This is a genomic window from Oceanicaulis sp., assembly GCA_040112665.1.
Lineage (GTDB): Bacteria > Pseudomonadota > Alphaproteobacteria > Caulobacterales > Maricaulaceae > Oceanicaulis.
The window spans coordinates 2,943,788-3,001,458 of record CP157796.1; the positions used below are offsets into that span (position 1 = coordinate 2,943,788).

47 protein-coding genes and 1 tRNA gene (2 of these 48 running past the window's edge) are annotated in these 57,671 nt (G+C 68.4%); 29 read left to right on the forward strand and 19 right to left on the reverse strand.

Annotated elements, in window-relative coordinates; translation table 11 throughout:
- The 4 genes from carA to ABL308_14515 form a co-directional block, all read left to right on the forward strand.
- A protein-coding gene (gene carA, locus ABL308_14500) for a glutamine-hydrolyzing carbamoyl-phosphate synthase small subunit (GenBank protein XBQ16150.1) crosses the window boundary here: on the forward strand, positions 1 to 215 show its 3' portion. Its footprint begins 1,003 nt before the window's first position; 215 of the gene's 1,218 nt are visible here — the last part of the coding sequence; its start codon lies off the left edge, out of view; it ends in the stop codon at positions 213 to 215.
- A gap of 128 nt (positions 216 to 343) precedes the next feature.
- The gene (locus ABL308_14505) at positions 344 to 2,608 is read left to right on the forward strand and encodes a S8 family peptidase (GenBank protein ID XBQ17747.1); all 2,265 of its coding nucleotides are present in this window, start codon (positions 344 to 346) and stop codon (positions 2,606 to 2,608) included.
- 86 nt (positions 2,609 to 2,694) lie between these two features.
- Positions 2,695 to 3,444 (forward strand): FkbM family methyltransferase, encoded by a 750-nt coding sequence (locus tag ABL308_14510; GenBank protein XBQ16151.1) that lies wholly within the window; start codon positions 2,695 to 2,697, stop codon positions 3,442 to 3,444.
- Between the two features lie 16 nt (positions 3,445 to 3,460).
- Positions 3,461 to 5,014, forward strand: a complete 1,554-nt coding sequence (locus tag ABL308_14515) for a peptide ABC transporter substrate-binding protein (protein ID XBQ16152.1) — start codon at positions 3,461 to 3,463, stop codon at positions 5,012 to 5,014.
- A gap of 42 nt (positions 5,015 to 5,056) precedes the next feature.
- Here the strand turns inward: ABL308_14515 and ABL308_14520 are convergent, their stop codons facing one another.
- Positions 5,057 to 5,401 carry a hypothetical protein gene (locus ABL308_14520; GenBank protein XBQ16153.1) on the reverse strand — a complete coding sequence of 115 codons (345 nt, stop codon included), beginning with the start codon at positions 5,399 to 5,401 and terminating at the stop codon, positions 5,057 to 5,059.
- Positions 5,402 to 5,751: 350 nt separating this feature from the next.
- Between ABL308_14520 and ABL308_14525 the strand changes: the two genes are divergently transcribed.
- The 9 genes from ABL308_14525 (at position 5,752) to ABL308_14565 (ending at position 16,592) form a co-directional block, all read left to right on the forward strand.
- Entirely contained in the window at positions 5,752 to 6,660 is a 909-nt protein-coding gene (locus tag ABL308_14525) for a hypothetical protein (GenBank protein ID XBQ16154.1), read from the forward strand.
- Positions 6,661 to 6,762: 102 nt separating this feature from the next.
- The gene (locus ABL308_14530; protein ID XBQ16155.1) at positions 6,763 to 7,470 is read left to right on the forward strand and encodes a hypothetical protein; all 708 of its coding nucleotides are present in this window, start codon (positions 6,763 to 6,765) and stop codon (positions 7,468 to 7,470) included.
- Between the two features lie 137 nt (positions 7,471 to 7,607).
- Entirely contained in the window at positions 7,608 to 10,868 is a 3,261-nt protein-coding gene (carB, locus tag ABL308_14535; GenBank protein ID XBQ16156.1) for a carbamoyl-phosphate synthase large subunit, read from the forward strand.
- A gap of 58 nt (positions 10,869 to 10,926) precedes the next feature.
- Positions 10,927 to 11,400 (forward strand): transcription elongation factor GreA, encoded by a 474-nt coding sequence (gene greA, locus ABL308_14540; GenBank protein XBQ16157.1) that lies wholly within the window; start codon positions 10,927 to 10,929, stop codon positions 11,398 to 11,400.
- Between the two features lie 153 nt (positions 11,401 to 11,553).
- Positions 11,554 to 12,471 carry a mitochondrial fission ELM1 family protein gene (locus tag ABL308_14545; protein ID XBQ16158.1) on the forward strand — a complete coding sequence of 306 codons (918 nt, stop codon included), beginning with the start codon at positions 11,554 to 11,556 and terminating at the stop codon, positions 12,469 to 12,471.
- 87 nt (positions 12,472 to 12,558) lie between these two features.
- Complete coding sequence (trxB, locus tag ABL308_14550) at positions 12,559 to 13,584, forward strand: thioredoxin-disulfide reductase (protein XBQ16159.1); 1,026 nt, start codon at positions 12,559 to 12,561, stop codon at positions 13,582 to 13,584.
- Positions 13,585 to 13,623: 39 nt separating this feature from the next.
- On the forward strand, positions 13,624 to 14,349 hold the full coding sequence (locus ABL308_14555) for an ABC transporter ATP-binding protein (protein ID XBQ16160.1): 726 nt from the start codon (positions 13,624 to 13,626) through the stop codon (positions 14,347 to 14,349).
- Positions 14,346 to 15,602 carry an ABC transporter permease gene (locus ABL308_14560; GenBank protein ID XBQ16161.1) on the forward strand — a complete coding sequence of 419 codons (1,257 nt, stop codon included), beginning with the start codon at positions 14,346 to 14,348 and terminating at the stop codon, positions 15,600 to 15,602. The genes ABL308_14555 and ABL308_14560 overlap by 4 nt, the downstream gene beginning before the upstream one ends.
- A 96-nt stretch (positions 15,603 to 15,698) precedes the next feature.
- Positions 15,699 to 16,592, forward strand: coding sequence for a LysR family transcriptional regulator (locus ABL308_14565; GenBank protein ID XBQ16162.1), 894 nt, complete (start codon positions 15,699 to 15,701; stop codon positions 16,590 to 16,592).
- A 95-nt stretch (positions 16,593 to 16,687) separates the two neighbouring features.
- On the opposite strand, the gene ABL308_14570 is transcribed toward ABL308_14565, so the two are convergent.
- A complete protein-coding gene (locus ABL308_14570; GenBank protein ID XBQ16163.1) occupies positions 16,688 to 17,635 on the reverse strand; it encodes a tetratricopeptide repeat protein in 948 nt (315 codons plus the stop codon).
- 55 nt (positions 17,636 to 17,690) lie between these two features.
- The gene (locus ABL308_14575; protein XBQ16164.1) at positions 17,691 to 18,572 is read right to left on the reverse strand and encodes a hypothetical protein; all 882 of its coding nucleotides are present in this window, start codon (positions 18,570 to 18,572) and stop codon (positions 17,691 to 17,693) included.
- On the opposite strand from ABL308_14575, the gene ABL308_14580 reads away from it, so the two are divergent.
- On the forward strand, positions 18,571 to 19,818 hold the full coding sequence (locus ABL308_14580; protein ID XBQ16165.1) for a DNA cytosine methyltransferase: 1,248 nt from the start codon (positions 18,571 to 18,573) through the stop codon (positions 19,816 to 19,818). The genes ABL308_14575 and ABL308_14580 overlap by 2 nt on opposite strands.
- A complete protein-coding gene (locus ABL308_14585) occupies positions 19,815 to 20,267 on the forward strand; it encodes a very short patch repair endonuclease (protein ID XBQ16166.1) in 453 nt (150 codons plus the stop codon). The genes ABL308_14580 and ABL308_14585 overlap by 4 nt, the downstream gene beginning before the upstream one ends.
- A 14-nt stretch (positions 20,268 to 20,281) precedes the next feature.
- On the opposite strand, the gene ABL308_14590 is transcribed toward ABL308_14585, so the two are convergent.
- Positions 20,282 to 20,355 (reverse strand) — tRNA-Gly (locus tag ABL308_14590).
- A 142-nt stretch (positions 20,356 to 20,497) separates the two neighbouring features.
- On the opposite strand from ABL308_14590, the gene ABL308_14595 reads away from it, so the two are divergent.
- A complete protein-coding gene (locus ABL308_14595) occupies positions 20,498 to 21,454 on the forward strand; it encodes a radical SAM protein (GenBank protein XBQ16167.1) in 957 nt (318 codons plus the stop codon).
- Positions 21,455 to 21,609: 155 nt separating this feature from the next.
- Positions 21,610 to 22,953 (forward strand): D-glucuronyl C5-epimerase family protein, encoded by a 1,344-nt coding sequence (locus ABL308_14600; protein XBQ16168.1) that lies wholly within the window; start codon positions 21,610 to 21,612, stop codon positions 22,951 to 22,953.
- Positions 22,954 to 22,968: 15 nt separating this feature from the next.
- On the opposite strand, the gene ABL308_14605 is transcribed toward ABL308_14600, so the two are convergent.
- A complete protein-coding gene (locus ABL308_14605; GenBank protein XBQ16169.1) occupies positions 22,969 to 23,985 on the reverse strand; it encodes a 2'-deoxycytidine 5'-triphosphate deaminase in 1,017 nt (338 codons plus the stop codon).
- Between the two features lie 158 nt (positions 23,986 to 24,143).
- Here ABL308_14605 and apaG point away from each other — a divergent pair, with 158 nt between their 5' ends.
- A complete protein-coding gene (apaG, locus tag ABL308_14610; GenBank protein ID XBQ16170.1) occupies positions 24,144 to 24,536 on the forward strand; it encodes a Co2+/Mg2+ efflux protein ApaG in 393 nt (130 codons plus the stop codon).
- A 31-nt stretch (positions 24,537 to 24,567) separates the two neighbouring features.
- Entirely contained in the window at positions 24,568 to 26,025 is a 1,458-nt protein-coding gene (locus ABL308_14615; GenBank protein ID XBQ16171.1) for a TrkH family potassium uptake protein, read from the forward strand.
- Between the two features lie 4 nt (positions 26,026 to 26,029).
- Here the strand turns inward: ABL308_14615 and ABL308_14620 are convergent, their stop codons facing one another.
- The 3 genes from ABL308_14620 to ABL308_14630 are packed head-to-tail and all read right to left on the reverse strand — an operon-like array spanning position 26,030 to position 29,129.
- Positions 26,030 to 27,013, reverse strand: a complete 984-nt coding sequence (locus tag ABL308_14620) for an Hsp33 family molecular chaperone (GenBank protein ID XBQ16172.1) — start codon at positions 27,011 to 27,013, stop codon at positions 26,030 to 26,032.
- Between the two features lie 17 nt (positions 27,014 to 27,030).
- Entirely contained in the window at positions 27,031 to 28,224 is a 1,194-nt protein-coding gene (locus tag ABL308_14625; protein ID XBQ16173.1) for an aspartate aminotransferase family protein, read from the reverse strand.
- Between the two features lie 56 nt (positions 28,225 to 28,280).
- Complete coding sequence (locus ABL308_14630) at positions 28,281 to 29,129, reverse strand: ABC transporter permease (GenBank protein XBQ16174.1); 849 nt, start codon at positions 29,127 to 29,129, stop codon at positions 28,281 to 28,283.
- Positions 29,130 to 29,410: 281 nt separating this feature from the next.
- Here ABL308_14630 and ABL308_14635 point away from each other — a divergent pair, with 281 nt between their 5' ends.
- On the forward strand, positions 29,411 to 29,959 hold the full coding sequence (locus ABL308_14635; GenBank protein ID XBQ16175.1) for a GcrA family cell cycle regulator: 549 nt from the start codon (positions 29,411 to 29,413) through the stop codon (positions 29,957 to 29,959).
- A 75-nt stretch (positions 29,960 to 30,034) separates the two neighbouring features.
- Here ABL308_14635 and phoB read toward each other — a convergent pair whose 3' ends face one another.
- From phoB to ABL308_14665, 6 genes are all read right to left on the reverse strand, one after another.
- Complete coding sequence (gene phoB / locus ABL308_14640; protein ID XBQ16176.1) at positions 30,035 to 30,724, reverse strand: phosphate regulon transcriptional regulator PhoB; 690 nt, start codon at positions 30,722 to 30,724, stop codon at positions 30,035 to 30,037.
- A gap of 17 nt (positions 30,725 to 30,741) precedes the next feature.
- Positions 30,742 to 31,449 (reverse strand): phosphate signaling complex protein PhoU, encoded by a 708-nt coding sequence (gene phoU / locus ABL308_14645; protein XBQ16177.1) that lies wholly within the window; start codon positions 31,447 to 31,449, stop codon positions 30,742 to 30,744.
- Between the two features lie 46 nt (positions 31,450 to 31,495).
- The gene (gene pstB, locus ABL308_14650; GenBank protein ID XBQ16178.1) at positions 31,496 to 32,326 is read right to left on the reverse strand and encodes a phosphate ABC transporter ATP-binding protein PstB; all 831 of its coding nucleotides are present in this window, start codon (positions 32,324 to 32,326) and stop codon (positions 31,496 to 31,498) included.
- Position 32,327: 1 nt separating this feature from the next.
- A complete protein-coding gene (gene pstA, locus ABL308_14655; protein ID XBQ16179.1) occupies positions 32,328 to 34,067 on the reverse strand; it encodes a phosphate ABC transporter permease PstA in 1,740 nt (579 codons plus the stop codon).
- Positions 34,060 to 35,751 carry a phosphate ABC transporter permease subunit PstC gene (pstC, locus tag ABL308_14660; GenBank protein ID XBQ16180.1) on the reverse strand — a complete coding sequence of 564 codons (1,692 nt, stop codon included), beginning with the start codon at positions 35,749 to 35,751 and terminating at the stop codon, positions 34,060 to 34,062. Before pstC ends, pstA begins: the two co-directional genes overlap by 8 nt.
- Positions 35,752 to 35,894: 143 nt before the next feature.
- Positions 35,895 to 37,340, reverse strand: a complete 1,446-nt coding sequence (locus ABL308_14665; protein ID XBQ16181.1) for an ATP-binding protein — start codon at positions 37,338 to 37,340, stop codon at positions 35,895 to 35,897.
- 311 nt (positions 37,341 to 37,651) lie between these two features.
- On the opposite strand from ABL308_14665, the gene ABL308_14670 reads away from it, so the two are divergent.
- From ABL308_14670 to ABL308_14685, 4 genes are all read left to right on the forward strand, one after another.
- The gene (locus ABL308_14670) at positions 37,652 to 39,037 is read left to right on the forward strand and encodes an efflux transporter outer membrane subunit (protein ID XBQ16182.1); all 1,386 of its coding nucleotides are present in this window, start codon (positions 37,652 to 37,654) and stop codon (positions 39,035 to 39,037) included.
- Positions 39,038 to 39,098: 61 nt separating this feature from the next.
- Entirely contained in the window at positions 39,099 to 40,364 is a 1,266-nt protein-coding gene (locus ABL308_14675) for an efflux RND transporter periplasmic adaptor subunit (GenBank protein XBQ16183.1), read from the forward strand.
- Positions 40,365 to 40,387: 23 nt separating this feature from the next.
- On the forward strand, positions 40,388 to 43,660 hold the full coding sequence (locus ABL308_14680) for an efflux RND transporter permease subunit (GenBank protein XBQ16184.1): 3,273 nt from the start codon (positions 40,388 to 40,390) through the stop codon (positions 43,658 to 43,660).
- A gap of 92 nt (positions 43,661 to 43,752) precedes the next feature.
- Positions 43,753 to 45,831 carry a M13 family metallopeptidase gene (locus ABL308_14685; GenBank protein XBQ16185.1) on the forward strand — a complete coding sequence of 693 codons (2,079 nt, stop codon included), beginning with the start codon at positions 43,753 to 43,755 and terminating at the stop codon, positions 45,829 to 45,831.
- A gap of 85 nt (positions 45,832 to 45,916) precedes the next feature.
- Here the strand turns inward: ABL308_14685 and ABL308_14690 are convergent, their stop codons facing one another.
- Together ABL308_14690 and ABL308_14695 are read right to left on the reverse strand one after the other, a co-directional pair.
- Positions 45,917 to 47,521, reverse strand: a complete 1,605-nt coding sequence (locus ABL308_14690; GenBank protein ID XBQ16186.1) for a peptide ABC transporter substrate-binding protein — start codon at positions 47,519 to 47,521, stop codon at positions 45,917 to 45,919.
- A 69-nt stretch (positions 47,522 to 47,590) separates the two neighbouring features.
- Positions 47,591 to 48,556 carry a hypothetical protein gene (locus ABL308_14695; protein XBQ16187.1) on the reverse strand — a complete coding sequence of 322 codons (966 nt, stop codon included), beginning with the start codon at positions 48,554 to 48,556 and terminating at the stop codon, positions 47,591 to 47,593.
- 168 nt (positions 48,557 to 48,724) lie between these two features.
- On the opposite strand from ABL308_14695, the gene ABL308_14700 reads away from it, so the two are divergent.
- Both ABL308_14700 and ABL308_14705 read left to right on the forward strand, forming a co-directional pair.
- The gene (locus tag ABL308_14700) at positions 48,725 to 50,287 is read left to right on the forward strand and encodes an alkaline phosphatase (GenBank protein ID XBQ16188.1); all 1,563 of its coding nucleotides are present in this window, start codon (positions 48,725 to 48,727) and stop codon (positions 50,285 to 50,287) included.
- A 62-nt stretch (positions 50,288 to 50,349) separates the two neighbouring features.
- On the forward strand, positions 50,350 to 51,327 hold the full coding sequence (locus ABL308_14705) for an alpha/beta hydrolase (GenBank protein XBQ16189.1): 978 nt from the start codon (positions 50,350 to 50,352) through the stop codon (positions 51,325 to 51,327).
- Here ABL308_14705 and ABL308_14710 read toward each other — a convergent pair.
- The gene (locus tag ABL308_14710; GenBank protein XBQ16190.1) at positions 51,324 to 52,115 is read right to left on the reverse strand and encodes a metallophosphoesterase; all 792 of its coding nucleotides are present in this window, start codon (positions 52,113 to 52,115) and stop codon (positions 51,324 to 51,326) included. The two genes, ABL308_14705 and ABL308_14710, sit on opposite strands and share 4 nt — an antisense overlap.
- Positions 52,116 to 52,212: 97 nt before the next feature.
- Entirely contained in the window at positions 52,213 to 53,256 is a 1,044-nt protein-coding gene (rsgA, locus tag ABL308_14715; GenBank protein ID XBQ16191.1) for a ribosome small subunit-dependent GTPase A, read from the reverse strand.
- A gap of 371 nt (positions 53,257 to 53,627) precedes the next feature.
- Between rsgA and ABL308_14720 the strand changes: the two genes are divergently transcribed.
- From ABL308_14720 to ABL308_14730, 3 genes are all read left to right on the forward strand, one after another.
- On the forward strand, positions 53,628 to 54,425 hold the full coding sequence (locus tag ABL308_14720) for an SDR family oxidoreductase (protein XBQ16192.1): 798 nt from the start codon (positions 53,628 to 53,630) through the stop codon (positions 54,423 to 54,425).
- Between the two features lie 73 nt (positions 54,426 to 54,498).
- A complete protein-coding gene (purD, locus tag ABL308_14725; GenBank protein XBQ16193.1) occupies positions 54,499 to 55,788 on the forward strand; it encodes a phosphoribosylamine--glycine ligase in 1,290 nt (429 codons plus the stop codon).
- Complete coding sequence (locus ABL308_14730; GenBank protein ID XBQ16194.1) at positions 55,785 to 56,294, forward strand: N-acetyltransferase; 510 nt, start codon at positions 55,785 to 55,787, stop codon at positions 56,292 to 56,294. The genes purD and ABL308_14730 overlap by 4 nt, the downstream gene beginning before the upstream one ends.
- A gap of 78 nt (positions 56,295 to 56,372) precedes the next feature.
- On the opposite strand, the gene ABL308_14735 is transcribed toward ABL308_14730, so the two are convergent.
- Positions 56,373 to 57,671: the 3' portion of a Do family serine endopeptidase gene (locus ABL308_14735; GenBank protein ID XBQ16195.1), read on the reverse strand. It continues 99 nt past the right edge of the window; 1,299 of the gene's 1,398 nt are visible here — the last part of the coding sequence; its start codon lies off the right edge, out of view; its stop codon occupies positions 56,373 to 56,375.

Genomic DNA, 57,671 nt, shown 5'->3' on the forward strand with positions numbered 1-57,671 from the left:
TGAATCATGGCTTCGCGGTCGACAGAAACAGCCTTCCCGCCGCCGCAATCGAGACCCATGTTTCTCTGTTCGACGGAACGAATTGCGGCTTTCGCCTGACCGACAAGCCTGTCTTCGCGGTGCAGCACCACCCCGAAGCCAGTCCCGGACCGCAGGACAGCTTCAACGTTTTCGGCTCCTTCGTCGCCGAGGCGGCTGCGCGCCACCCTCGCTGACGGTTTGCCGGCGTTAAGGTGTCCGCGATAACCTAAAGGTCGATGCGGTCGCCGGACGGCATGTCTGAGAGGGGAAATCGATGACGCTTCGCAAAGCGCTTCTGACGGCGGTATTCGTCGGCGCGGCCATGGCCGTGACCGGGTGCGGCGGCGGCGGAGGCGGCGCGTCCGGCGGTGTCCCGGTGGCGCCGCCCCCTCCTCCGCCGCCTCCTCCTCCGCCTCCGCCGCCGCCGCCACCGCCCCCTCCCCCGGTCGTCCAGCCGCCCTCGGCGTTCGAGACCCCGGAGTATTTCTGGCGCGACTCCGACACCGGCGAGCCGCGAACGGGGCTCCCCCTCATAAACGCGTCATACGCCTATAGCCGCGGCGCGACCGGCGCAGGCGTCCTCGTGGCGGTCGTGGACACCGGGGTGAATCTCGACCACCCGGAGTTCGAGGACCGCCTGGTCGACGGCCTGGACACCGCAGGAAACCGCGGCGCCGACGATACGGGAGACGGTCACGGAACAGGCGTGGCGGGCATCATCGCCGCCAACAAGGACAGCCGGGCGATGCACGGCGTGGCGTTCGAAAGCCTCATCTTGCCAATCCGGGCCGATGTAGTCGGCTCCTGCGAATCTGATGGCGGAGACGGTTGCACTTTCGCTGACCGCGATGTCGCCGAAGCGATCGACGCAGCGGTCGCCAGGGGTGCGCGCGTCATCAACCTTTCGCTGGGACGTGATGCGGAGCTTCGTGACAGCGCTACCTTGACCTTCGCTGCGATGCGCCGCGCCGCACAGGCGGGCGTGTTCCTGGTGGTCGCGGCCGGCAACACCGACGAAGGCGAGACCTTCCCCGATCCGACCCCGGGGTTTCCCGCGACCTTCGTGAACGACCTCGGCGCCAACGGCTTCGCCGTTGCGGTCGGGGCGGTGGATTCCAACAAGCAGATCGCCGACTTCTCGAACGGCGCGCTCGGCGCGGAGAATTTCTACCTGGTCGCTCCGGGCGTCCGGGTCGCCTCGCCGGGCGCCGACGCCGAAAACGGCGATCCGCGATATTTCCTGTGGTCGGGCACCAGCTTCGCCGCGCCCCATGTCGCCGGCGCTCTGGCGCTGCTTATTCAGGCGTTTCCAGGCCTCACCGGCTCGGAAGCGCTGCAGATCCTATTCGATACGGCCGAGGACCTCGGCGATCCGGGCCCCGATCAGATCTACGGCGTCGGCCTGATCGATCTGGAGGCCGCGTTCCAGCCTGTGGGAAGTACGAGCGTCCAAATGGGCGGCGCATCCGGTGAAGCCGTCGATGTCGGGCTGCTGACGATGCCGCCCTCAGGTGCGTCCGGCGACTGGATGTGGCGCTCGGGGCTGCTGTCCGAAGCGGTGCTGCGCGACGGGTATCGCCGCGCGTTCAAAATGGATCCTGAAGCGCCGACCGCCGCGATCCGAAGCTCCGGCCTATCTGCGATGGAAACCGCCGCTGAAGGCGCGCTGTCGCGAACCTCGCGCACAGTCGCAGGCCCGGCCGAGATCAATCTGCGCTACGCCGAGCCGCGGCTTCATGCGCTGAAAAACCTGCCCGCCGAGACCTATGGCGACGCGCCGGACGTGCGCTTCTCCTTCACCTCCGGCGGGCTGACCCTGGAAGCCGGTCGCGGTTTCGCCGCCGCCTCCCCGGTGGAGAGCGCGGGTCAAAGCGCGCTCAGCCCGGCGCTGTTTTCCGGCGCGATCGCCGGGCTGACCGATCAGCGCGACTGGGCCGCGCTTGGTTACAGGATCGGGGACGTGTCGATCGGCTTCCGGGCGGCGGGCACGGGCGAGGACGCCTTCTCTGCGGCGAGCGCGCTCTACCATTTCGGCGAGCACGCTGTCGGCGTCGAAGGCGGTTCCGGCGAAGAGTCGCGTCGCACCCTCGGCGGGCTCTTTTCTGCACGCTTCGGCGTACAGGACCAGACCCGCTCGAATTTCGCTGCAGCGCTGTGGTCCGGGCCGCTTCCGGCGGGCTGGCGAGGCGCTGCGCGGGTCGAATATGCCGACGCCGACATCACCTTGCCGCGCTTCGTCACGCTGGATGACGATGTCGCCGCGAGCGCTTGGAGCGTCGGCGCCGAGCGGTCCTTCGCTGGCGGCGTCTTCGGTCTGACGCTGTCTCAGCCGCTCCGCGTGGAGTCAGGCTCGATCACGGCCTCGATCCCGGTTTCGGTCGATGACGACGACCGGCTCGGCTGGGCGCTGCGCAGCGCGGACCTCACACCTTCGGGCCGGGAAATGTCGCTTGAAGCAGGCTGGCGGGTCGGCCTGGGCGAGCGGACCAGCGCCAACATAGCGGCGCGCTTCACGCGTGATCCGGGCCATATCGCCAAGGCCGAGGACGAAGGCCTCATCTGGATGGGGCTGCGCACGACCTGGTGACCGCTTCGGCGCGACAGGCTGGCGGGCGCCCGCGCTCCGCATTAGCCTGACGCGCTGAATCGGATTGACGGCGCGAGGGCCGAACCATGGCGAGCGCACCGCCGCCGCTGACACTGGAAGAGCGCATCAAGCGCACGCTCGTGCCTCCGAGGCTCGAGCTCAGGCGCATCGTCGCGCGCGAAAAGCGCAAGGGCGAGCCGGGCGTGCGCCTGCTCCCCTTCCTGCTCGATCCCGAACGCGCGGCGATGGATATCGGCGCCAATCGCGGCATCTGGGCCGCAGAAATGGCCGCAGTCTGCGAGACCGTCTGGGCGTTCGAACCCAACCCCAAGCTCTACGCCTTCCTGGAGGCCGCGGCCGATCCGCGCGTGGCCTGCCGCAAGGAGGCGCTGTCCGATGCGGCGGGGCAGGCCGAGCTGCTGATCCCCGGCGAGGCGGGGCGGTATTCCAACCAGGGCGCATCTCTCAACCCCGACAAGGTCGGCGATCAGGCGCATATGCGCGTCGAAGTGACCACCGCCCGGCTCGACGATCTCGATCCCCCGCCGACCGGCTTTCTAAAGATCGACGTCGAGGGCCATGAACGCGCCGTGCTCGAAGGCGCGCGCGGGCTGATTGCGCGGGACCGCCCGGTGATGATCGTCGAGATCGAAGAGCGCCACACAGGCCGCGATCTCGACGGCGAGCTCGATTTCGTCGAATCGTTGGGCTACCGCACGCTGGCGATCCGCGGCGGACGGCTGATCGCGCGCTCGCGCCTCGATGTGGAGCGCGATCACCGCGCGCTCGCCGGGAAGCCGGGCTATGTGAACAATTTCGTGTTCTTGCCGGATTAAGGCTCGGGGACGGGGCATGATCGATCAGGCGGTGTCGCGGAGAAGCGTGCTCGCAGGCGCGGCCGCCCTGACGCTCGCCGCTTGCGGACGGGGCGACGGCGCGCCGTCTGGACTTCTGAGGGTCGCGATCGATTCAGAGCCCGACAGTCTCGATCCGCTCCGCGGCCAGTTCGCCTCGGCCGCGCTGCTGTATAAACAACTCCACGCCCCGCTGACCGAATACTCCCCCACAGGCGGCCTGGCGCCCGGCCTCGCCATGACCTGGCGCAGCGAGGACGCCCGAAGCTGGCGGTTCACGCTGCGCTCCGGACTCGTCTGGTCGGACGGCGCGCCGCTGACCGCAGAGGACGTGGTCTGGACCGCGCAGCGCTCGGTCGATCCGCGCACCGGATTCGCCGATCTCGGCGATTTCTTCGCGGTGCGCGGCGCGCGCGAGGCGCTGCGCGGCGAAGCGCCGCCCGAAGCGATCGGGGTCAGCGCGCCGGACGAACGCACAGTGATCTTCGAACTCGACCGTCCCGTCGGCGCGTTTCCGGTGCTGATGCGGGAATTCTACCCCCTGCCCCGCCACGCGATCGAGGCCGCGCCGGAGCGCTGGACCGACCCGGCGGGCTGGGTCTCGGCGGGCCCCTACCTGCTCAAGGAGCGCGGTGCGCAACGCTTCAGGCTCGTGAAGAACCCGCGCTTCGCGGCGGCAGACAGCGTGACGATCGAGGAAATCGAGATCGCGGTGATCGAGGACTCCGCCGCCCGGGCGCGCGCCTTCCGCGCCGGCGATCTCGACCTCGCAGACCGGCCGCCGCCCGATCAGATCGGCTTCTATAAAGAAGCGCTGGGCTCTCTGATCGAAGGCTTCGACGCGCCGATCCTGACGTATCTGAAGGTCAATTGCGCGCGTCCCGGCCTGTCGGACGTACGCGTGCGGCGCGCTCTGTCCCTGGCGCTCGACCGGGCGCGCCTGAACGACGTTTTCTTCGACGGCGAGGCGACGCCGGCCGACCGTGTCGTGCCCGATCCCGACGCGCCGCCCGCCGCACCGGCCGATCCCGACGCCGCCCGCACCCTGCTCGCCGAAGCCGGGTTCGGCGCTGAAAACCCTCTCTCGGTGACGTTGCGCGCCAGTGCGGGCGACCGCGACCGGCTGGCGGTCGCGATGATGGACGATCTTCAACGCGCCGGCGTGCAGGTCCGGCTTCTCGCGACCTATCCGCTCGATCTCTACCAGGCCGTGGACGGCGGGGATTACGATCTCGCCCTGGGCCGGTTCGACCGAGGCATGAAGGCCGATCCGGACTTCATGCTGCAGCCCTTCATGGAGGGCGGGTTTGCGGACAACACAGGCTGGACCGGCCCGCGCCGGATCGCCTTCGACACCCTGACCGGCGAAGCGCGCGGCACGATCGACGCCGAGGCCCGCGCCGCCCTGCTGGCCGAAGCCGAGCGCATCTTTCTTGAGGAAGCCAGCTCGATCCCGATCGCCTGGGAAAAGGCCTGGTGGATGGTCTCGCCCCGCGTGCGCACCCAGCCCGGCGTCCAGCCCCAGCTCTGGCGCGATCTGGCGCTGGGATGAAAAACGCGCCGGGGCTCCGCCCCGGCGCGTTTAGTCATGGTCCTAGTCCACTTCCCACTCCAAGAAGAGGAAGCCGAAAATGCCTCGGTGGCATTGTGCGATGTTCAACCGCTCCGTTGTTTCCGGCACGTAGGCGCAGAGGAAACCGTCCGGCCCTAAGAGAACAGGCTCGACAAGAACGCCGAACACCGAGACGATCAGCAGCAGCAACATTCGGTAGAGGCTGCGGCCGAACCAAGCAAAAACGAAGACCAGCGACTTGACTAGGCGAAAGATGGCCCGTAGAAGACCGCGGTTTCCGTCCTCAGGCGGAAAGTTGGGCGAGGGTTGCATATGAAACCTCCCTTGCTCCTCGGCGTGGCCCGGCTTCTCCACAAACTGGGCCACGCTTAGAAGCTCCCACCGGTGCTTGGGGCATTCAACTAGCTTAACGGGAATCGCGCGAAGACTCTGAAACCTTCCGTGCGAGCAGGAATTTTTCCGGCGCGTTTTCGGATTTTTCGTCCGGATCAGATCGCAGAAGCCCAAATTTCTCTTGGGCAGGGGCCGAATTTCTTGACTTTTCTACTCCCATACCCGAGTGCTTGCGACCTATGGTTAACAGCTGCGCTGGCGCTGCTGTGTTCGTCAGATCAACGAATGGTATCAAGCGGGTTAGGATGACGAGACGCGCGCAGACCCAGTATCAGAACATCCGGCACGTCCTTAACCGTCTCAGACTGGAAAATAAGGATGAGATGTTCACCCTTCTCGACCGCACGCCTGAAACGGTCACGAACTGGGAACTCGGTCCGACGGAGCACATTCCGCCGAACGTCATCAAGCGGTTCCTAGAGCGCGCAGCGCGACTGTCGGAGGAATACGACTTTCTGGACCGTCTGACAGTAGAAGACTTCGATCTGCCCGCAGCGCAATTCATTGCAAAGCTAGATCGAAGCACCGCGTACCGCGACCCCTTTTGGAACATTTGCCGGGAACAGGTCGTACGGCCTCCGCTCCAGAAGATGCTCGAGCGCAGATACGGCGGGCGCGCCTATTACATGTATTTACCTAAGCACGTGGAAGCAGAACCAACCCCAGAATTTGTAATGCGATCTGTGCTATGGGTCGGCGCGGTCGATGAGACGGGCGTAGAATGCTTCCTTTTCACAGCAGACCACTTCTATCGCGGCGGAGCCTATCGCCCCGATCGCTATAATTTGCTTCATTTAATGTTTGCGCGTCGAATCTCAGATCGACACAATCCAAACTATGTCTCCTTTTCAGGTCGATATTTCATCCTCCGCGACATGGAGAGCAAAAGCGAGAGGGATATCCCGGTCCGCCGGCTAAACGGCGTCGGCCTTCTCACGCTCGACCCTGAACATCTTCCGCGCGCCTGTCCCATTATCCTGGAGTCGGCTCCGCTGGAGGCGTACGCCGCTCAACTGCAGACTTGCAGCGCGTTATTCCGCGACCGCGAGTACGCGAAGATCGACGAAGTTCGCGCGAAGCTAGCCGAAGACCGGCACACCGGCACCATCCGGATCGACAAGGACGAGGCCGCTGCGACTGCGGCGGCAAATCTAGCCCGCTTCCCGAGTTCTGGCGCGCAGGCGTTTCCGGCCGATACGGCAGACGCCTGGCCCACCTCCCCGCGCCGTTAGGCAATCGGCCCGTATTCCACACTCCACTCTTCAATCGGCCTATCGTGAAACGTCGTGTTCGGGCCCGCGTTGATCTCAGCGCAGCGGCCGCAGGAGGCGGTGTTGGCCCAGATGAGGCTTTTGAGGATCGGCGACCGGGTGGCGCATCCAAAATTTGGCGAAGGCGAGGTCGTCGATCTCGAAACCCGGCCGATCTCGGACGCGCACGGCGAGCTGACCTGGCCGGTGGTGGTGAAGTTTCCCAACGCCCGCGAACGCGCCTTGCGCTCGGACACGCTTGAAAAGCTCGCCTCGCCGAAATCGCGGCTGGACGAGCTCGCCGAGACGATCCTCGATTATGAAGCGCGCGCCCGCCGCGCCTATCAGGCGGTGAGCAGTTTCGCCCGCGTGCTGATCGCAGCCTTCGACCGGTATCTCGATCCACGGCCCGGCCATGTCGTCGGCGTGCCTGCGAAAGGCCCCTGGGATCCCAAGAAGGACTGGGGCGACAAGATGTTCGGCCAGGCCCATCCCGACCATCCCACGCTGGAGCCGATCCGCTTCGCCGTCGCCGTGAAGGTGCGCCACGAGGAGACCGACACCACCTGGTGGATCCGCTCCAAGCTGAGCGTAGAGGCGACCGGCGACGTCATCCGCGGCCGGATCGAGGACCGGTTCGACTTCGAACACCACCCCGACGATCCTGACAGCCTCGATCAGCTCTGCGCCCTGCTCTACAAGGACCTCGCCGCCTATTACGCCGACGCGATCAACCGGCACGAGGGCGCGGGCGTGCCCGCACCGATCGGGTTCGATCTGATGCGGGCGTGATCGAGGTTCACTCTCCCCTCGCCAAACCCCTCCGCACGCGTTAAGGACGGGTTTCAGCGTTCATCGACGTGCGTCCGCCCCCGCGGGGAGATTCCCGCGGACGGGCCTTCGCGCGCGCCCGGTCAAGAGAGCCCGCCATGCCCAAGCGCACCGACATTTCCTCCATCCTGATCATCGGCGCGGGCCCCATCGTGATCGGGCAGGCCTGCGAGTTCGACTATTCGGGCGTGCAGGCGGTCAAGGCGCTCAAGGAGGAGGGCTACCGGGTGATCCTGGTGAACTCCAACCCTGCGACGATCATGACCGATCCGGGCCTGGCCGACGCCACTTACGTGGAGCCGATCACCCCCGACATGGTCGCCAAGGTGATCGAGAAAGAGCGCCCCGACGCGCTGCTGCCCACCATGGGCGGGCAGACGGCGCTGAACTGCGCGCTCGAACTCGAACGGCGCGGCATTCTCGACACGTTCGGGGTGGAGATGATCGGCGCGAAAGCCGACGTCATCGACAAGGCGGAGAACCGCGAGCGGTTCAGGAACGCGATGGACTCGATCGGCCTTGAAAGCCCGATCTCGCGCACCGTGCATTCCATGGCCGAAGCCGAAGAGGTGCTTCAGGAACTCGGCCTGCCCGCCGTGATCCGCCCCAGCTTCACGCTCGGCGGCACCGGCGGCGGCATCGCCTACAATGTCGAGGAATTCCGCGAGATCGTCGCTTCGGGCCTCTATAATTCCCCGGTCAACGAGGTGCTGATCGAGGAGAGCGTGCTCGGCTGGAAAGAGTACGAGATGGAGGTCGTTCGCGATCGCAACGACAACTGCATCATCATCTGCTCGATCGAGAACGTGGACCCGATGGGCGTGCATACCGGCGACTCGATCACCGTCGCGCCCGCCCTCACCCTCACCGACAAGGAATACCAGCGCATGCGCACCGCCTCGATCGCGGTGCTGCGCGAGATCGGGGTGGAGACCGGCGGCTCGAACGTGCAGTTCGCGGTCAATCCCGCCGACGGGCGCATGGTCGTCATCGAGATGAACCCGCGCGTGTCGCGCTCGTCGGCTCTGGCTTCGAAAGCCACCGGCTTTCCGATCGCCAAGGTCGCCGCCAAGCTCGCGGTCGGCTACACGCTCGACGAGATCGACAACGACATCACCGGCGGCGCCACGCCGGCGAGCTTCGAGCCGGCGATCGATTATGTCGTCACGAAGATCCCGCGCTTCGCCTTCGAGAAATACCCCGGCGCCAAAGCCAGCCTGACCACCTCGATGAAGTCGGTCGGCGAAGCGATGGCCATGGGCCGCACCTTCGCGGAGTCCGTGCAGAAGGCGCTCAGAAGCCTCGAGACCGGCCTCAGCGGTTTCGACGAGATCGCGATCGAAGGGCTGGACATCGCCGAGGACCAGTCGGGGCGCCGCACCGCGGTCATGGCCGCCCTCGCCCAGCCCACGCCGGATCGTCTGCGCGTCATCGCCCAGGCCTTCCGCGAAGGGCTGACGGTCGAGGACGTGCACGCCGCGTGTTCCTACGAGCCCTGGTTCCTTCGCCAGATCGAGGAGATCGTCGCCGCCGAGGAGCAGGTCCGCATGATGGGCCTGCCCCAGGACGCAGACGAGCTGCGAGCGCTGAAAGCCATGGGCTTTGCAGACGCCCGTCTGGCCAGGCTCGCAAAGACCGACGAGGAGGCCGTGCGCGCCCTGCGCTGGCGGCTGGGCGTGCGGCCGGTCTTCAAGCGGGTGGACACCTGCGCGGCCGAATTCGAGGCCGCCACGCCGTACATGTATTCCAGCTACGAGCCGGGCGGGGATTGCGAGAGCCAGCCGTCCGACCGGAAGAAGGCGATCATCCTGGGCGGCGGTCCGAACCGGATCGGCCAGGGGATCGAGTTCGATTACTGCTGCTGCCACGCCGCCTTCGCCTTCGAGGAGATGGGCGTGGAATCGGTGATGGTGAACTGCAATCCCGAGACCGTCTCAACCGACTACGACACCGCCGACCGGCTCTATTTCGAACCCCTCACCGTCGAGGACGTGATCGAGCTGATCGAGGTCGAGCGCTCCAAGGGCGAGCTTTTGGGCGTTGTCGTCCAGTACGGCGGGCAGACCCCGCTGAAGCTCGCCGGCGATCTCGAGGCCGCCGGCGTGCCGATCCTGGGCACAAGCCCCGACGCGATCGATCTCGCCGAGGACCGCGAGCGCTTCAAGGCGCTGCTCGACGAGCTTGAACTCAAACAGCCGCCCAACGCCATCGCCCGGTCCGAGGCCGAAGCGGCGGTCGCGGCGAAACAGCTCGGCTTCCCGCTTGTGCTGCGTCCCAGCCACGTTCTGGGCGGGCGCGGGATGGAGATCGTGCGCGAGCAGGAAAGCTTCGAACGCTATATCCGCGAGGCGGTCCATGTTTCAGGCAAGGCGCCGCTTCTGCTCGACCGCTATCTCAACGACGCCGCGGAAGTCGATGTCGACGCGGTCTGCGACGGCGACGAGGTCTGGATCGCCGGCGTCATGGAGCACATCGAAGAGGCCGGCGTGCATTCGGGCGACAGCGCCTGCTCGCTGCCGCCCCATTCGCTGCCGCCCGAAACCGTCGAGGAGCTGCGCCGCGAGACCGAGGCGCTCGCCCGCGCCATCAAGGTGAAGGGGCTGATGAACGTGCAGTTCGCGGTCAAGGACGGCGAGATCTTCCTTCTCGAGGTCAATCCGCGCGCCAGCCGCACCGTGCCCTTCGTCGCCAAGGCCATCGGCGCGCCGGTCGCCAAGATCGCCGCCAAGGTGATGGCCGGCGCGAAACTCAAGGACATCCACACCCCGCCCGACGAGCCCGGCCATATCGCGGTGAAGGAGGCGGTCATGCCCTTCGCCAAGTTCCCCGGCGTCGACCCCGTGCTCGGGCCGGAGATGCGCTCGACCGGCGAGGTGATGGGCATCGACACCCGGTTTGAAAGCGCCTTCGCCAAGGCGCAGCTGGGCGCAGGCGTGAACCTGCCGCGCACCGGGGCGGTGTTCGTTTCGCTGAAGGACTCCGACAAGGCGGCGATGATCGAGCCCTGCCGGAAGCTGACCGAGCTCGGCTTCGAGCTGCTGGCCACCGGCGGCACCGCCCAGACCCTGGCCGATGCGGGCGTGAAGGTGCGCAAGGTCAACAAGGTCTTCGAAGGCCGGCCCCATATCGTGGACGCGATCAAGAACGGCGAGGTGCAGCTGGTGTTCAACACTACGGAAGGCCAGCGCTCGCTTCTGGACAGCTATTCGATCCGCCGCACGGCGCTGGAATTGCGCGTGCCCTGCTACACCACGGCCAGCGCCGCACGCGCCGCGATCAAGTCCATCGCGGCGATTGACGCAGGCCAGCTTGAACCGCGCTCGCTCCAGTCATATCGTGGAGGTTCGGCGTCCGGCTGAAACCAATCCGAAGGCCGGGCGTAAAAGCGTGATTAGGACGCGAGAAACAGAAACATCCATGCAAAAGATTCCCATGACCGTCGAGGGCCACAAGGCGCTCGACGAAGAACTTAAGCACTTGAAATCCGTGGAGCGGCCCCAGGTGATCCAGGCGATCGCCGAGGCGCGCGAGCACGGCGATTTGAGCGAAAACGCCGAGTATCACGCCGCCAAGGAACGCCAGGGCTGGATCGAGGGCCGCGTGCAGGAGCTCGAGGACAAGCTCGCCCGCGCCCAGGTGATCGACACCTCCAAGATGGGCGGCGAGCAGGTGAAGTTCGGCGCGACCGTCACCGTGCTCGACGAGGACACGGAAAACGAGAGCACCTACAAGATCGTCGGCGACGACGAGGCCGACGTGAAGTCGGGCAAGATCTCGCTCTCCTCCCCGATCGCGCGCGCGCTGATCAACAAGGAGGCCGGCGACGTGGTCGAAGTGAACGCGCCCGGCGGCGTGAAGAGCTACGAGATCCTGAAGGTCGAGTGGAAGTAGCGGCGCGGGCCGCCTGTTCAGCACACAAAAACGCCGGGGCGGTTCGCCCCGGCGTTTTCGCTTTCCTGCAAGGGAACGTCCGGTTCGGGGTATAGGTCGATCGCGCCGCCTGCATCGCTTGACCCGCGCGGCGAGGCGGGGACGATGGCGGGCATGAGCGAACTGTCCTGTTTCGTGGTCACCGACGGCCGCCGCGGCATCGAGAACCAGGCTCTGGGCCTGGCCGAGGCGATCGGGCGGGAGCGGGCTGTACGGATCCTGCCGATCCACCTCGCGCGCGGCGGCGCCCTGCCCGACCCTGGCGAGATCGCGCCCGATTTCTGGATCGGCTGCGGCAGAGCCGCGGTGCGCGCCGCGCAGGCCCATCGCAAGGCCTATCGCGGCGCAGTGTTCGTCTATGTCCAGGATCCGCGCGCCGAGCATCGCCTGTTCGACCTGATCGTACCGCCCCGCCATGACCGTCTGACCGGCCCGAACGTTCTGCCGATCCTGGGCTCGCCCAACCGGATCACAACCGACCGCCTCGCGGAGGGCTGCAGCGTGTTCGCCGACCGGCTGGCCGCCCTGCCCGGTCCGCGTGCGGCGATCCTCATCGGCGGCGACAGCAAGCATCATCGGTTTTCCAAAGGCGCCTGCGCCGATCTTCTGGACCGGATCGAGCAGATCCGCAGGCTCGGCCTGTCGTTGATGATCACCGCGAGCCGGCGCACCCCGCCCGACCTCGCGGCCGAAATCTCGCGCCGCTACGGCCGGATGGACGGCGTCTGGCTGCACGAGGGCGACGGGCCGAACCCGTATTTCGCCTTTCTGGGCGGCGCTGATCATGTCTTCGTGACCGAGGACAGCACCAACATGCTCACCGAAGCGGCGAGCACCGGAAAACCGGTCTGGCGGCTGGCGGTGGACGGCGATCCGGGCAAGTTCCGTGATCTCTACGCCGGGCTTGAAGGCCATGGCGCGCTGCGGCCCTGGCTGGGGTCGCTTTATGATTTCGCCTACCCGCCGCTTTCCGAGACCGAACGTGCGGCGCGGCGCGTGCTTGAAATCCTCGACGCAAAGCGCGAGGTGTAGCGGCGTACCAAACCCTGACCCTACGGCGCGACTCGCGCTTTGATGCGCACCCCCGCGCCGCCGCAGACCCAGCGAAGGACCACCGCCATGGCCGAGACCCGTCACGCCAAGCTCGTCATCATCGGATCGGGCGCGGCCGGCTACACCGCCGCCATCTACGCCGCACGCGCCATGCTCAAGCCGCTTCTGATCTCGGGCATGCAGCCGGGCGGCCAGCTGACCATCACCACCGACGTGGAGAACTACCCGGGCTTCGCCGACGTCATCCAAGGCCCCTGGCTGATGGAGCAGATGCGCGCCCAGGCCGAACATGTCGGCACCGAATTCGCCGACGATCTCGTCGTCGAAGCGGACTTCTCAAAGCGCCCCTTCAACATGAAGGGCGACTCCGGGACCACGTACACCGCCGACGCCGTGGTGATCGCGACGGGAGCGAGCGCGAAATGGCTGGGCCTTGAAAGCGAGCAGAAATTCCAGGGCTTCGGGGTGTCGGCCTGCGCCACCTGCGACGGCTTTTTCTATCGCGACAAGGAGGTCTTCGTGATCGGCGGCGGCAACACCGCGGTCGAAGAAGCGCTGTTCCTGACGAACTTCGCCAAAAAGGTCACCCTGGTGCATCGCCGCGACGAGCTGCGTGCGGAAAAGATCATGCAGGACAGGCTCTTCAAGCACCCCAAGGTCGAAGTGGTCTGGAACTCGGTGCTCGAAGAAGTCACCGGCGAGGAGAAGCCGATCAAATCGGTGACCGGCGTGAAACTGAAGAATGTCGAGACCGGTGAGATCAGCGAACGGCCCGCCGACGGGGTGTTCGTGGCGATCGGCCATGCGCCGGCGACCGAATTGTTCAAGGACCAGCTGGAGACCAAGACCGGCGACTATCTCGTCACCGCGCCGGACTCCACCGCGACCTCGATCGCGGGGGTCTTCGCCGCGGGCGACGTCACAGACGACAAGTACCGCCAGGCGGTCACGGCGGCGGGCATGGGCTGCATGGCGGCGCTGGAGGCCGAACGCTGGCTCGCCGAGCAGGAGGCCCTGAACGGGCCCGACGAGAGTAAGGGCGAAGGCGTGAAATCGCCCGAGGACGCGGAAAAGGCCACCGACGCGGCCTAGGGCTTGGCGTCACGCCCTGTCCCCGCTATTTCGTAGCGCATGAGCGCTGAAAACCTCGCCCTTCGTATCGAGAACGCTCGCTTCGCCTACCGGCGGGGCGGGCCGATCGTGGTGGACGTGGCCTCCTTCGTCGTGGAGGCCGGAGAGCGGGTGTTTCTGAAAGGCGCCAGCGGGTCGGGCAAGTCGACCTTGCTGGGACTCGTCGCCGGAATCCTCGAGCCGCAGACCGGCGAGGTCGAAGTTCTCGGCGAGCGGCTGGACGCCATGGCCGCGCCGAAGCGCGACCGGTTCCGCGCTGCACGGCTGGGCGTGATCTTCCAGATGTTCAACCTGCTGCCCTACCTGCCTGTGGGCGCGAACGTCACCCTGCCCTGCCGCTTCTCCGCCGAGCGCGCCGCAGCGGTGAAGAACGCCGGCGGGGCCGAGGCCGAGGCCCGGCGGCTGCTGGGGCGGCTCGGGCTCGACCCCAGAGAGGTCTGGTCAAAGCGCGCCTCGGAACTGTCCGTGGGTCAGCAGCAGCGCGTGGCCGCGGCCAGAGCGCTCATCGGCGCGCCGGGGCTGATCCTCGCCGACGAACCCACCAGCGCGCTCGACGCCGACAGCCGGGACGCCTTCATCGGCCTTCTCAAGGACGAGTGCGCGAGCTCTGGCGCGGCGCTTGTTTTCGTCAGCCATGACGGCGGGCTCGCAGATCATTTCGACCGCGCGCTGGACCTCGCCGAGATCAACACTGCGAGAGCCGACTCTGCGAGGGCGCCGGCATGAGGTTTCCGGTTCTCAGCCTCGCCTTGCGCTCGATCCGCAACCGGGCGGGCACCGCGCTTCTGACGATCCTGACCGTGGCGATCTCGGTGACGCTGTTTCTGGGCGTTGAGAAGATCCGCCATGGCGCGCGGGCGAGCTTTGAGAACACCATCGCCGGGGTCGACCTCATCGTCGGCGCGCGGTCGAGCCCGGTGAACCTGCTGCTGTATTCGGTCTTCCATATCGGGGATGCGACCAACAACATCACCTGGGAGAGCTACGAGGCGGTCGCCGGCGCGCCGAACGTCGCCTGGACCGTCCCGGTCAGCCTGGGCGACAGTCATCGCGGCTACCGGGTGGTGGGCACGACCGAGGGCTTTTTTGAGCACTACAAGTACGGCGACTCCCGCGATCTGACCTTCACCCGGGGCGCGCCCTTCGGCGACCTGTTCGAGGCCGTGATCGGCGCCGAGGTCGCCCGCACGCTGGGTTATGAGCTCGGCGAGGAGATCATCGTCGCCCACGGCATGGGATCGGTCAGCTTCATCGAGCACGACGCCAACCCGTTCACCGTGACTGGAATACTCGCGCCCACCGGCACACCGATCGACCGCTCGGTCATGGTGACCCTGGAAGCGATCGAGGCGATCCATCTTGAAGGCGCGACAGGCGCGGGCACCAGCCTCAGCGCCGAGGAGCTGCGCCAGCGCGACCTCTCGCCCGAACAGATCACGGCCTTCTTCGTCGGGCTGGACACCCCGGTCGCCGCCCTGCGCCTGCAGCGCCAGATCAACACCTACCCCGAAGAGCCGCTTCAGGCGGTCATGCCCGGGGTGGCGCTGGCCCAGCTGTGGAGCGTTGTCGGCGCCGCAGAGCGCACGCTGGCCGCTGTGGCGGCCTTCGTGGTGCTGACCGGGCTCGTCTCCATCCTGACCGCGATCCTGACCAGCCTGAATGAGCGCCGGCGCGAGATGGCGATCCTGCGCGCGCTGGGCGCCAGACCGCATCACGTCTTCCTGCTGCTGGTGGCGGAAAGCGCGCTTCTGGCCTTCGCCGGAGCGGTGATCGGCGCAGGGCTGACCTATGGCGGGCTCGCGCTAGGCGCGCCGATCGTGGAGGCCCGGTTCGGCATATTGCTGCCCGAACTTCTCCCGGGCGCCTATGACGGGCTGATCGTGCTGGCGGTGACCGGCGCGGCCGCGCTTCTGGGCGTCATTCCCGCCTGGCGCGCCTATCGCAACTCGCTGGCCGACGGCATGACGGTGCGGGTCTGACCCGAAGCTGCGGCGCGCCTGCGCTAATCTCGCCATTCACACCGGCGCGCTCCATAATGCGCTGCGGCCGGGGGCGGCCTTCATGACGGACGAGCGATGGACTGGGACAAGCTGAAGACGTTTCACGCGGCCGCCGAGGCGGGCTCGCTCACAGGTGCGGCGGAGCTTCTGAACCTCTCCCAGTCCGCGGTGAGCCGGCAGATCTCCGCGCTCGAAGGCGAGCTGGGCGTGAAGCTGTTTCACCGGCATACGCGCGGGCTTTTACTGACCGAGCCCGGCCGGGTGCTGTTCGAGGCCGCCGCCGAGGTTTCGGGCAAGATCGCGCTGGCCGAAGCCCATCTTCTGGACATTCGCGACGAGCCCTCAGGCCTGTTACGCGTCACCGCGCCCACGGCGCTGGGGACGATCTGGCTGGCGCCGCGGCTGGCGCGCTTTTACCGCGCCTACCCGCAGATCCGGCTGCGCCTGCTGCTCGTCGATCACGAGCTCGACATCGCCAATCTCGAAGCCGATCTGGCGATCCGGCCCTGGCCGGCGACGCAGAACGACGTGGTCCAGAAAAAGCTGATGCAGGTCGACCAGCATCTCTACGCCAGCGAGACCTATCTCGCCCGCAAGGCCGCCCCGGAAGACGCCGCCGATCTCGACCGGCACGACTTCGTCGCCTACGGCCCGCGCCATCTCGCGCCGATCCCGAACCTCAACTGGCCGCTGACGCTGGGCCGCAAGACCGGCGAGGCGCCGCGCGAACCGGTCATCGAAGCCAACACCATCAACGGCATGATGAAGGCGGCCGAGGCGGGCCTTGGCCTCGCCGGCCTGCCCGACTATGTGGCGAAGGAAAACGACAGGCTGATCCGGGTCCTGCCCGACACCGCCGGTCCGCCCTTCGAGGTCTACATGCTCTACCCCGAAGAGCTGCGCGGTTCGCGCCGGATCGCCGCCTTCGCCGAATTCCTCGCCGACGAGATCAAGGCCTGGCGGAGCTAGAGCGCAATCCCAAAAGTGCGGACCGGTTTTCGGATAAATTGCGCGTGCCTCAAAATCGGTGAAGCGCTCGGACTGCGTCACGCAGGCCGGGCGCTTTAGTTCTCGTTTTCGCGCGCCCGGCGCGCCGCCGCCCTTGCGGCCAGCGCTTCGCCGTCGGTCATGGCCGACCCGGCGGCGGTCTCGAACAGGGCCGCCGCCTCGGCGTAACTGCCCTGAGCCTGCTTGAGCCGGGCGAGCGCGAGCGCGGCGCGGAAATGCTCGGGCTCGAAGGCCAGAACGCGCTCGAAGATCGCGGCTGCGTCACGGTTTCCGCCTGCAGCCGCAAGGCACTCGCCGTGATTGGTCAGAAGCTCGAGGTCCCAGGGCGCGTCGTCGAGCGCCTGTGCGCTGTCAGGGCACGGCCCGGCGGCGACCGGCTCAGGCGCCGCAGGAACCGCCGCTTCGGCGGGCGCGGGAGTCGCTGCGTTCGAGGGCGTACGGTCAGCGGGCTGCAGTGCCGCCGGAGGAGCGTCGGCGCGCGTGTCCGGCCCCGTCTCCGTCATGCGTTCAGGGGGGTCTGCGGTGGCGGTTTCAGGCTCGGCGCCAGGTCGCGGCGCGGAGGCGGAGGCGCCTGAAACCGATGTCGTTTCAGGCGCTTGTGTCGGGCTTGCGCCTTGAAGGTCTGACGCCGGCGCCCCGATCCGATAGATCCCGCCAGGGCTGAGCAGCACGCCGCCGGCGCGCAGTTCGGCCTGTGCGATGCCGGACGCGTTGCGGAAAATCAGGCGCGATCCTTCGAGCCCTGAGGCGACCTCCAGCGCTGAAAACCCGGCCGGTCCAGCCGGTTCGATCCGCACCGGATCCAGCATGTAGCCAGGGAGCCTGATCTCGATATCGTCGCCCGCCGCCGAAATGTCCGCCCGCTCCGGCGCTCCGGGAAGCGCGATCCAGACCGCGCCGCCGGGCAGGCGCACAACGTCTTCGACGCTTTGCGCGGCTGCGCGCTCCGTCGGATTCACCGTCAGGACCAGCGCGGCCGTCATGAAGATCAGGGCTTTCATCATGACGGCACACTGGCGCGAGTCGCGCGCACGCCGAAGGGACGATCGAAGCGGCGATCTAGTCGAGGCCGGGCGCGCCGGGCGCGAGGCTGGCGGTCGGTCCGGTGCTGCAGACATCCTCGCCGATCGCGCCGATGACCGCGCCTTCGCCGTCGACCATCCGCTCCCAGAGATAGCAGCCCTGCCCGGCGCGCGGCGGGCGGCCCGGCGCGAAGATCGGCGCGCCCTCGCCCGGCAGAGCCGGCGCGGCGTCGGGCACGACCCGCCAGGAGATCCGCGATCCCGCCCGGCAGTCCCAGCGCCCGGTGCCGCCGAAGGTGAAGCGCACCACCGGCGCGCCGTCCTCGCGGACATGAACCACGCGCGGCGGTCCGGCGAGGCTGACCGCAGCCATGGCCCCGGTCACGGAGTCCGCTGCGCAGGCGTTCACCGCCGCGATGTGATCGGGCAGGGTTTCGGTCCAGCTGATCACCGGCCCGGTCTCCCGCGCGCAGCCCTGATAGGTCAGCCGGCCCGCCTGCACGGTGGCGAACCGGGCGTGGGTGCGGCCGCCGGCGACGCAGGGGCCTGAGACCATCTCCACGCTCACCTCCACCCCGCGATCGGACACGCCCTCGAACCGGCGCACGCCGTCAGACAGCCAGTCGCGCTCAGGGGTGAGTTCGGCGATCAGCGTCGGCGCGCCGTCGACCGCGTGCGTATAGAGCGCGACCGGGCGGCCGCCCTCTTCGGAGAAGACGAGATCACCCGCGAACTCCCGCCCACTCAGCGCATAGCCCGGCGGCTCCATCGGGATCGACGGCGCGCGCTCCGCTGTGGTCTCCGCCGCCATGAGGCCGGCGGCCGGGTCGAGGCCGTCCACGCCAGTCGAGCACGCGGCCAGCGACAAGACGGCGGCCAGCGCGGCGAATCCGGTTACACGTCTCATCCGAGCGGACATGAAGCGCACCCCCTTCGTTTCACACCGCACCATAACCGAGCCGAGCCCGGCGGGAAACGGGCGGCGGAACGAGGCGGGCCTGATGGGCGCTGAGACGCGATACGCCTTCTACGAGTTCTTCGCCGGCGGGGGCATGGCCCGCGCGGGGCTGGGAACCGGCTGGCGCTGCGACTTCGCCAACGATTTCGACCCGGCCAAGGCCGAGGCTTACGCCGCCAATCACGGCGCGGACCATCTTCATGTCGGCGACGTGGCGGCGATCAGCGCGGCCGACCTGCCCGGCCAGGCCGATCTGGCCTGGGCGAGCTTTCCCTGTCAGGACCTGTCGCTGGCCGGTCCGCGCTCAGGCCTGGGCGGGGCGCGCTCGGGGACCTTTTTCGCCTTCTGGCGGCTGATCGAGCAGCTGAACGCCGAGGGGCGCGCCCCGCGCCTGATCGGGCTCGAGAACGTGCCGGGGCTTCTGACCTGTTCAGGCGGGGCGGACTTCGCCGCCCTGTGCGAGGCGCTCGATCAGGGCGGCTACCGCTTCGGCGCGCTGGAGATCGACGCGCGCTGGTTCCTGCCCCAGTCGCGCCCGCGCCTGTTCGTCACCGCGCTTCGAAAAGACCTCGACGTGCCCGAGGATCTGGTGCTCGACGCGGCGCCCGAAAGCCTGTCGCCGTTTCACACCCGCGCCGTGCGCAAGGCCCACGCCGCCCTGCCCGACCGGCTGAAGGAAAACTGGCTATGGTGGGCCCTGCCCGTCCCGCCCGTGCCGAACGAGCGGCTCGAACACCTGCTCGATCCGCCCGAAAAGGCCGTCTGGCACACCGCCGAGCAGACCCGCCGGCTCACCGGCCTGATGAGCCCGGCCACGAAAAAGCGCCTCGCCGTGGTCAAGCGCGAGGGAACCCCGGCTGTGGGCGCGCTTTACCGGCGCATGCGCGTGGAAAAGGGAAGGAAGGTGCAGCGCGCCGAAGCGCGCTTCGACGGGCTGGCGGGGTGTCTCAGAACCCCCGGCGGGGGAAGCTCGCGACAGTTCGTCATCGCGGTGAACGGCCGGCGGGTGCGCACGCGGCCGATGACGGGGCGCGAATACGCCCGCCTGATGGGGCTGTCCGACGATTTCGCCCTGCCCGGCTCCGAACGCGCCGCCCTGCATCTGGCCGGCGACGGGGTGGCCGTGCCGGTGGTGGCGTTCCTGAAATCACATCTCTTCGAGCCCGTGCTCGACCATCAGCACGGCGCCGCCCTGGCTGCGGAGTGAGCCGAAGACCGAAACACCCGGGCGCCGACGTCTTCAGCCCGGCCGAGCGCTCGGCGGTGATGGCGAAGGTCAGACAGAAGAACACCGGCCCCGAACTCACCGTGCGCCGGCTCGCCCACCGCATGGGCTACCGCTTCCGCCTGCACCGCAAGGACCTGCCCGGCAGCCCCGACATCGTCTTCCCCGGCCGGAAGAAGGCGGTCTTCGTGCATGGCTGTTTCTGGCACGGACACGATTGCCCGCGAGGATCGCGAAAACCCAAACAGAACGCGGCCTACTGGTCCGCCAAGATCGCCCGCAACACCGCCCGCGACGCCGAAGCCGAGGCCGGCTTACGCGCGCTCGGCTGGGACGTGCTGATCGTGTGGGAATGCGGCCTGAAGGACCTCGACGCGACAGCGCAGACGCTGGCGGAATTTCTGGGCCCACCTGGGCGCGAGAACGATTGAGCGGGGCGGCGCGATGGAGCGGGTAGCGGGAATCGAACCCGCACGTTCAGCTTGGGAAGCTGACAGGCTACCATTACATCATACCCGCATGGGCGCCGGAGCGATCTGATACCGCGCGCGGCGGTGCGCAGGCAAGCGCCCGGCGCCGCGATCGTGACCGCTGGCGGCTTGAGCGCGGCGGCGGGCGGCTTAGACTCCGGTCCAGCGCTTTTTCAGGAAGGACGCCCCGCTTGGCTCTCGACGCCCGCTCGACCCCGCCCGCCCCGTCGGCGAAGTTTTCCGATCCGGACGTGACCGCGAAGGGCGAGGCGCGCGCCTCTGTGCCGTTCGACCGGCTGAAGACGCTCTGGTTCAACACCGGCACGCTGTGCAACATCGCGTGCGCGAACTGCTATATCGAAAGCAGCCCGGAGAACGACCGGCTGGTCTATCTGACCGAGGCCGACGTCGCGCCCTATCTCGACGAGATCGACGCCATGGGCTGCGGCCCGGTGGAGATCGGCTTCACCGGCGGCGAGCCCTTCATGAACCCGGCGATGAACCGGCTGGCGGAGATGGCGCTTCAGCGCGGCCATGAGGTGCTGATCCTCACGAACGCGATGAAGCCGATGATGCGGCCGCGCGTGCAGGAGGGGCTTCTGGCGCTGAAGGAGGCGTTCGGTGATCGGCTGACCCTGCGCATCAGCATCGATCACCACACCGCCGAGAGCCATGACGCCGAGCGCGGGACGGGCAGCTTCGCCGCCACCCTGGACGGCACGCGCTGGCTGGCCCAGCACGGCTTCCGCCTGGCTGCGGCCGGCCGGGCGATCTGGAGCGAGAGCGAGGCGGCCGCGCGCGCGGGCTTCGCCGCCGTGTTTGAGGAGATCGGCGCGAACATTCCCGCCGGCGATCCCGCCCGGCTGGTGATCTTCCCCGAGATGGACGATGCGGGCGATCCGCCCGAGATCACCACCGCTTGCTGGGACATTCTGGGAAAGCGGCCCGATCAGATCATGTGCGCGAGCTCGCGCATGGTGGTCCGCCGCAAGGGCGCGGACACCCCCGTGGTGCTCAGCTGCACGCTCTTGCCTTACGCGGACGGTTTCGAGATGGCGCAGACGCTGGCGGACTCGCTCAAGCCCGTGAAGCTCAATCACAAATTCTGCGCCCAGTTCTGCGTTCTGGGCGGGGCGAGCTGCTCGTAAGGCCTGACGGGCGCCAGCCGCCCAGGTTTCGGCTCATGCTCTTGAGGAACCGAACAACGCCACGCGCGTTTTCTCTCCGGGCGCAGCCCATGGGTTGGCCTGCTTCCGATAAAATGAGATGACCCCCGTCAAGCAAGCCGCGCGAAAGCCGATCAATGATCAAGGCCGCCCTCATCGCGTCGCTGGCGCTTGCGTTCGCCTCTCAGCCCCCCGCGATGCCGCCGCTGCCGGAAAGCCGGCAGGAGGCCTATGAGTTCTACGCTCTGGAATGGCTGGACGACGGCTATCCGGGCGTGCGCAATCCCGACGGCGAGCTGGTCCCTCATCCCGCCTACGGCGCCTATGTGATCCGGGATTATCTGACCCAGTACAGGCAGACAGGCGAGGCGCGCTTTCTCGAGGCCGCCGAACTCGTCGCCGCGCGCGCAGTGGCGCGGATGGACCTGTTCAAGGGCGCTCTGGTCTTCTGGTATCGGCCGCGCAAGGATCTCCTCGTCTCCGACCACGTGATCTATTCCGGCCTGATCCAGGCGCGGTACCTCCAGGCGTTCTCGGAGCTCTACGAGGTCACGGGCGATCGGCGCCATCTGGCGACTGCCGAGCAGGTGCTCGCCAGTCTCGCCCTGTCCACCGAGGAGGGCGGCGTGCTGCGTCCCCGTCCCGGCGGCGGCGCGGTGATCGAGGAATGGCCCGATCCTGCGATGGGCAATTTCGTTCTGAACGGCTGGACGACGGCGATGCTGATCGTCCACGAATACGCCGAGCGCCACGGTTCCGAGGCCGCGCGAGCGCTGTTCGAGCGCAACCTGATCGCACTGAAAGCGATGCTGGCGCTCTTCGACATGCCCGAGATCGCCAACAGCCGCTATCAGCTCGCGGGCATTTCGGCCATGCGCCTGAGGATGTCGCCGGTCGGCGGTTCATGGGTCTCAGGCGAGGTGGTCGTGCCCGGCGAGGGAATCGTGCCGATCGCGGAGTCCGGCGACGACCGGTGGACGAATTTCGTGATCTCACCGCCCGGATACCGTGCGCCGATCGCGAACATCGTGCTCAACTACGTCTCATACCCCGAGCCCAACGTGGTCCGGGTGACCGTGCTCGCGGAACACGCCGGCGAAATCGGCCTGGATCTGCTCATCGGCGACTACGACCCGCTGGCCAGCATGATCGTTGATCGGGACTGGGCGGAGATCGGCCGCGCCGAAGTCACGCCCGGCGTCAACGAAATCGCGTTTGAAATCCCCTGGGAGGCGGCGCGCTTCACCGCTTATCCGACCAACTTCCGCAAGGAAATCGGCGGGCGACACTTCAACGTTTATCATTTTCTGCACATCGAAAATCTGAGCCGTCTGGCGGCGATCACCGGCGAGCCGTCTTTCGACGCCTACGCCGATCGCTGGCAGACCTATGCCGACGAACGCTGGCCCGAGATGCCGCTCTACGCAGACGCCGGTGTGGAGCTTCGCGCCTATTTCGATCTCGAAGGCGTGCAGCAATAGCCCCGCGCCGCCGCGCTAGCCCTTGAAGTGCTTGGCGAGCTTCAGGCCCTGGGCCTGATAGTTCGAGCCGGTGACGCCGTAGGGCGTGTCGACCGCGCCGGCCATGGGTTCGTAAACGAGGCGGGCGACGGGCTGGCCGTGTTCGAGGATGAAGGGCACGTCGCGCCCCCTCACCTCCAGCACGGCCCGGGACCCGGCGCCGCCGGCCGCGTCCACGCCGAATCCGGGATCGAAGAAGCCGGCGTAATGGGCGCGGAACTCCCCGATTTCGGGCGCGATGGGCGCCATCTCGGCGGCTTCCTCGATGGGGACGGTCACCGCTTCGCGGCTCGCCAGGATGTAGAACTCGCCCGGATCGAGCACGATGCGGCCGTCCGGCGCGTGCAGCGGCTCCCAGTATTCGGAGGGATCGTGCGCGCCGGGTTTGGACAGCTCGACCAGCGGCGCATGCCGCTTGGCGCGCCAGCCCGCCGCCTGACCGCCGCGGTCGAGATCGACCGACAGCGTGATCGAGCGCGAAGGCCGGTGCGCGCCGCGCCGCAGGCGCACCTGCACCACCCGGTCGCCGGGCCGGGCGAGCACCGAAAAGGTGCGCGGGGCGATCTCGACATAGAGCGGTCCGGCGTATCCTTCGGGCAATTGGTCGAACGCGGTCGCGCCGTCGCCGATCACGCGGGTGAAGACGTCCAGCCGCCCGGTGGAGCTTTTGGGATTGGCCGCAGCGCTGACCCCGCGCGGCAGAGCCAGGCGCTCCTCGAGCTCGGCGAGATAGACGCAGCCGGTCTCCAGCACCGCGCCGCCCTCGAGGTCGAGCTCGTGCATGACCAGCCCCTCGCCCAGCCGGTCGGCGACCCGCCGCCCGGCGCCCGGCAGAAAGCTCGCGCGCAGCCGCCAGACCCGCCGGGCGAGCCGCAGATCGAGGCTGGCGGGCTGGATCTGCCCGGGCTCCAGCGCGCGGCCGGTCTCGATCACGCCGGACTCCGCGGCGTCGGCGAGGGCGCGGTCGGGCAGGATGCCGGGCTGGTCGGTCATCGTCTCTCCGGTGCGGACGGGAATCGCAGAAATCGGCGTCAGGTCCGAGACTGCACCGGCTGGCGGTTCTGTCCAGCCCGCGGGCGCCCGCCCCGTCTTGCCCGGCGATGCGCTTCGGTGTGAACTGAAGCCTTGGCGAGCGGCCGGAGGGCCGGGGCATGTATACCGAAGAAACACGCGGCGTGGTGATTACGGTCCGGCCGGCCTATCTCGAGGACGAATCCGATCCCGAGGCGCAGCGCTGGGTCTGGGCCTATACGGTGGAAATCTCCAATACCGGGGATGCGCCCGTGCGCCTGCTCGAACGCGAATGGCGGATCACCGACGCGAAGAACCGCACCGAGATCGTGCGCGGCCCCGGCGTGGTCGGCGAGCAGCCCCTGATCGCGCCGGGGCAGCGCTATTCCTACACCTCCGGCGCGCCGCTTCAGACGCCCTCGGGCTTCATGGCCGGCGCCTATCTGATGGAGCGCGCGGACGGGGTGCGGTTCGACGCCGCCATCCCCGCCTTCGCGCTGGACACGCCCTTCGGCGGCGCGACGCAGCATTGACAAGCCGTAGCGCCCGACCCAAACGCCCGGCATGACCGACTCCGCGCGCACCGTGCTGTTCGTCCTGGGCGTGCTGATGGCCGCCCTGTCCGCAGCGATGCTGGCGCCGGCGATCGCCGACCTCAACGACGACACCGAAGCCGCGCACGCGTTTTTCGGCTCGGCGCTGGCGGGCCTGGCCGTGGGCGGGGTGATGACGCTGTCGGGCCGGGGCACCGACAAGCGGCTGAGCGCGCGCGGGGCGATCATCCTCACGGGCGGAAGCTGGGCGATGCTGGCGCTCGCCTCCGCGGTGCCGCTGAAGCTCGCCCTGCCCTGGCTGAGCTGGACCGACGCGATCTTCGAGGCGACCTCGGGGATCACCACCACCGGCGCGACCGTGCTGGTGGGACTTCAGGACCTGCCCGCGGGCGTGCTGCTCTGGCGTTCGATCCTGCAATGGATCGGCGGGATCGGGATCATCGTCACCGCGATGGCGATCTGGCCGCTTTTGGGGATCGGCGGCATGCAGCTGTTCCGGCTTGAAAGCTCGGACACCAGCGAGAAGGCGCTGCCGCGCGTGGGCCAGATCGCGGCCGCTGTCGGCCTTGTCTATCTGGCTCTGACCTTTGCGTGTTTCATGGCCTATGTCGGCACCGGCATGAGCCCGTTTCAGGCGGTCAACCATGCGATGACGACGGTGGCGACGGGCGGGTTCTCCACCCATGACGCCTCGATCGGCGCGTTCGCGCAGGGCGGGGCGGATCTGGTCGCGCTCGTCTTCATGCTGCTCGCAGGCCTGCCCTTCGTGCTCTATATCCGCGCAATGCAGGGCCGGCCCGATCTTCTGTTCTTCGACACCCAGGCGCGCACCTTCCTGATCGTCGCGCTGGTCGCAGCCGCCAGCCTCACCGTCCTGCTCATGGCGACGAACACCACCGACGCCTCAGGGCTTCCCGCCTGGCGCATCGCGGCGGTGAACGGGGTGAGCGTGCTCACCGGCACGGGCTACGCCTCGACCGATTTCTGGGCCTGGGGCGGAGGCGCGGCGGCGATCTTCTTCATCCTGATGTTCATCGGGGGCTGCGCGGGCTCGACCACCTGCTCGGTGAAGATCTTCCGCTATCAGATCGCGGCCAGCGCGATGAAGGCCTATATCGCCCAGTACGCCCGGCCCCACGCGGTGAAACCGATCCGCTATCGCGGCCAGGTGGTGCCCGACGAGACGGTGCGATCGGTGCTGGGCTTTTTCTTCCTGTTTTTCGGGACCTTCGCGGTCTCCGCAGCGCTCCTGGCGTTCATCGGTCTCGACACCGTCACGGCGATCTCGGGCGCGGCGACGACGGTGGCCAATGTCGGCCCGGGCCTGGGGCCCATCATCGGCCCGGCGGGCAGTTTTCAACCCCTGCCCGACGCAGCGAAATGGATCATGACCCTGACCATGCTCGCCGGCCGGCTGGAGATCATGGTGATGCTGGTCATGCTCGCGCCGGGGTTCTGGCGGAGATAGGCGCTCAATCGTTCGCCTTGCCGGCCTGGTCGATCTCCTCGGCGGAGAAGGCCCATTCGCGATTGCAGTACTCGCAGGTCATCGCGACCGTGCCGTCCTGCCGGCTCATATGCTCGCGGTCTTCGCTGGGAAAGCGGGCGAGCAGTTCGGCCAGGCGTTCGCGCTCGCAGGTGCAGCGGCGCTCGACCGGCCGGCTTTCCTCGATGCGCACGCCCTCTTCGTGGAAGAGGCGGTAAAGAAGCCGGCCCGAGCTGACGGACGGATCGATCAGCTCGTCGTCTTCCAGCGTGTCGAACAGGGCGCGCGCATGGTCGAAGTCCGCGCTGGCGTCGCCGCGCGCCTCGTCGCCGGCGATGCGCTGGATCAGCGCGCCGCCCGCCCGCCACAGGGTCTGGCCGCCCTCGAGCATCTGACGGCCGACCGCCAGGCGCAGGCGCGAGGGCACCTGTTCGGACTGGGCGAAATAGTGCTCGGCGCTGTGCAGAAGGCTGTCGCCGGAGATTTCCGTGACGCCCTGATAGCGCTCCATGCCGGGGCCGGGATCGACGGTCATGGCGAAATGCCCGCCGCCCAGCAGCATCTCCGCGCCCACCGGGCCGCCATGGACGGTCTCAAGCGTCTTCACCCGGTCGGCGTCGAACTTGGCGTAGCCGCGTACGCCCTCTCCGGGCACGTAGTCGGCGACCACGAAAGCCACCGCGCCCTCGCCCTCGACCTGCCGGCCGGTCGAGCCGGGCCCCGAGGCCTGAACGATCAGCTTGCCCTTGAACTTCAGGGAGTCCCCGATCAGCGCGGCGATCAGCGCCGCCTCGCCGATCAGCCGGGCGACGCTTTCGGGATAGTCATGGGAGGACAGGATCAGGTCCGCGGTCCTGCCCAGGCGCACGACGCGGCCGCGTACCGACCGGCCCTCCAGCTGGAAGGTCGTCACGCTGTCGTCGCCGGCGCCGAAATCGTCCGGCGCGGGGGTGAACCCGTCCTCGGCCATGAAGCTCCCTTCGGCGGTCAGGCCGCCTTCTCGCGCTTGAGCCCGCCCAGCGCCTTGTCCAGCGCGTCGACGGCGGTGCGGACATGGTCCTCGCCGATGATCAGCGGCGGGGCCAGGCGCGCGACATTGTCGCCGGCCGCGCCCATCAGAAGCTTATGCTCACGCGCGGCGGCGGCCAGCGTCTTGTTCACATAGCCCTCAGCCAGCTTCAGCCCGACCAGAAGGCCGCGGCCGCGCACTTCCTCGATCTTGTCGGAATGGGCGTCGGCGAGGCCGGCCAGCTGCTGGCGCAGCGTGTTGGAGACATCCACCACGTGCTGCAGGAAGTCGGGTTTCGACAGCTCGTCATAGACGACATTGCCCACCGCCATGGCCAGCGGGTTGCCGCCGAAGGTCGAGCCGTGGGTGCCCACGACCATGTGCGCGCCGGCCGCGTCGGTGGTCAGGCACGCGCCCATCGGGAAGCCACCGCCCACGCCCTTGGCCACGGCCATGATGTCGGGCGCGGCGGTCTCGGCCCATTCATGCGCCCAGAGCTTGCCGGTCCGGCCCGCACCGCACTGCACTTCGTCGTAGATGAGCAGGATGCCGCGCTCGTCGCACAGCTCGCGCAGGCCGCGCAGGCAGACGTCGGGAACGGCGCGCACGCCGCCCTCGCCCTGCACCGGCTCGATGCAGATCGCCGCGGTCTCCTCGGTGATCGCCGCGCGCAGCGCGTCGTGATCGCCGAACGGGACCTGGTCGAAGCCCTCCATGCGCGGGCCGAAGCCTTCGAGATACTTCTCGTTGCCGCCCGCGTTGATCGCTCCGAAAGTCCGGCCGTGGAAGGCGCCGGTCACGGTGATGATGCGATACCGGTCGGGCCGGCCGTTGGCGTAGTGGTAATGGCGCGCGGTCTTCAGCGCGCACTCCATCGCCTCGGCCCCGGAATTGGTGAAGAACACCCGGTCGGCGAAGCTGTCGCGGCAGTATTTCTCGGCCAGCTCGATCTGGCCGGGCACGCGGAACATGTTGGAGGTGTGCCACAGCTTCTCGGCCTGCTCCTTCAGCGCGGCGACCGCCTTGGGGTGGGCGTGGCCCAGCCCGTTCACGGCGATGCCGGAGATGAAGTCGAGATACTTGTCGCCGCCCTTTTCGTGCAGCCAGACGCCCTCCCCGCGCACGAAATCGAGGTTCGGCGGGGCGTAGGTGTCCATAAGCGGTGCGGGCATGGAGAACTCCGTAGGCGAAAGTGAAAACGAACGGCCCTGATCTAGGCCGGACCGGCTCAATCCTTCAAGCGCCAGCCTGAGCGCAGCAGCATCCAGCTGGCGATCAGAAGCGCGATATTGATCACCGCCGCGGTCACCGCCCCGATCCAGAGCACCGAGTCGTGCGCGCCGATGAAGCCGTAGCGGAACCCGTCGATCAGGAAGAAGACCGGGTTGAGATGGCTGATCGTGTAGAAGGGCTCGGGCAGGATCTCCACCGAGTAGAAGGTGCCCGACAGGAAGGCGAGCGGCATGATGACGAAGTTCGTGATCACCGCCAGATGGTCGAATTTTTCCGCCCACAGCCCGGCGATCACCCCGATCATCGAGAACATCGCCGCCGCGCTCAGCCCGAAATAGAGCACCGCCCACAGGTTCGAGATCGACATGTCGACGAACGGCGCGACAGCCAGGCCGGTGGCGAGCGCCACGATCGCGCCCCGGGTCACCGCTCCGCCGATGAAGGCCGCGGCGAGCTCGCCCGGCGAGAGCGGCGGCATCAGGAAGTCGACATGATTGCCCTGGACCTTGGCGACGATCAGCGAGCTCGACGAGTTCGCAAAGGCATTGTTGAGCACGCCCAGCATCACCAGGCCCGGCGCGAGGAAGCTTGCGAAATCGACGCCCATCATCTCCCCGCGCCGCGATCCGATCGCGAGCGAGAAGACCATCATGTACAGAAGGCTGGTCGCGACCGGGGCGAGCACGGTCTGGAAGCTCACCTTCAGGAAGCGCCGCACCTCCTTTTTGTAGAGCGTCCAGAGCCCCAGCCAGTTGACCGCGCCCAGCGCCCGCGGCTGCGGGGCCGTCGGGGCGGTGTCCGAAACGAGATCGTCGGGACGGGACGGGGCGGCTTGGTCGGCCATGAGCGACTCCGGATCATGCGTGTGGGCGGGCTTTAGCACGGGGCGCGGCGATTTCGCACCCCGGCCGGCGGCGGCTGAGCGCAGCGGGGGCGCTGCGGCGGCGAATCAACTATCCACAACTCAGCGCTCCAGACATCTTGTGTGTCTCAGCTCGCCATATACTGTATCTCGTGTCGCCCCCAAGATGTTGGGTTCCACGAAGAACCCGACGCTAGGGGTGGGGCCTGAAATCGGGCCCGGACGTGGATGTGGACAGCGTAACAGGCGAGGAGCGCACCGCCATGGCGTGGACCGAGGAACGTGTCGAAACCCTGAAAAAGCTGTGGGCTGACGGCCTCAGCGCGAGCCAGATCGCCAAGCAGCTGGGCGGGGTCACCCGCAATGCGGTGATCGGCAAGGTCCACCGGCTCGGCCTGTCGGGCCGCGCCGCGCCTTCGCGCCCGGCCCGCCGCCCTGCGCCGCGCCCCGCCGCGCCGCGCCAGCCCAAACCCGCCGCCGCGAAAGCCGTCCCGGTCAAGCCGGCCGCGCCGGTCCAGCGCGAGGCGCGCCCCGCCGCGCAGCTGACCGCCCCGAAAGACGCCCAGCGGCTGCCCAGCGGCGAATACGCCACGGTGCTGACCTTGCGCGAAGGCATGTGCAAATGGCCGATCGGCGATCCGGCGGGGGCTGAGTTCCGCTTCTGCGGCCGTCATTCCGGCGCCGGCTCGGCGTATTGCGAAGCGCACGCCGAGCTCGCCTACCAGCCGCAGAACAAGCGCAAGCGCAAGCCGGCCGACGATGCGCGCGCCGTGCTCGACAGCCTGCAATCGGCGCGGCGGGTCAATTTCTAGACCTGCCGTTTCCGGGAAGGGGGGAGAGCCCCGGACGCTGGCGGCGTCCGGGGCTCTTCATTTTCAGCCGCCGGGCTAGCCCGCCGCGTTGAGCGCGTAGCCGGCCGAGCGCACGGTGCGGATCGGATCGCCGTCGCCGGCCTTGTTCAGCGCCTTGCGCAGCCGGCCGATATGCACGTCCACGGTGCGCGCCTCGACATAGACGTCCGAGCCCCAGACCGCGTCGAGCAGCTGCTCGCGCGAGAACACCCGGCCGGGATGCTGCATGAGATAGTCGAGCAGGCGGAACTCGGTGGGGCCGAGATGCACCTCGGTCTCGAGCCGCGTCACGCGATGGGCCACGCGGTCGATGACGATGTCGCCGACGCTGACCCGGTCTTCGGCCAGGCCCGGCCGGATCCGGCGCAGCACAGCGCGGATGCGCGCGAACAGCTCTTTCATCAGGAACGGCTTGACGATGTAGTCGTCCGCCCCGGTGTCGAGCCCGCGGATGCGGTCGGCTTCCTCGCCGCGCGCGGTCAGCATGACGATCGGCAGATTGCGCGTCTCCTGGCGCGAGCGCAGGCGGCGGCAGACCTCGATGCCGGAGATCTTCGGCAGCATCCAGTCCAGCACGACGACGTCGGGCTGACGCTCCTCGACCAGCATCATCGCCTCCTCGCCGTCTGCGGCGACGGAGACGCGGAAGCCTTCCTTCTTGAGATTGTACTGGAGGAGCTCTGCGAGAGCGTCCTCATCCTCGACGACCAAGACGTGCGGCTGCATGGGCCCTGTCCCCCTCCCTACGACGTCTCCGGACGCGGACCGCGCGGACGTTCCGACGCGATCTCCCGTCCGGTCACCAGATAGTGGATGACCTCGGCGATGTTGGTGGCGTGATCGCCGATACGCTCGAAGTTCTTGGCTATGAATAGCAGGTGCGCGCCCGGCCCGATCAGAGCCGGATCCTCGGCCATCGAGGCCACGAGATCGCGGAACAGCGCGTTGTAGTGCTCGTCCACGTCGTCGTCGCGCTCCCACACGCCCACCGCCCTGGCGGTCTCGCCGGTCGAATAGGCGTCGAGCACCTGATGGAGATGGCTGAGCACCAGCTTGCCCATCCGGTCCATCGAGGCGGCGAAGGCGGTGGGTTCGCTTTCATTCAGCGTCGGCACGCGCCGGGCGACGGATTTGGCCAGATCGCCCACCCGCTCCAGATCAGCGACGATCTTCAGCGCGGCGATGCACACCCGAAGGTCCTGGGCTATCGGCTGGCGCAGGGCGAGCAGGCGGATGATCTTCTTCTCGATCTGGCGCTGCATGTCGTCGACCTGCACGTCGCGCGCGACGACCGCGGCGGCGAGATCGCCGTCGCGCGTGGCCGCCGCCTCAAGCGCGTCGGCGACCATCTGCTCGGCCATCCCGCCCATGGCGGAGACGTCCGCAGAGAGCTGTTCGAGCTCTTCGGAGAAGGCCTTTACGATGTGAGGCGCGTTAACCGTGCCGGGCATTGGAGCCGCCTTTCGGGCCCTTGTGAAAGCGGGACGTCACGGCGGGCTAGCCGAAGCGTCCGGTGATGTAGTCCTGGGTGCGCTGGTCTCGGGGATTTGTGAAAATCTCCTCGGTCGGACCGTACTCCACGAGCGAACCCAGGTGAAAGAACGCGGTCATTTGCGAAACGCGTGCAGCCTGCGCCATCGAGTGGGTGACGATGACCAGCGCATAGTTCTCGCGCAGCTCGTCGATCAGCTCCTCGATGCGCGCCGTCGCGATCGGGTCGAGCGCCGAGCACGGCTCGTCCATCAGGATGACTTCAGGGTTCACCGCGATCGCGCGGGCGATGACCAGGCGCTGCTGCTGACCACCCGAGAGCGAGGTGCCCGGATGGGTCAGCCGGTCGGCGACCTCGTCCCACAGGCCGGCCTTTCTAAGGCTCGTTTCGACGATCTGGTCGAGCTCCTCGCGGTTGGACGCCAGGCCGTGAATGCGCGGGCCGTAAGCGATGTTTTCGTAGATCGATTTCGGGAACGGGTTGGGCTTCTGGAACACCATGCCGACCCGCGCGCGCAGCACCACCGGATCGACGGAGCGGTCGTTGACCTCCTCGCCGTCGATGGTGATCGAACCGGTGACCTGGGCGTTGTCGATCGTGTCGTTCATCCGGTTGATGCACCGAAGGAAGGTCGACTTGCCGCAGCCCGACGGGCCGATGCAGGCGGTCACCGCGCGGTCGGGCACGTCGAGGCTCACCTCCCGCAGCGCGACCTTGCCGCCATAGGCCACCGACACCTTGCGGGTGGCGACCTTCGCGGACTGACCGGCCGGAACCGGATGGTAGAGCGTGCCCGCGTCGCCGGGCGCGTCGGCTTCGTAAACGTCGTCGGTCAACTCACCATCTCCGTTCGAAGCGGCGGCGCAGATAGATCGCGACCGCGTTGAACACAATCATCACGAAAAGAAGGATCAGGATCGCCGCGGCCGTGCGCGCCTCGAACGCGCGCTCCGCGCCCGACGACCACAGGAAGATCTGCACCGGCATCACGGTCGCAGGCTCGGTGAAGCCCGAAAGCCCCAGCGTCGGCGGATCGGCTATGAAGGCGACCATGCCGATCATCAGAAGCGGCGCGGTCTCGCCCAGCGCCTGGGCCAGGCCGATGATCGAACCGGTCAGGATGCCCGGCGCGGCCAGCGGCAGCACGTGCTGGAAGACGGCCTGCGTCTTCGAGGCGCCGACGCCCAGCGCCGCCTCCCGGATCGAGGGCGGAACGGCCTTCAGCGCCGCGCGCGAGGAAATGATCACGGTGGGCAAGGTCATCAGCGCCAGCACCATGCCGCCCACCACCGGCGCGGAGCGCGGCATGCCGAACGCGTTGATGAACACCGCCAGACCCAGAAGGCCGAACACGATCGAGGGCACCGCGGCGAGGTTGTTGATGTTCACCTCGACAAAGTCGGTGAAGCGGTTTCTCGGCGCGAATTCCTCAAGATAGATCGCCGCGCCCACGCCCACCGGCACCGCCAGCAGCATGGTGACGACCATCGTCAGGATCGAGCCGATGAGCGCGCCCAGCACGCCGGCCAGCTCGGGCTCGCGGCTGTCGGCGTTGACGAAAAGCTCGCGGTTGAAGCCGTTCTCGACCAGGCCCCGCTCGGCGAGCGCGCGGGTCCAGACCACCTGCCGGTCGGTGATGAGCCGCGCTGCGGAGGGTGTTTCGAGCACCCACAGCGTCCAGTCCGTCACTGCGCTGGCGTCCGAGTCAGGCGCAATCACCCACTCGCCGCGTGCGCTGGAAACGTCGGCCCCGATCTCAGAGATACGCGCCACGCCGCCATTGGCCACGATGAACAGCGAGGGGATTTGCGGGCCGAGCGCGAGCCCGCCCTCCCCGTCCGCACGTTCGGCCAGCCGGTCGGCGAGCGCGCGGGCGCGTTCGGCTTCGGCGAGGAGGATTTCGCGCGCGTCGCGGTCGATCGTTCCGGCCGCCTCGGCCTCGGCGGCTTGGGCGCGGGCGAGCGCGGCGTCGATCCGCGCCTGAGCGGCCTCGCGCACGGTTGCGGCGAAGCCGGCGAACACGTCGCTGCCGGCGCCGAAGCGGACGCCGTCTTCTGCGGATCGGATCTCGAGCGGCGCAGCGCCCGGCGTGCGGGTTTCCGCAACCGTGTCGCCCTTGAGGTAAAGGTCGGCGTCGTCGGAGATCGGCAGGGAGAAGGACACGGTCTGGCCGACCAGCGCCGGGCTCGCGACCACGTCGTTCAGGAGCCGCGCGGCGTTCACGGCGCTATAAAGCCCGAAAAGCTCGCGCCGGGCGCCGCGATCCTCGACAGAGGGAAACTGCTCCAAAAGCGCGTTCTGGATCATGGTGTTGTAGGCGCCGCGGCGAAGGCTCGCCTCGCTCATGTCCCCGCGCGGATCGGCAAGCTCGCGCTCGACCGTCACAGGCAGCGTCAGGCGGTGCGCAGTGAACGCGCCGAACGACTGGAGCACGATCGAGCCCAGAAGCAGCGCGAGAAACGCCACCGCCACGAAGATCGCGGCCAGCCCGTAGAACTGGAACCGCTTCTCGGCGCGATATCGCTTGGCGAGGCGGGCCTCGACGGCGGCGCGGATGGAGCGTTGATCGCTACTCATAGCGTTCCCGGAAGCGTTGCACCACGCGCAGGGCGATGATGTTCAGAACAAGGGTGAGGCCGAACAGGACGAGCCCCAGCGCGAAGGCCGACAGGGTCTTCGAGCTGTCGAACTCCTGGTCGCCGGTCAGCAGCATGACGATCTGCACGGTGATCGTGGTCACGCTCTCCAGCGGATTGGCGGTGAGGTTCGCGCCCTGGCCTGCGGCCATGACCACGATCATCGTTTCGCCCACCGCCCGGCTGACTGCGAGCAGAAGCGCGCCGACGATGCCGGGCAGCGCGGCGGGCAGGATGACCTGGCGCACCGTTTCGGACTTCGTCGCGCCCATGGCGTAGGCGCCGTCCCTGAGGCTCTGGGGCACGGCGTTGATCACGTCATCCGACAGCGAGGAGACGAACGGGATGATCATCACGCCCATCACCAGGCCCGCCGACAGCGCAGACTGGGTGACGGCGTCCTCGTAGCCCAGAAACAGCGCGACATCGCGCAGGAAGGGACCGACGGTCAGAAGCGCGAAGAAGCCGTAGACCACGGTGGGCACGCCCGCGAGAATCTCCAGCGCCGGCTTGGCCCAGGCGCGAAATTTCGGCCCGGCGTATTCAGACAGGTAAATCGCCGCGAACAGGCCCACCGGGGCTGCGACCGCCATGGCGATGAAGGTGATGAGCGCGGTGCCTGCGAAGAGCGGCACTGCACCGAAGGCGCCGGACTGGCCGACCTGATCGGCGCGGATGGCGATCTGCGGGCTCCACTGGGTGCCGAACAGAAACTCGTGAATGCGCCAGTCGATCGAGGCGAAGAAGCGGATCGATTCAAACAGGAGCGAGAAGATGATCCCGAGCGTGGTCAGGATCGCGATGACCGAGGCCAGCGCGAGCACGGCCGAGACCGCGCCTTCGACCCGGTTGCGCGCCCGGAAACCCGACCGGATCGACGCGCGCGCCCAGGCCAGGCCCGCGACCGCGATCGAGGCGGCGAGCGCGGCGATGGAGAAGCGGAAAGTGTCTTCCCAGGGCCTGAGCGCGAGCGCCATCGCGCGCACCTCGTCGCTCCGCCGGCTGGCGAGACCTTCGCCGAAGGCCAGCGCGCGGGCGTCGGCGATGAAAAGTTCGCGTCGCTCGGGCGGGGCGCGCCACAGCTCGAACCCGGCCCGCGCGCGCCAGCCCGCCTCGCTGCGCGGCGCGCGCGCTGCGACAGACGCAGCGATCGCCTCGCGCCGCTCGACCAGATCGGCGGTGGCCGCGTTGCGCGCTTCGGACAGCTCGGCGAGTTCGGCGACATAGCGGTCCGCGTCTCCGCCTTCGGTGCGCGCGCGGCGCAGCTCGTTGCGGGCGCTTTCGAGCTCGGCCTCGATCTGGGCGAGCTGGTCCTCGAACCCGGCGTAGGCGGGGTCCTCGGCGAGAGTCTCTTCATAGGCGCGGATGATCGGCGCGGCCTCGCCCTCGAGCTGGCTCGCCACGATCCCGTTCAGGAGGCCCGAGCCGAACACGCCGTACACCGCCAGCAGGAACAGCGCCGGCGCGCCGGTCCACAGCGCGATGTAATATCCGTGATAGTTCGGCAGGGAATGCAGCGCAGCCGGCGCACCGCCGGCCACGGCCACGGCGCGGCGACGGCCGACCAGAAAGCCGACCGCCGTCAGGACCAGAAGCGTCAGCGCCACAAGGACGGAGACCTGCATGAAACGACCTTCCCTGCGCCGAAGGCCCCGGCGCGGAACGTGCGACGAGGTTCGGCCTTGCGATTGGCGGGCGAAAATGGGGGTCGTCGATCAATCGAATATGACGGTCGGACGACAGTTATGTGACACAGGCGGGGATGCGCCTATTCAGCCGCGCTCTCAGGCCTCGCCGCCGCCTCGCTGGACGGGCCGGGCGTCCGCGCAGCCTGCGCCGGGATCGGGAAGAAGACGGAGAAGACCGAGCCCTTTCCGGGCGCGCTTTCGACGGTGAAGCCGCCACGGTGACGGCTGACGATATGCTTGACGATCGCGAGCCCCAGGCCCGTGCCGGAGGCGGGCCCGCTCTTCTGTCCGTCGACCCGGAAGAAGCGCTCCGACAGGCGCGGCAGGTAGCGCCGTTCGATCCCCGCGCCCCGGTCGCGCACCCGGACGACGCCGTAGCGCGCGTCGGGATCGACCGCGGGCGCAGCCAGCGTCAGCCGGCCGGAGTCCGGATCCAGCCGCTCGTTCATATGCTCGGCGCCGTCGCGGGTACGGCCGAAATAGACGCACAGGCAGATCTTCGCGCCGTCGGCGGAGTACTTCAGCGCGTTCTCGACGAGGTTTTCGACGACCTCATAGAGCTGATCGCGGTCGCCTGTGACGATCGCTTCGCCGTCATGAGGCTGCAGCGAGATCGTCATGTCCCGGCGCGCGGCGACCGGCTGCAGCGCTTCGGCCACCTCTCCGGCCAGGCGGTTGAGGTCCACTCGGCCGGTCGGCGCCACATGCTCGTTCATCTCCACCCGTGACAGGGAGAGCAGATCGTCGATCAGCCGGCGCATGCGCTCGGTCTGCACCTTCATGATGGTGAGAAAGCGCTCGCGGGCCTCCTCGTCCTCGCGCGCCGGGCCGCTGAGCGTCTCGATGAAGCCCGACAGCGAGGCGAGCGGGGTTCTGAGTTCATGACTGGCGTTGGCCAGAAAGTCCGCCCGCATGCGCTCGGCGCGCTTGGAAGAGGTGTCGTCGGCGAGCACCAGCATGGCGCGGAACGGCATGGGGCCCGGCACGGGCAGGCGGATCGGCTCGACGAAGGCGCGGACATGGCTCTCGAGCGGGGCGAGCGTGGAATACTCCACCGTCGCGCCGCGATCGCCGCGCAGCGCCGCGCTCACCGCTTCGAGCACGCGCGGCTGGCGCAGCACGGTGGAAAGAAGCCCCCGTTCCGCGCCGAGCCCCAGAAAGGCGCGGGCGGCGGGATTCGCCCGCTCGATTCGTCCGCCCGGCCCGATCAGCATGACCGGGATCGGCAGCCGTTCGAGCATTCCCAGCGAGGCTTCGGCGTCCAGATCGCGGGGCGCGGCGGCCGCGCTGGCCTTCTGGACCGGCTCGGCCGCGCTGAGCGCGGTCAGGAAATACACGAATGCGAGGGCGGCCAGGGCGAGCGCTGCGGCGAGGAACCCGCCGGGCGTCACCTCTCCGGCCATCGCCAGCACGGCGAGCACGACGATCCCGAGCACGGCGGTGAACGCGATGTCACGCCGTCGGGGGCGGTCCGGGCCTCTGGGTCGGGATGCGCGCTCAGGGTCGGCCATGACCGTTCGTACCATGAAATTGTGACGCCATGCACCAGACCGCCTGTGACGCCGTTGCATCTCCGCCCGACGGATTTCCCTTTGCGGGGCAGGGGAATTGACCGCTGCTTGCCTTGCATCCACATACCCGGTCAATCGCATCTTCATGACAGGGTCGATCCGCGGCGAAGGTTACCGACAGCCGACCCCGGCATGAACTTTTCGTAATTCGAGAAAAATTTCTCGTTTTTCGATAAGCTTTGATTGACTTTCGTGAAGCGCTCGATAGGGTGCGGACAAATCACAGGACCGCCCAAGGTCCGACAGACCATCAGGAGTTCCTCCCCGTGCTTCGCGCCCTGCCGCCCGCCCTGATCGCCGTCAGCCTCGGCGCCTGCGCCGTGACGCCGGATCTCGATCCGCGTTCTCCGATCCCGCTTCAGGACGAATACGCCGCCCTGCCCGCCTTCGACACCGAGCCGGTCGACGACTGGATCGCGGCGTTCGGCGATCCCGAACTCGTCGCGCTGGTCGATCTGGCGATGGAGGAGAACCCCTCGATCGAAGCCGCGCGCGCCGGCCTTGAAGCCGCGCGCGCCCAGGCCCGGGTCACGGGCGCGGGCCGCCTGCCCAGCGTCGACGCCAGCCTCGGGACGACCTGGCGCGATCCGGCGATGGGGTCCAACACCAGCTATTCCATCGGCCTCGACGCCAGCTGGCAGGCCGATGTCTGGGGCCGGCTGCGCGATCAGACGCGCGCCTCGATCCTGAGCGCCGAAGCCGCCCGCGCCGACTGGCGCGGTGCGCGCCTGTCGATCGCAGCGGCCACCGCACGAGCCTGGTACGCGCTGAACGAAGCCGCGCTGCAGACCGAGCTGGCCGCCCGCGACGTGGACACCCGCACGCGCCAGCTGCAGATCGTCGAACGCCGGTTCGAGCGCGGCGTCGCCCGCTCCTCCGACGTGCGCACGGCCCGCTCCGCTCTGGCCTCCAGCCAGGCCGGTCTCGCCGCACGCGTGCGCACCCAGGCCGCAGCGGCCCGCCGGCTGGAAACGCTGACGGCGCAGTATCCCGACGCCACGACGCTCGCCGCCGGCGCCCTGCCCGAGCTCGGCCCTCTGCCCTATCCGGGCGAGCCGCAAGGCCTGTTCGAACGCCGCCCCGACATCATCGCGGCCAGCGCCCGCCTCGCCGCGGCCGGCTTCTCCGCCGACGCCGCACAGAAGGCGCTCTATCCGGGTCTGTCGCTGCGCGCCTCGCTCAGCAACGCGGCGGACGATCTGGGCGACGTGTTCAGCTTCGATGATCTGGTCAGCCAGGTCTCCGCGTCGATCCTCGCGCCGATCTTCCAGGGCGGCCGCCTGCGCGCCCAGCGCGACCAGGCCGAAGCCCAGGCCCGCCAGCTCGCCGCGCGCTATGTCGAGACCGCGCTGACCGCCCTTCGCGAAGCCGAAGACGCGATCGACGCCGATCTGCGTCTGGCCGAACGGGTCGCCGCGCTCGAGGTCGCCGCCGCTGAAGCCCAGGCCGCGCTGGAGCTGGTCGAGCGGCAGTACGCCTCGGGTCTGGCGACGATTTTCGAGCTGATCGACGCGCAGACGCGCCTGATCAACGCCAATTCGCAACTGATTTCCGCCCGCGCCCAGCGCGTGGACAACCGCATCGGCCTGCATCTGGCCATTGCGGGCGATTACGCGGCCGGCGGCGGCTACGCCCCGGCGGCGGACGAGTAACAAAAAGACAAAAACGCCGGCCCTGCGCCGGCAGAAAAAGAACGAGACAACGAGGTTGGTCATGAAATTCGTCGGTCGCTTCATCCTGCTCGGCATCCCAGCGGTGCTGATCATTCTGGTCTTCATCGGCGTCTTCGCCACGCTGTTCGCCACCCAGCGCCAGCCCGAACGCGCCGACGACACGGTCAGGCCCGCCTCGGTCTTCGTCTCCGAAGCCGAACCGCGCGCCGTGGCGCTGACGGTCCGGACCCAGGGCGAGGTCAAGCCGCTCATCGAGATCGACCTCACCGCCCAGGTCGCCGGGCGCATCGATTACGTGAACCCGAACTTCGTCCAGGGCGGGTTTTTCGAGGCCGGCGAGACGCTGATCCGTCTTGAGGACGCCGACTACCGCCTGGCGGTCACCCGCGCCGAAGCGCTGGTCACTCAGCGCCGTCAGCAGCTGGTCCGCGAGCAGGCCGAGAGCGATCTGGCTCGTGAGGAATGGGAAGCGCTCGGCGACGGCGAAGCCAGCGCCCTGACCCTGCGCCAGCCGCAGCTGGCCGACGCGCAGGCCCAGCTGGCCGCAGCCGAGGCGAGCCTGGCCGAGGCCCGGCTCAATCTCGCCCGGACCCGCATCTCCGCGCCGTTCGACGGGCGCATCCGCACCAAGCTCGCCGATATGGGCCAGTATGTCGGCCCGGGCACGCGGCTGGGCCGGGTGTTCGCCACCGAAACCGCCGAGATCGCCCTGCCGCTCAGCGACGGCGAGCTGGCGCTTCTGAACATGCCGCTGGCCTTCCAGGCCTCAGAAGCCGAACCAGGCCCTGAAGTGCGGCTGTCCTCGATGATCGCCGGGCGCGACCGCGTCTGGGAAGGCCGGATCGTGCGCACCGACTCGGTGATCGATCCGCAGACCCGCACGCTGAGCGCCATCGTCCAGGTCGACGATCCCTATGGGGAGGCGGCCGAAGCGGCCGGCGCGCCGCTGGCCATGGGCCTGTTCGTGGACGCCGAGATCACCGGCCGCCAGATCGAGCGGGCCTACGTGCTGCCGCGTTCGGCGCTGCGCGGTGCGGACAAGATGTACGTGGCCGAGGAAGGCGGCGTGCTGTCGGTGCGCCAGGTCGAGGTGATCGATTCCTCGCCCGAGCGCGTCGTGGTCGCCTCCGGCGTCAGCGCCGGCGAGCGCGTCATCACCTCCCCGGTGCGCGGCGCGATCGACGGCATGGCGGTCCGCGCGCTCGACGCGGACGGCAAGCCGCTCGACCCCGAGCCCGAAGCCGGCCCTGAAGAAGAAACAGAAGCGACGGTCGCGGGCGCGCAAACCGCCGCGGCCGGCCGCTAGGCGACAGGACAGGGAGCACCACCATGGTCGAACGTCCCGAAGAAAAGCAGCACCGCGGCCTTCTGGCCTGGTGGGCGCGCAACTCGGTCGCCGCGAACCTTCTGATGGTCATCGCCTTCGTGGGCGGGATCGTCGGCTACAGCCAGCTGCAGCGCGAAACCTTCCCCTCAGGCTCTTTCCCGGGAGCCTCGGTGTCGGTGGCGTGGCCCGGCGCCTCGCCGCAGGAGGTCGAAGAGCAGATCATCCTCCGGATCGAGGAATCGCTGGGCGACCTGCAGGGCGTCGAAAACCTCACCTCGACGGCCGCGGAGGGCCGCGGCTGGGTAAATATCGAGGGCCGTCGCGATCAGGAGATCGGCGCGTTCATCGACGAGATCAAACTGCGCGTGGATTCCATCAACAACCTGCCGCGCGACGCTTTCCGTCCGGTGGTCAGCCGCTGGCAGAGCGAGCAGCAGACCTACATGATGGCGGTCCACGGCGAGATCGATCGCCGCGAACTCCAGCGCATCGCCGAGGAAATCCGCGACGACATCGCCGCGACCGTGCCCGAGGCGTCGCTGGTCAACACGATGTCGCGCCTCAATGAAGAGGTCGCGATCGAGGTCAGCGAAGAGGCGCTGCGTCGTTACGGGTTGACCTTCAACGAGGTCGCCCAGGCGATCCGGGCGAGCTCGCTGAACACCTCGGCGGGCAGCGTACGCACCGCCCAGGGCACCGTGGCGATCACCTCGCGCCAGCTCGCCGATACGGCCGAGGACTTCGAGCAGATCATCATCCGTCAGACTCCCGGCGGCGGCGTGATCCGCGTCGGCGACATTGCGACCGTGACCGACGGCCTGATGGACATCGATTTCGAAGGTACGTTCAACGGCGAGACCATGGTGCTGATCGACATCCGCACCACCGGCGACGTCGACGTGGTCACCCTCGCCGAGCAGATGGAACGCTTCGTCGAGGAAAAGCGCGCAGAGCTGCCGCCCAGCGTGACGATCTCGCCCTGGTTCGACATGAGCGAGCTTTACGAGTCGCGCATGAACACCATCGCGAACTCGGCCTGGCTGGGCCTGCTGCTGGTGCTGATCACGCTGGTGCTGTTCCTGCGGCCCATCGTGGCGTTCTGGGTGACCATCGGCATCGCGACCGCGTTCGCAGGCGGCATGATGCTGCTGCCGATGTTCGGCGTGACGCTGAACATGCTCTCGCTGTTCGCCTTCCTGATCGTCATCGGGGTGGTCGTGGACGACGCGATCATCGTGGGCGAGAACATCCATAACCGCGTCGAGCGCGGCGAGCGCGGCATGACCGCTGCGGTCGTGGGCGTGCAGATGGTCGCCAAGCCGGTCGTCTTCGCGGTCATCACCACCATGATGGCGTTCGCGCCCTGGATGCTGCTGACCGGTCCGGAGGTTCAGTTCACCAGCCAGATCTCCATCGTGGTGATCTGCGCGCTGACCTTCTCGCTGATCGAGGCGCTGTTCATCCTGCCCGCGCACCTGGCGCATCTGGGTCCGCAGAAAACCACGGGCTTCTTCGGTCCGCTGATCAAGCTGCAGGCCGGCATCGCCGACGCGCTCGTCACCTTCGCGCGGCGTGTCTACGCCCCGGCGCTGGCTGTGGCCATCAAGTTCCGCTACGCCACGGTGGCGCTGTTCGTGATGCTGTTCGCGCTCTCGATCGTGCTGATGCAGACCGGCCGCGTGCCGTTCTCCTTCATGCCCGAAGTCGAGAACGAGCTGGTGCAGGTCAACATCGCCCTGCCCGAAGGCACGCCGTTCTCACGCCTCGACCAGGTGCGCGTCCAGCTGGAGGACGCCCAGGTCGAGACCGACCGGATCTACGCCGAGCGCTATGACGGCTTCGACATGCTCCGCGGCGCGGCGACGATCACGTCGGGCAACTCGGTGCGCGCCTGGGTGCAGGTCGCCCCGCCAGAGGACCGGCCTGAACCCATCCCGATGGCCGACATCACTCAGGTGCTTCGCGACGCCGTCGGCCCGGTGCCCGACGCCGAGGAGATCACGTTCAACTTCTCGATCAACGAGAACCAGACCGGCATGCGCTTCGCGCTGAACCATCCTGATCTGGACGTGCTCCGCGCGGCTTCGGAAGACCTGAAGACCCAGCTGCGCTCCTATGCGGCGACCTATGACGTGGTCGACAATCTTCAGGCCAGCGCCCAGGAGATGCGCTTCACCCTGCGTCCTGACGCTCAGGCGCTGGGGCTGACCCTGGCCGACGTGACCGCCCAGGTGCGCCAGGCCTTCTACGGCATCGAGGTGCAGCGCCTGCCCCGCGGCGGCGAGGACGTCCGCGTGATGGTCCGCTATCCCCGGGAGCTGCGCGACAGCCTGGATGCGGTGCGCAATCTCAGGATCCGCACGAACGACGGCCGCGAAATCCCGCTCTCGGCGGTGGCCGACGTGGAGTTCGCACCGGGCATCAACCGGATCAACCGCCGCGAACGCCAGCGCACTGTGACGGTCTCCACCGAGCTGTCCGACATGGAAGCGGCCGGCGAGATCCGCCGCGATCTCCGGGAGAACTTCTTCCCCGAGCTCGAGGCGCGCTATCCGGGCCTGAGCGAGGGCGAGATCGGCGAAGCGGAGAACCAGGCCGAGTTCATGGCCGAGCTGCAGACCCTGCAGATCCTGATGCTGGGTTCGATGTACGTGCTGCTGGCGATCGCCTTCCGCTCGTACTGGCAGCCGCTGCTGATCATGACCGCGATCCCGTTTGCCTTCGCCGGCGCGGTGTTCGGACACCTGATCTTCGGCGTACCCCTGGCGATGTTCTCCTTCTTCGGGGTGGGCGCGGCCGCCGGGGTTGTCGTGAACGACAACCTGGTCCTCGTGGACTTCGTGAACCGGCTCCGCGAACGCGGCGTCGGCGCCTTCCAGTCGTTGATCGACGCGGGCGTGCAGCGCTTCCGTCCGATCCTCCTGACCACGGTGACCACGTTCCTCGGGATCATGCCGATGCTGTTCGAACGCTCCACCCAGGCGCAGTTCCTCAAGCCGATGGTGGTGGCGCTGGGCTTCGCGGTGGTGTTCGCCCTGTTCCTGACGCTGTTCCTGGTCCCCTCGCTCTATGCGGTGGGCGTGGACATCAAGCGGATCGTCAAGGCGATGTGGACCGGCGAAGCGCAGCCGATGATCGGCTCGACCTATTCCGGCCATGAAAGCACCGGCGACGACGCGGTCGATGTCGGCCATGACGGAGAGACGGTCGAAAGCCGCCGCCGCGACCGCGAAACAAGGGGGCCGGACGGCGGCACGCCCGCGCCAGCCGAATGACTGGGCGCCCGGCTTACCGCATTGTAAGTTGAACTCGCGCGGCGGGCCGGTCACGGTCCGCCGCAAATTTTTCATACGATCGGGGAAACTCCATGAAACGCCTCCTTCTTCTCGCCGCGTCTGCGGCGGCCATCGCCGCGTGTACGCCGGCGGACACCACGAACGATCCGGCCGAAACCGTCTCGCCGGCCGAGAGCGCCTCGGAAGTCGCCGCGCCGCGCTTCGGCTCGTTCGGCTTCGAAGTCGCCGGCATGGACCGTGCGGTGCACCCAGGCAACGATTTCGACCGCTTCGCCAACGGCGCCTGGCTGGACGCCACCGAGATCCCGTCCGACCGCTCGCGCTACGGCATGTTCGACATGCTGAGCCTTGAGAACGAGGAGCGCATCGCCGCGATCATCGAGGACGCCTCCGCCGGCCGCGCCGGCGAAGGCCGCACCGCGGAGATGATCGGCACGCTCTACGCCAGCTGGATGGACGCCGACGCGATCGAGGCCGCCGGCCTCGAACCCGCCGCGCCCTTCCTGGCTGAAATCGCCGCGATCGAAACCCATGACGACGCCGCGGCGCTGTTCGCCACGGTGCATCATCACAGCCCGTACGGCTTCTTCGTCTGGGCCGACCCCTCGAACCCCGAGCAGAACGCCCTGCGCATGAGCCAGGGCGGCCTGGGGATGGGCGAGCGCAGCTATTATCTCGACGAGGGCGAGCGCTTCGCCGAGTACCGCGCGGCCTATCTCGAATACATCCGGACGATCTTCGACCTCGCGGGTCTCGATTTCGGCGACAGCGCGGCTGAGGACATCCTCGCGCTGGAAACCCGGATCGCCGAAGCCCACTGGACCCGCGAGCGCTCGCGCCAGATCACCGAGACCTACAACGTGATGAGCGTGGCTGAACTCGACGCGCTCGCCCCGGCCCTGAAGCTGGCCGACGGCATGGCCGCTCTGGGGCTCGACGTCGAACAGCTCATCGTCGCCCAGCCCAGCGCGATCGAAGGCACGGCGGAAGCCTTCGCCGGGACCGACATCGAGACGATCAAGGCCTGGATGGCGCTGCACTTCATTTCGAACCGTGCGAGCTGGCTGCCCGCCGCCTTCGACGAGGCGAGCTTCGACTTCTTCAGCCGCACCCTGCGCGGCCAGGCCGAGCAGCGTTCGCGCGACCGCCGCGGCGTACAGCTCGTCAACGGCGCGCTCGGGGACGCGATCGGCCAGATCTATCTCGACCGGCACTTCCCGCCGAGCTCGAAAGATCAGATGGACGAGCTGGTGCAGACCACCCTCACCTCGTTCCGCGGCCGGCTCGAACAGCTGGACTGGATGGACCAGGAGACCCGCGAGCAGGCGCTCCTGAAACTCTCCACCTTCGAGCCGCGCATCGGGGTGCCGGAAGTCTTCGAGACCTATGAGGGTCTCGACCTCTCTGCGGACAGCTATTTCGCCAAGCGTCTGGCGATGTCCGAATGGCAGTGGGCCGAGCAGCTCGAAGATCTCGGCGAGCCGGTCGATCCGCGCGAGTGGGGCCTGCCCACCCAGATCGTGAACGCGTTCTACAGCCCGCTGCAGAACCAGATCACCTTCCCCGCCGGCATCCTGCAGGCGCCCTTCTTCGACCCGGCCGCCGACCCGGCGATCAATTTCGGCGCCATCGGCGGCGTGATCGGTCACGAGATCGGCCACGGCTTCGACGATCAGGGCCGCCGCTACGACGAAAGCGGCCGGCTGCGCGACTGGTGGAGCGAGGAGACCAACGCCCGCTTCGAGGAACGCGCCGCGACCCTGGGCGCCCAGTACGACGAGTTCTGCCCGTTCGACGATCTGTGCGTGAACGGCCGCCTGGCCATGGGCGAGAATATCGGCGATCTGGGCGGGCTTCAGATGGCCTACACCGCCTGGCGCGAGTACGTGGACACCCACTATGGCGGCGAAGCCCCGGTCATCGACGGCTTCACCGGCGACCAGCGCTTCTTCCTGGCCTGGGCCCAGGTCTGGCGTGCCAAATACACCGAGGACGCGCTGCGCTCGCAGCTGGTGAACGGCCCGCACTCCCCGCCCCGGTACCGGATCAACGGCGTGGTGCGCAATCTGGACGCCTGGTACGACGCGTTCGGCATCACTGAAGAGCACGAGCTCTACCTGCCGCCCGAACAGCGCGTGCGCATCTGGTAGGCTTCGCTCACCGGCTGAAATGAAGAGCCCGGCGCGGGAGACCGCGCCGGGCTTTTTCTTGTTCACCGAGCTCGGCTCAGAGCGGTCAGCCCTCGCTCAGGCAAAGCAGATAGGTCGGCGTGTACTCGATCGCCCCGCCGATCCAGCCCTCGATGCGGGGATGGACGATCCAGGCGCGCTGGGGGCTGAAGAACGGGGTGACGGCGAAATCGTCAAGGGCGATCTGTTCGGCCTGGCGGAGCAACTCCGCGCGGGCTGCGGGGTCCTGTTCGGCGCGCGCGGCCAGCAACAGCCGCTCGGTTTCGGGATCGCTCCAGCGTGTGAAGTTCCCCGTCGCGCCGTCCCGGATCGGATCGAGCATGTAGGAGGTGTCGCGGATAACCGCGACCCAGCCGCCCAGCGCGACTTCGAACTCGCCCGCCGCGAGATTCTGGTAATGCACCGCCGCTTCGCTGCCGAAGATCTCTACCTGCACCCAGTCGGCCAGCGAGTTCCACTCGTTCTGAAGCGCCGGCGCGGTGAGGGTTCCGTTGCCGCCCGAGGGATAGGCGAACTCGAACCGAAGCGGATTGTCCGGTCCGAAGCCCGCCTCCTCGAGCAGCGCAACAGCGCGGGCGCGGCGCTCTTCCAGAGGCTCGTCAGCCCAGCGCACCCGGGCAGGCGGATAGGGCGCGGTCAGCTCGGGCGGCGCCAGGCTGTTTGCGACGGTGAGGCCGGAGGCGACCACCTCCTCGAAAACGAACGAGCGGTCCACAGAAATCCCGAGCGCTTCGCGCACGCGAGCGTCGTTGAAGGGCGCGGCCTGGGTGTTGGGCTGCAGGAAGAACACCGCCGGCGGGCTCACGCGTCTGAGATGGCCGGGCAGTTCTTCCTCGACGCGCGCTATCGTGGCCGCCGGCACCGCGGCGGCGATGTCGAGCTCTCCGGCGCGGGCCATGCGCGCGGCAGTCTCGGGCGCGGTGATCGGGAAGTTGAACACTTCGTCGAAACAGGTGCTGGCGTCGTCGAAGAAGAGCGGATTGCGCTCCAGCACGGTCTGGCGGTCCAGGATGCGTTCGACCAGCGTGTAAGCGCCGTTGACGACGATGTTGTCCGGATCGGTCCAGGCGTCGCCATGCGCCTCGATGACGTGGCGGGGCACCACCGCGCCGCGGCTGTCGGCGAGAAGATCGGGCAGGAAGGGCATCGGGTGGATCAGCTCGATCACCACTGTGCTCGCATCCGGCGCGCTCACGCCCAGCTGATCGGGCGCCAGATCGCCGCGCAGGATCGCCTCAGCGTTCACCACCGGGGCGAACACGTCGACATAGGCCGCCGCCGTGGCCGGATCGACCGCGCGGCGCAGGCTGTAGACGACGTCCTCGGACGTGATCGCCTGACCGTCCGACCAGACCGCCTCGCGCATCTGGAATGTCCAGGTCAGCCCGTCCTCGGAGACCTCCCAGCTTTCAGCCAGACCCGGCGCGGGCTCTCCATCGGGCCCCAGCCGCAACAGGCCCACGAACAGGTCGCCGGTGATCGGCTGCGTCCATGACCCGTTCGCCTGGTGGGGATCGACGGTGTTCAGCTCCGGCCCGTCGTTTCGATAGAGCACGCCGCTTTCAAGGCGCTCGAGCTGGCCGCCGGTCGAGCTCTCCCCGCAGGCGGTGAGCGCCGATGCGGCGAGCAGAAGACAGATATGGCGTTTCATGAAGAGCCCCTGTTTACAGGCGGATCAGCCTAGGGAGCCGGCGCGAGCCGTCAACGAAATCCGGGCGCCCTACGGCCCGCCGCCGCCGTCGGCCGTGCTTCTGGCGGTGTACACGCCTGAGAACACGGCCGCATGGCGCGCGAAATCGTCCGCGCCCTCCGCCGCCTGACGGTAAACCAGATGGGCCAGCAGAAGCCGGTCCTGCTTGTCGGACTGCGCCCTGCGCCCGAGCTTTTCTGCGATCCCGGCGATCATGGCGAGCCCGTCAGGGTCGAGCCCGAGCGCAGCCCACTCGGCGAGCCGGTCGGCCTTGAGCGCGTTCAGGGCGCGATGGTCCTTTCGCGCTGCGTCGAGCGCCTGGTAGCGGCCGAGCACGCCCTCTGGATCGAGATCGAGCGCGGCGCAGATCTGACCGCCGGCCTTGCGCGCCTTGCCGGGCGCGCCGCCTTTCTCAAACGCCGCTTCGGCGCGGGCGGCAGCATCGCCGTACGCTTCAAGCCCTCCGGGCGCGCTCGCGCGCCGGGTGAGGTAAAGCGCGGCGGCGTCTTCGATCGCGCGGCCTGACGCCCTCATCTCAGCGAAGACCGCCTTGCCCGTCGCCTCGGCGCGGGCGGGATCGACGCCGCACAGCGTCATCGCCAGCGCGATGTCGTCCGTCGAGGGCCCGGCCAGCGTGATCTCGCGGTAGTGCTCGATATCCAGCCCGCATCCCAGCGAAATCGCGCCGCCGGTCCACACCGCGCGAGAGGGAACGAAGGCCAGCAGGTCGATCAGCCATTTGCGCCGCCCCAGCCATCCGCGGCGGGCCAGCGACGCCTTCTGCAGAGCGACGATCTCGTCCTGCCGCTCGAGCACCTTGCGGGCGACGAGGTGAGGCGCGCCATCAAGCCGCATGGCGGCCGCCGCGACGAACCAGTCATAGGGCTTGCCCGGCTTGCGGCCCGGCAGCAAACCCGGCCCGCGCGTCGTCGGCTCAGCCTCGGCCAGCGCCTCGCGCACCGCTTCGAGCCGGCTCAGCGCATTGTCGATATTCAAGTTTCTCTCCCCTGGGTCATGCCCCTATGCAGGACCCAAGGGGTAGCAGCCCTGTCCGCGCATGGCCAATCAGGGGCGGCCCCTGTCCGGCCCTCATGCCGCAGCGCCGGATGATTGAACCGTCACGCCGGCGCGCTAGAACCGGGGCTGAGCAGCTGGAGCCTCGCCATGACCTTTCGCGCCCTTCTCGCCGCCGCTTCGGGCCTGTCTCTCGCGGCCTGCGCCAACATGGCCTCGCTGGGCGGCGCTCCGTCCGGCGCCCCTGAAGCGCGCAACGCCGCGCCTGCGCCGGCGGCGGTCTACACCCCGGCTGATCATGACGGGCCCGGCGCGGACTGGCGCGCGGTCGCGGATGCGGAACTGGCCGACCGGCTGAACCGGCCGCAGCGCGAGGGCCGGGCGAAGAACGTCATCCTGTTCGTGGCCGACGGGCTGAGCGTTGGAACGATCACCGCGGCGCGCATTCTGGACGGCCAGCTGCGCGGGGAGACAGGCGAAGAGAACTACCTGCCCTTCGAGCGATGGGGCCATACCGCGCTCATCAAGACCTATAACGAGAACGCCCAGGTGCCTGACAGCGCGGGCACTGCGAGCGCGCTGCACACCGGGGTCAAGACCCATGTCGGCGCGATCAGCGTCTACGCCCGCGACGGCGTGGAGGCCTGCCGCCCTGGCCATCCCGTGCCCGCCACAATCCTTGAACGCGCAGAGGACCGGGGCATGGCAACCGGCCTGGTCGCCACCGCGCGGCTGACCCACGCCACGCCCGCGACCGCCTATGCCCATCTGACCAGCCGGAACTGGGAAGTCGACGCGGTCTTGCCGCCTGAAGCGGTCGCCGCAGGCTGCCGCGACCTCGCCCGCCAGCTCATCGAGTTCGACCGCGGCGACGGCATCGAGCTGGCGCTCGGCGGCGGACGGGCGGCCTTCCTGACCAGCGATCAGGGCGGCCAGCGCACCGACGGCCGCGACCTGACCGCCGAATTCGCCGCGCGCGGCGATTACGTGGCCGATCTTTCAGGCTTCCGCGCGCTCGATCCGGCGAGCGAGCGCCCCGTGCTGGGCCTGTTCGCACCCTCCCACCTCGCCTATGCCCATGACCGCGATCCGGAGGCGGAACCCTCGCTCGAGGAGATGACCGCTTTCGCCATCGACAAGCTCAGCCGCGACGAAGACGGGTTCTATCTGCTGGTCGAGGCTGGCCGGGTCGATCACGCCCATCACGGCACGAACGCGCATCGCGCGCTGACCGACGCGCTAGCTTTCGCGCAAGCCGTCGAGCGCGCCGCGGCGATGACCGATCCTGACGAGACGCTGATCATCGTCACCGCCGACCACGGCCATGTGTTCACGATCGCGGGCTATCCCAGGCGCGGCAATCCGATCCTGGGGCTGGTGCATCCCCCCGCCCCCGATCTCAGCGACAGCCCGACCCCGCCCTCGCCGGCCCAGGACGGCCGGCCCTACACCACGCTGGGCTATTACACCGGTCCGGTGCGCCGGCCCGTGGACGGTGACTCGCTCACCCAGGATCAGGTGCTCGATCCGGACTATCGCCAGCAGGCCGCCGTGCCGATGGGCAGCGAGACCCATTCGGGCGAGGACGTCGCCGCGTTCGCGCGCGGCCCCTGGGCGCATCTGGTCGACGGGGTGATGGAGCAGCACACGCTGAACCGGATCATGACCTGGGCGCTGGGTTGGGAAAGCGTTGACGAATTTCCTGAAGAATAAGGCCGCTTGACCGCTGCCCGGATCGACCGGGCGCTTAGTATCGAGGCGACCGACAACCCGCGATGCCCCGCCGCAAGGCCCTGCCGAGCTGGAACGATCATCCCGCCTGGCGGCGCACCTACAAGGCGCTGCCGCGTGATCTCCAGCCTCCCAGCCCCCTGCCCGTGCAGGAGGAGTGGCGGCGGCTGGCCGGCTATGACGTGCATATCGACCGCTGGGTCGCGCCGTCTGCGCGCGCGCGTATCGTGCTGCTTCACGGCGGGGGCGGGCATGGCCGCCTGCTCGGCCCGCTCGCCTGGCGGCTGTCGCTTCACGGGTTCGAGACGCTGTGCCCCGACCTGCCCGGCTACGGCCTGACCGCGACGCCGAAAAAGGGCCGGATCGTCTACGACCACTGGCGCGAGGTGGCCGCCGAACTTTTGGAGGCCGAACGCCGGCGCGGCGGCTTCCAGTTCGCGTTCGGCCTGTCGATGGGCGGCATGCTCGCCTATGACGCGGTGGCGATGAGCGGCGCGGCGGACGGGCTGGCCGGCACATGCTTCCTAGACGCCACCCAGCGCGAGGTGCGCCGCGCCGTGGTCCGTCAGCGCTGGATGGCGGGTCTGGTCGATCCGGCCTTCAGCCTCACGCCGCGCTTTCTCGACGGGTTGATGATCCCGATGGCGGTCGCGGGCAAGATGTCGACGATCTCCAACAACAAGGCGGTGACCGAGGCGATCCTCGATGATCCGCTTGCAGGCGGAAACTCCATGCCGGTGGGCTTTCTGAGAAGCTGGATGACCGCGCCGCCTCTAGCGCCGCCGGAAAGCTTCGACCAGTGCCCGGTGCTGATGGTGCATCCCGCGCGAGACCGCTGGACGGATGTCGCGATCAGCGACGACTTCTTCGACCGGCTGCCCGTGCTCAAGCGCCGGGTCATGCTGGAGAACGCCGGCCATTTCCCGATCGAGCCGCCCGGCGCCGATCAGCTCGACTACGCGTTCGCGAACTTCGCAGAAGCGATCATCGAGCACCGGCCGATGCCCGAGCGTCTGGTCTAGCCCCGCCGCGTCAGGTCCAGCCTCTGGTCGGAAATCGGCGTGTAGCTGTAGTCCTTCGTGGCCGCCCAGATCGTCAAAAGGGCCGCGCCGTCCTCAAGATCGATGACGTTGAAGCCGGCCGGCTCGTCGCGCGTGCGCTTGGACAGCGCCGTCGACGCGCCGACATGCCAGCTCTTGCCGCCGTCGGGCCGCTCGAAAGCGATGGCGAAGGCCTGGTGCAGATGCCCCGACAGCACGATGTCCACGCCCGCCTCGGCCAGGATCGACGTGGCTTCCGAGCCGCCCTTGGTCTTCGCCCGGCCCTTCGCCCCGCCCGGCGCGAACAGCGGGTGGTGGCCCGCGACGATACGCACGCCGTGCACGTCGCCGAGCCGTTCGGCGGCTTCGCGGGCGTGCGCCTCGCGCACCTTGCCCAGCGACCAGTCCAGCCGCGCCTGCAGCCCGCGCGAGGTGGCCAGCGTCTCCATGCCGTGGCTCTTGTCGCGCCAGTCGGGCCGCACCGTGCCGCCCAATAGCTTCTCGAACCGCCCCCAGGGCCGGATCAGCCGGGAGAACAGATCCCAGTAGGGCGTGTCGTGATTGCCCGGCGCTGCGACCACCGGCGGGTCGAGCCGGGCGAAGAAATCCGCTGCGGCGCGAAACTCGCGCTTGCGGCCGTACTGGGTGAAGTCGCCGGCCGCGCAGATCACGTCCGCTTCGAGCGATTGCAACGCCTCGGCCAGCCCCTCGACGAGCGGCGGGTCCTCGGCGCCGAAATGCAGATCGGCCAGATGCAGAATACGGGTCATCCCGCCCCTTCCATGAACGCTCCCGCCAAGCCTAACGCGAGCGGCGCCGCGCCGTTCCGGACAAAGCCCGGGCGGCGCGGCGCTGCAGGACCGCCCGTCAGAGCCCCTTCTTCTTGCGATGCTCCTGTTGCAGCCGCTTGTGAAACTTACCCCAGTCGCGGCTGCGCGCCCGCCGCTCGGCCACGCTTTCGGTGTTCCGCGCGTTCTCGCGCTTGAGCTTTTCGTAGCGGGCCCAGCGGGCCTCGTCGATCCGGCCGGTTTCAAGCGCGGCGCGCACGGCGCACCCCGGCTCGGTGTCATGGCCGCAATCGGTGAAACGGCAGCGCGCTTCAAGCTCGGCGAAGCCTTCGAAGGTCGCTGAAAGCCCCTCCGCGGCGCCGGCGAGGCCGAGTTCGCGTAGCCCCGGCGTGTCGATCACCCAGCCGCCCGAGGCGAGCCGGCGCATCGAGCGCGCGCGCGTGGTGTGACGGCCCTTGCCGTCATCCTCGCGGATACCCGCCGTTCCGTCCTCCGCGCCGGTCAGCGTGTTGGACAGGGTCGTCTTTCCCACCCCGGATGAGCCCAGGAGCGCGACGGTCTGTCCGGCGCCGAGCCAGGGCGACAGCCGGTCGAGCGCGGACCGGTCGCGCGCGTCCAGCGCCTCGACCAGCGCGTCGCCGGCGACCGACCGGGCCTGATCGACATAGTCCGGGATGTCCGTGGCGAGATCGGCCTTGGTCAGGATCACCACCGGTTCGGCGCCGGCCTCGCGGACGACCGCGAGAAAGCGTTCGAGCCGGGCGGGGTTGAAGTCGGCATTGCAGGAGCTGACCACGAAGGCGGTGTCGACGTTCGCGGCGATGAGCTGAACCTCGCCCTCCGCGCCGGCCGCCCGGCGCTTGAACAGCGACAGGCGCGGCAGCACGCGCGCCGGGCGTTCCAGCGCGGTGTCCACCAACACGAAATCGCCGACCGTCGCGCGGTCGAGCGGGTCCTCGGCGTGGAGCGGGCGGATGCGGGCGGGGCCCGCGAGGGTCAGGACTTCGAGCGCGTCGCGGTGAACAGCGCTGACGCGGACGATATCTTCAAGGTTCTCGGTCTCGGGATCGAGATCGGTGAGCATGGCCGGGCGCAGGCCCAGCGTCGGCAGGTCGTAGGTCACGGGTGAGAACTTCCGTCAGGCCCGGCGTGCGGGCGCAAATCCGCCGATCCGGCGCGAGCCGGACGGGACTGGTGGACCTGACGAAGGGAAGGCGCGCGTCTAGGCGCGGGCTCCGGTCTCGCCGGCCCGAAGGGCGATCACAATGGCCATGACGCTTCACCCTCCTCTGCCGGTGCGAGCGATTGTGCGACCATGCGCCCGCCTCGCCGATCTGGCAAGCCCTTGCGTCCCGAGCTACGTCGGGCTAAGCACCGCCTCCCTGTTGGAGGACCCTGTCGATGGACCAGTCCCGCTAGAGCGAACCGACGGCGCGATGCGCCATCCGCCCGCCGCCCTTGGTGCGCGCGGGTTTCTAGCGACAGGACACCTCCATGGGACTTCTTGAAAACCGGACCGCGCTGGTCACCGGCGCAGGCCGCGGCATCGGCGCCGCCATCGCCCGCGCTTTCGCCGCCGAAGGCGCGTTCGTCTTCGTCACCGATATTGATCTGCCGTCAGCTCAGGCCGTCGCCGAAGGGATCGGCGGCCGCGCCGAAGCCTTCACGCTCGACGTGCGCAGCGAGGAGGACTGGGCCGCGGCGGAGTCGCGCGTGTGGGAGCGCGGGCTCGACATCCTCGTCAACAACGCCGGGATCACCGGCTTTCTCGAGACGCCGGGGCCGCACGATCCCGAACATCTCGACCTTGAAAGCTGGCGCGCGGTGATGGCGACCAATCTTGACGGCGTGGCGCTGGGCTGCCGCAGCGCGATCCGCCTGATGAAAGCGAAAGGCGGGTCGATCCTGAACCTGTCTTCGCGTTCGGGCGTGGTCGGCATTCCAGGCGCTGCGGCCTACGCCGCGTCCAAGGCCGGGGTGATGAACCACACCCGCACGGTCGCGCTTTATTGCGCCCAGGCCGGCTATCAGATCCGCTGCAACGCGCTTCTGCCCGCCGCCATCCGGACCCCGATGTGGGACGCCATGCTGGGCGACGGACCCGAACGCGAAGCGATCCTGGCCGACGTCGCCGCGGGCGTGCCGATGGGCCGGTTCGGAACCGCTCGGGAAGTCGCCGACGCCGCGGTGTTCCTGGCGTCCGACCGGTCCAGCTACATGACGGGCACGGGGCTTCATCTCGACGGCGGCATCCTTGCGGGCGCCGAGGCGAGCCCGAAGGCGAAGGACTAGCGATGAAGGCGGCGGCCCGTTGACGATCGGGCCGCCGCCGTCCATTCAGCGCGCAAGGAAAAGGACCGCCGCCATGAACATTCTCATCGTCGGATCGGGCGGGCGCGAGCATGCGCTGGCCTGGAAGATTTCACAGAGCCCGCTGGTGGACACGGTCTGGTCCGCGCCGGGCAGCCCGGCGATGGACCGGATCGGACCGTGCTTCGACGTGGCCGCCGACGATGTCGAAAACCTCGAAAAGCTGGTCCTTCAGATCGAGCCCGATCTGATCGTGATCGGTCCAGAAGCGCCGCTGGCGCTGGGCCTCGCCGACCGGCTGCGTGCGCGGGGATTCGACGTGTTCGGCCCGAACCGGGAGCCCGCCCAGCTGGAAGCGAGCAAGGGTTTCGCGAAGGATCTGATGGCGAAGTTCGGCGTGCCGACCGCCGGATATGGCCGCTTCACCGACGTTGAGGACGCGAAGGCCTTCCTGCGCACACTGCCCGCGCCTTACGTGCTCAAGGCCGACGGTCTGGCCGCGGGCAAGGGCGTTGTGATCGCCGAAACGCTGGAAGACGCCGAAGCCGAGGCCGAAGCGATGCTGTCGGGCAAGTTCGGCGCGGCGGGCGCGGAACTCGTCATCGAGGAGTTCATGCCCGGCGAGGAGGCGAGCGTGTTCGTCCTCACCGACGGGGTGAACCGGCTCACCTTGCCCGCCTGTCAGGACCACAAGCGGCTTCTGGACGGCGATCAGGGCCCCAACACGGGCGGCATGGGCGCCTATTGCCCCGCCCCGGTGATGACGCCGGACCTGATGGCCGAGGTCGATGAGAAGATCGCCGCGCCCATGATCGACGGGCTGGCCGAGGCCGGACACCCCTATAAGGGCGTGCTCTATATCGGGATCATGGTGACGGCGGACGGGCCCAAGGTGGTCGAGTTCAACGTCCGCTTCGGCGATCCGGAATGTCAGGTGCTCATGGCCTCGCTGACCGGCGACATCGTCCCCGCTTTGCTCGCCTGCGCCACAGGGGGCATGCCCGCACGCGACTTCGCCCAGCTCATCCCCGATCTCGACGCCGCCCGCCCCGCCGCGACCGTGGTCATGGCCACTCAGGGCTATCCGGGCGCGTACTCCAAAGGCTCGGTCATCAAGGGCGTGAAGGCCGCCGGCGAGGTGGAGGGGGTCACCGTCTTCCACGCCGGCACGGGGGTGAACGCAGAGGGCGACTGGACCGCCCAGGGCGGCCGGGTGCTGACGGTCACTGCGGTGGGCGATGATCTGAAGCAGGCCGTCTCACGCGCCTATGAGGGCGTGGCGAAGATCGACTGGGCCGAAGGCGTGCACCGCACCGATATCGGCTGGCGGGCGCTGAAGCGGTGAAGATTGCAGGCACCCGGCCCGGAGAGCGCGCCGCGATCGGTGCGCTCTACCCGCGCGCCTTTCCCGATGAGGACCTGACGGGCCTCGTCGCCGCACTCCTCGCACATCCCGACGTGCTGAACCTCACCGCGCACGCCGGTGAGACGGTCGCCGGGCACGCGGCGTTCACCCGCTGCCGCCTCGAGGGACGCAGTGAAACCGCCGCCCTGCTCGGTCCGCTTTGCGTGGATCCCGATCATCAGCGTCAGGGGCTGGGCCGTGCGCTGATCGAAGCGGGCGCTGAGCGGCTGGCGCGCGAGGGCGCGTCCGAGCTTCTGGTGCTCGGCGATCCGGCCTATTACGGCGCGCTCGGCTTCGACGCCCCGGCCGGAATCGCCGCGCCCTATGACCTCAAGCCCGAATGGGCCGAGGCCTGGCGGTCGATGCGTCTGGGCGACGCCCCGCGGATTTCAGGCGCGCGGCTGATCGTTCCGGAGCCGTGGCGCGACGCGGCGCTCTGGGCTTAGGGCCCAGCCCGCTTCACAACCCCTCTTCGCCGTCCCGGCCGAGGCTGAAGGCCGCTCTTCCGGGAAGCGAGGATACGCCTAGAGGCTCAACACCCGGCTGAAGCGCTCGCCGCGGCGTTCGATCTCGATGGGCCAGCGGCGTTCGCCGTCCAGGCTCTCGATCACGGCTTCGGCGTCGCTCAGGGTTTCGATCGGCGCGCCGTCGATGGACAGGAGCCGGTCGCCGGGCTGGAAGCCGAAATAGTCCGCCGCGGAGCGCCGCTCCACGCCCATGACGATCACGCCGCGGGTGAAGGGGTCGAGCCCGTTCTCCTCGTTGAAGGCGGGGGAAAGCTCGACGAGTTCGGCGCCGGTGAACGGGCTGCGTCCACCCACAGTGAAGCGTTCGCCTTCGGCCTCGCCCGGCGCAGGCCGCGCCTGGACGGTGAAGGTCCGGCTGCGCCCGTCACGCAGCACGGTCAGCTCGGCGGGGTCGCCGATCATGCGGGTCGCGAAGCGGAAGCGCGCGCCCGCCTCGTCATTGACTTCCACCCCGTCGACCTCGACCACCACGTCGCCTCGGGCGAGCCCGGCCCGCTCGGCCGGACCGCCGGGCCAGAGTTCGGACACGATCGCGCCGCGGGGGCGATCAAGACCTATGGAGCGGGCGAGATCGGCGGTCACCGGCTGCAGCCGGGCGCCCAGCCAGGGCCGGACGATCTCGCCGTCGGTCAGGGCCGCATCCACCACCGTGCGCACCATCTCCACCGGGACCGCGAAGCCGATGCCGTTCGAACCGCCCGAACGCGAGAAGATCGCCGTGTTCACGCCGATCAGCTCGCCGTCCATGTCCACAAGGGCGCCGCCGGAATTGCCCGGGTTCACCGCCGCGTCGGTCTGGATGAAGAAGGCGTAGTCGGTGATGCCCACATCGGTGCGCGCGAGCGCGGAGACGATGCCGCTGGTCACCGTCTGGCCCACCCCGAACGGGTTGCCGATGGCCAGCACGAGATCGCCGACCTCCGCATCGCCCGCCTCGTCATAGGGCAGCACGGGGAGGTCATCGCCTGCATCGATCTTCAGCACCGCGAGGTCGGTGCGCTCGTCGGCGAGCAGCAGCTCGGCTTCGAACTCGCGCCGGTCGGCGAGCACGACGCGCAGATCCTGCGCGCCCTGCACGACGTGATTGTTGGTCACGATGACGCCCGAGGCGTCCACGATGACGCCCGAGCCCAGCGAGTTGACCTCGCGCTGGCGCACTTGAGGGCCGAAGAAGCGCTCGAAGAAGGGGTCGCCGGCGAAGGGCGTGCGCTGATTGATCACGCGGCGGGAATAGACGTTGACCACCGCGGGCGCGGCCTCGCGCACCACGGGCGCGAAGCTGAGCTGCACTTCGGC

Excerpts from the sequence above, each read along its gene's own strand:
- purD (XBQ16193.1), top strand. The coding sequence starts at position 54,499 with ATGAACATTCTCATCGTCGGATCGGGCGGGCGCGAGCATGCGCTGGCC.
- apaG (XBQ16170.1), top strand. The coding sequence starts at position 24,144 with ATGTATACCGAAGAAACACGCGGCGTGGTGATTACGGTCCGGCCGGCC.
- pstA (XBQ16179.1), bottom strand. The coding sequence starts at position 34,067 with ATGAGTAGCGATCAACGCTCCATCCGCGCCGCCGTCGAGGCCCGCCTC.
- trxB (XBQ16159.1), top strand. The coding sequence starts at position 12,559 with ATGGCCGAGACCCGTCACGCCAAGCTCGTCATCATCGGATCGGGCGCG.
- ABL308_14510 (XBQ16151.1), top strand. The coding sequence starts at position 2,695 with ATGGCGAGCGCACCGCCGCCGCTGACACTGGAAGAGCGCATCAAGCGC.
- ABL308_14710 (XBQ16190.1), bottom strand. The coding sequence starts at position 52,115 with ATGACCCGTATTCTGCATCTGGCCGATCTGCATTTCGGCGCCGAGGAC.
- carB (XBQ16156.1), top strand. The coding sequence starts at position 7,608 with ATGCCCAAGCGCACCGACATTTCCTCCATCCTGATCATCGGCGCGGGC.
- ABL308_14630 (XBQ16174.1), bottom strand. The coding sequence starts at position 29,129 with ATGGCCGACCAAGCCGCCCCGTCCCGTCCCGACGATCTCGTTTCGGAC.
- ABL308_14515 (XBQ16152.1), top strand. The coding sequence starts at position 3,461 with ATGATCGATCAGGCGGTGTCGCGGAGAAGCGTGCTCGCAGGCGCGGCC.
- ABL308_14600 (XBQ16168.1), top strand. The coding sequence starts at position 21,610 with ATGATCAAGGCCGCCCTCATCGCGTCGCTGGCGCTTGCGTTCGCCTCT.
- ABL308_14665 (XBQ16181.1), bottom strand. The coding sequence starts at position 37,340 with ATGGTACGAACGGTCATGGCCGACCCTGAGCGCGCATCCCGACCCAGA.
- ABL308_14635 (XBQ16175.1), top strand. The coding sequence starts at position 29,411 with ATGGCGTGGACCGAGGAACGTGTCGAAACCCTGAAAAAGCTGTGGGCT.
- ABL308_14700 (XBQ16188.1), top strand. The coding sequence starts at position 48,725 with ATGACCTTTCGCGCCCTTCTCGCCGCCGCTTCGGGCCTGTCTCTCGCG.
- phoU (XBQ16177.1), bottom strand. The coding sequence starts at position 31,449 with ATGCCCGGCACGGTTAACGCGCCTCACATCGTAAAGGCCTTCTCCGAA.
- pstC (XBQ16180.1), bottom strand. The coding sequence starts at position 35,751 with ATGCAGGTCTCCGTCCTTGTGGCGCTGACGCTTCTGGTCCTGACGGCG.
- ABL308_14620 (XBQ16172.1), bottom strand. The coding sequence starts at position 27,013 with ATGGCCGAGGACGGGTTCACCCCCGCGCCGGACGATTTCGGCGCCGGC.
- ABL308_14680 (XBQ16184.1), top strand. The coding sequence starts at position 40,388 with ATGGTCGAACGTCCCGAAGAAAAGCAGCACCGCGGCCTTCTGGCCTGG.
- ABL308_14580 (XBQ16165.1), top strand. The coding sequence starts at position 18,571 with ATGAAGCGCACCCCCTTCGTTTCACACCGCACCATAACCGAGCCGAGC.
- ABL308_14555 (XBQ16160.1), top strand. The coding sequence starts at position 13,624 with ATGAGCGCTGAAAACCTCGCCCTTCGTATCGAGAACGCTCGCTTCGCC.
- ABL308_14565 (XBQ16162.1), top strand. The coding sequence starts at position 15,699 with ATGGACTGGGACAAGCTGAAGACGTTTCACGCGGCCGCCGAGGCGGGC.
- ABL308_14720 (XBQ16192.1), top strand. The coding sequence starts at position 53,628 with ATGGGACTTCTTGAAAACCGGACCGCGCTGGTCACCGGCGCAGGCCGC.
- ABL308_14505 (XBQ17747.1), top strand. The coding sequence starts at position 344 with ATGGCCGTGACCGGGTGCGGCGGCGGCGGAGGCGGCGCGTCCGGCGGT.
- ABL308_14615 (XBQ16171.1), top strand. The coding sequence starts at position 24,568 with ATGACCGACTCCGCGCGCACCGTGCTGTTCGTCCTGGGCGTGCTGATG.
- ABL308_14705 (XBQ16189.1), top strand. The coding sequence starts at position 50,350 with ATGCCCCGCCGCAAGGCCCTGCCGAGCTGGAACGATCATCCCGCCTGG.
- ABL308_14690 (XBQ16186.1), bottom strand. The coding sequence starts at position 47,521 with ATGAAACGCCATATCTGTCTTCTGCTCGCCGCATCGGCGCTCACCGCC.
- ABL308_14575 (XBQ16164.1), bottom strand. The coding sequence starts at position 18,572 with ATGTCCGCTCGGATGAGACGTGTAACCGGATTCGCCGCGCTGGCCGCC.
- greA (XBQ16157.1), top strand. The coding sequence starts at position 10,927 with ATGCAAAAGATTCCCATGACCGTCGAGGGCCACAAGGCGCTCGACGAA.
- ABL308_14570 (XBQ16163.1), bottom strand. The coding sequence starts at position 17,635 with ATGATGAAAGCCCTGATCTTCATGACGGCCGCGCTGGTCCTGACGGTG.
- ABL308_14625 (XBQ16173.1), bottom strand. The coding sequence starts at position 28,224 with ATGCCCGCACCGCTTATGGACACCTACGCCCCGCCGAACCTCGATTTC.
- ABL308_14525 (XBQ16154.1), top strand. The coding sequence starts at position 5,752 with ATGTTCACCCTTCTCGACCGCACGCCTGAAACGGTCACGAACTGGGAA.
- ABL308_14675 (XBQ16183.1), top strand. The coding sequence starts at position 39,099 with ATGAAATTCGTCGGTCGCTTCATCCTGCTCGGCATCCCAGCGGTGCTG.
- phoB (XBQ16176.1), bottom strand. The coding sequence starts at position 30,724 with ATGCAGCCGCACGTCTTGGTCGTCGAGGATGAGGACGCTCTCGCAGAG.
- ABL308_14545 (XBQ16158.1), top strand. The coding sequence starts at position 11,554 with ATGAGCGAACTGTCCTGTTTCGTGGTCACCGACGGCCGCCGCGGCATC.
- ABL308_14685 (XBQ16185.1), top strand. The coding sequence starts at position 43,753 with ATGAAACGCCTCCTTCTTCTCGCCGCGTCTGCGGCGGCCATCGCCGCG.
- ABL308_14605 (XBQ16169.1), bottom strand. The coding sequence starts at position 23,985 with ATGACCGACCAGCCCGGCATCCTGCCCGACCGCGCCCTCGCCGACGCC.
- ABL308_14560 (XBQ16161.1), top strand. The coding sequence starts at position 14,346 with ATGAGGTTTCCGGTTCTCAGCCTCGCCTTGCGCTCGATCCGCAACCGG.